We start from the raw sequence: 56,666 nt of genomic DNA, 5'->3' as shown, positions 1-56,666 counted from the left end.
TCCAAACGGTCATCAGTTAAAAACGTATTTAATCGGGGATGAAACTATTGCGCATTTTACTCCCGATGAGAAATTCACAGCAATTCCCGGTAGTGTATATGGTGGCTTAGTAGCTTCCTTATTAGATTGTCACGGAACTGGTTCGGCTGCGGCTTTTGTTTGTTTAGCAGAAAATATTGATCTTGAAAATGCAACAATTATTTCTGTAAGATGTGTAACAGCATCGCTTAAAGTTGAGTTTAAAGCGCCTACACCAATGGGTAAAGAGTTGGAGCTAAAAGGAAAACTCCGAAGTATAGAGGGCAGAAAAATCTTGGTAGATATGACACTTTCTGCTGAAGGAATTGTTTGTGCGACAGGAGAAATTTTAGCGATAAAACTCAAAGACTAAGTCAAATGCTTAGTCTTTGAGTTTTTTTTAATGCTCTCCATATCCTACATCATCCATTTTACCTTTGAATACCCTAAACTGAATAATGAAATATACAACCACCAAAATGGCTGCAATAATAAACCAATACAATCCTACTGACAATCCATATTCATGAGCTGCCACATTATGCACAGTCAATGAAGGGTTAATTCCATTTGTAGATGGCAATAATGTCGGAAACAAAGAAGCTATAGTAGTAGCAAAACTCCCAAAAATAAACATAGAAGAAAATAAAAATCCGGTGCTGTCTTTTTTGAATTTGGTAATTCTGAACAAACCGATTAGACCTACTGCACCAATTATCGGGAATATCCAAAGCCAATAATGCGTTTGCAGATTATTTAAAGGAAAGGGCTTTACATAATGCCATAAACAAGCAGAAGTAACAACCAGTGCCAACAATACAAAATTCAATTTAAAAATTACCTTTTTTAGCCTTTGATTAAGGTCTGTGGATGTTTTAAGTATAATCCAATTAGCCCCGTGAATGGTTAATGTTACAACCGCGACAAGTCCCAATAACAAGGTAAACCAGTCAATAACTCCCTGATGCACTGCAAGCGGATCAAACGTAGGGTTCCAAAGTGCCAGAAAGAAATAATGAGCTTCTTGTGTAGAAACACCATTTTCGACCATTCCAAGGTTTACACCTCTTACCACGTTTCCGAGTGCTGCACCAAAGAAAAGAGCCAACAGAAAACTTGCAATCCCAAATGCTTTGTCCCATATTGCTTCCCACATTCTGTGATGTACTTGTCCTCTCAGTTCCAATCCCACAGCCCTGAATATCAGCAACCATAATACCAACATCAATGGTAAATAGAAACCACTGAAAGCAGAAGCATATAGCGTAGGAAATGCAAAAAACAGAACACCACCTGCAGCAATGAGCCACACTTCATTAGCATCCCAGAAAGGACCGATAGCATTGGTTACGGCTTTCTTTTCTTCTTCTGTCTTTGCAAAAAACAAATGCACGATTCCGGCTCCGAAATCATACCCATCGAGGATAATGTAAATCCCCAACATAACCATTAATACAATAAACCAAAATATTTCCATAACCATTTATTTTAATGCAATTTTAGCTTCAGGTCCTTTGCGAATGATTTTTAAAACAAGTAAAAGAAAAAGCAGTCCAAGAAGTAAATACAGTCCAACAAAACCCAAAAGTGTAAATAAGGTATTTCCCGAAGATACGGTAGGAGAAACTCCATCTACCATACGCATCAGATTGTAAACCAACCAAGGCTGTCTGCCAAGTTCTGCTGTGTACCATCCAGCTGTGTTGGCTATGTACGGAAAAGGTATCATAAACATCAGTATCCACAACAACCATTTTGTTTGATATAATTTATTTCTCCAAAGTAAAAAAGAAGCAAATACCATAATACCAATGAAAATTGTGCCCAAACCAACCATAATATGATAACCATAATACAAACCGGGGACATTGGTAGGATGTATGGATTCATCAAATTCATTCAAACCTTTAATTTCAGCATCCCAACGCTGATACGTAAGAAAACTAAGTACATTGGGTACAGCGATTTTATTGTCCAGTTTTTTGTTTTCCATATCGGGTTGTCCAACCAAAACGATTTCAGATCCTCCTTTTTCTGTTTCAAAAATACCTTCCATCGCAGCAAATGTTGCTGGCTGGTATTTAACCACATTTTTTGCCGCCCAATCTCCCGTAGGGAAAGCCAATATGACAGAAGAAATCACCCCGAAAACGACTCCGCTTTTTACAAAAATCTTCCCAAAGCGACTATGCTTATTACTCAATAAATAGAAAGCTCCAACGGCTGCCACAAAAAAAGAACTCGTTACTAACGAACCCATTTGATTATGTAGATATGAAGGCCACAGCCAAGGGTTATTGAATAGAGCACCAAAATTGTTCAATACAAATTTTCCGTTCTCCAAAATTTCGTAACCGACAGGATGTTGCATCCAAGAGTGTGTAGCGATAATCAAAAAACCACTTGCCCACGAACCAATGAAAACCATCAGTCCCGATAGAAAGTGTAGTTTCTGTCCAAGTAGCTTTTCACCAAAAAGAAACATGCCCAGAAAAGAAGATTCTAAAAAGAAGGAGAACATTCCTTCCATTGCCAATGTTTGTCCGATGATACCTCCAGTAAGCTCAGAGAACTTAGCCCAGTTCGTGCCAAATTGGAATTCCATCGGAATACCCGTTACAACACCCATTGCGAAGTTCAATGCAAATATCTTCATCCAGAATTTAGAAGCATTATTGTAGTCTTCATTCTTCGTTCGCAGGAACTTCCATTTAAAATAAACAATCATCAGAGAAAGTCCCATAGTGAGCTGAGGGAACAAATAATGAAAGGTAATCGTAAAGGCAAACTGTAGCCGATTGTAAAGGATCATGTCTTCCATAAGGAATATTTTAAGCGTTTGAATATCAGGTTTTGTTACCGCATATATGCACCTGTAAATGTATTTCTAAATTACAAAAAAAATTGTAACACTTGTTACACAGTATAGAATAAATAGCCATCCAATGATTTTTAGTTTTAATTTTTAGCTCTGTAACAATTGTTACTGCCTGCGTTATCGTGGTATTTTAATTTTGCCATATCATTTAATTTTTGAATTATGACGACAGATCTTATAGGCTATTTATTAGCCGTTTTAGTAGGTGTTTCATTAGGGCTTATAGGTAGCGGAGGTTCCATACTTACGGTTCCTATTTTGGTGTATGTGATGGGCGTTAACCCCATATTAGCTACAGCGTATTCCTTATTTGTAGTGGGAACTACATCCTTGGTAGGTGGCGTTCAAAACGCCATTCAGAAAAAAGTAGATTTCAAAACCGTATTTATTTTTGGTATTCCGTCTATCATTGCCGTATATTTAACCAGAGCCTATCTGATGCCTTTAATTCCTGATGTGATTATCTCTATCGGAAGCTTTGAATTTACCAAACCTATCGCCTTGATGGTGCTTTTTGCCATCGTAATGATTTTTGCTTCGATATCGATGATACGTCCTTGCCCGCATTGCAATGATGCAGACACCGGTGAAATAAAATATAACTATCCGATGATTCTTCTGGAAGGAGCATTAGTTGGTACACTAACCGGATTGGTAGGTGCAGGCGGTGGATTTTTAATTATTCCGGCATTGGTTTTATTAGCAAAAATGCCTATGAAATTAGCTGTAGGAACTTCCTTGTTTATCATTGCAGCAAAGTCACTGTTGGGATTCACAGGTGATTTGCAAGGTAGTGAAACCATAGACTGGACTTTGCTATCCATCTTTACCGGATTATCCGTTGTCGGGATTTTTATCGGGATTTTTCTATCTAAAAAAATCGAAGGCAATAAACTTAAATCCGCATTCGGCTGGTTTGTACTCGTAATGGGAATCTATATCCTCATCAAGGAATTATTCTTATAAAAAAACAGTCTTGTAACTTATGTTACTGTACAGGTTATAAGCAGGTTGTAATTTTGTAGTATAAAATTTAAAACAATTAAAAAACCATAAAGAATGAAAGTAGAACAAATTTATACAGGATGTTTGGCTCAAGGAGCTTATTATATTGAAAGTAATGGAGAGGCTGTGGTAATAGATCCGCTTCGTGAAGTACAACCTTATATTGAAAAAGCGGAAAAAGACGGGGCTAAAATTAAATATGTATTGGAAACGCATTTTCACGCTGATTTTGTGAGTGGTCATTTGGATTTGGCTAAAAAAACCGGTGCAACGATTGTTTTTGGTCCCACTGCAAAACCATCATTTGACGCATATGTTGCTGAGGATGGTGAAATTTTACAAGTCGGAAATATCCAAATCAAAGTCATCCACACACCGGGTCATACTATGGAGAGTACTTGCTTTTTATTGATTGATGAAACTGGAAAGGAAACTGCTTTGTTTACCGGTGATACCTTATTCATCGGCGATGTAGGTCGTCCGGATTTGGCACAGAAAGTAATTGCCGACTTAACTCAAGAGAAATTAGCCGCTCATTTGTACGATTCACTGCACAACAAAATTATTCCTTTAGCAGACGACATAATAGTATATCCCGCACACGGAGCAGGTTCGGCTTGTGGTAAAAAAATGAGTAAAGAAACGACCGATACCTTAGGCAACCAAAAGAAAACCAACTATGCTTTGCAGCCGATGACCAAAGAAAAATTCATCGAAGAAGTATTGGATGGCTTAATGCCACCTCCTGGATATTTTCCAGAAAACGTGCTGATGAACATCAAAGGTTACGAAAGTATTGATGAAGTATTGAACAAAGGAACGCAAGCTTTAAGTCCTGAAGCATTTGAAACTGCTGCCAACGAAACTGACGCATTGTTGCTGGATACGCGTGATGCACAAACATTTTCTAAAGGATTTATTCCAAATTCAATCAATATTGGTATCGATGGAAATTTCGCTCCTTGGGCAGGAACATTAATTCCAGATATTAAGCAAACCATTTTATTGATTGTCGATGAAGGTCGTGAAGAAGAAATCGTTACCAGATTGGCTCGTGTGGGTTACGACAATACCATTGGTTATTTGAAAGGCGGATTTGAAGCATGGAAAAAGGCAGGTAAAGAAACTGATGCTATCGAATCAATTTCAGTAGATGAACTGGCAAAACGAATGGAAGAAAATCCTGATTTGAATATATTAGATGTACGCAAAAAAAGTGAACATTTTTCAGAACACGTTTTAGATTCCGAAAACATTGCTTTGGATTATATTAACGAACATATAGCTGAAGTAAACAAAGACAAAACTTATTATGTCCATTGTGCAGGTGGTTATCGTTCTATGATTTTCAACTCTATTCTTAAAGCCAGAGGATATGACAACCTGATTGATGTTCAAGGTGGATTCGATGCCATTAAAGCTTCGGGGAAATTCAAGGTGAGCGATTACGTTTGTCCGACCACTATGTTATAATCCCAAAAAAGCCGGTATTTAAAACATATCGGCTTTTTTAGTCAGTGTAACCAATGTTACTTTATAAGCTGATTTATGATGGTAAATTTGTATTATAATTTAACCTTTAAGAATAAAATGATACACACGATAGAAGTAGAAAATATAAAATGCGGCGGATGTATGAACAGCATCAAAACGGCTCTTCAGCAAATGGAAGGTGTGCAGGAAGTCAACATAGATAAAGACACAGAAACCGTAACCATCGAATCCGATTCAGACATAGAACCTTTCATTCAAAAGCTGAATGATTTGGGTTATCCGCAAAAAGGCAATAACTCATTATTAAAAAAGGCAAAGTCTTATGTAAGCTGTGCCGTAGGAAATTTAAAATCTTAAAAAATAAAAATTATGTTTTTTCAACACGTATACGACAAAAGTCTGGCACAGGCAAGCTACTTTATAGGCTGTCAGGCAAAAGGAGAAGCCATTGTAATCGATGCACAACGTGATATAGATGTGTACTTGGAAATTGCGAAGCAAAACAATATGAAAATTACCCATATTACAGAAACGCATATCCATGCCGATTTTCTCTGCGGTTCACGCGAATTAGCAGCAGTGACCGGAGCACAAATGTATCTTTCAGACGAAGGAGGACCAGATTGGGAATACCAGTTTCCGCATCATGCCAAGCTGAAACACGGTGACAAAATCAGTGTAGGAAACTTGACATTAGAAGTATTGCACACACCGGGGCATACACCGGAAAGTATCAGTTTTTTGTTGACTGACCACCCGGCAACCGACAAACCGGTAATGGTATTCACGGGAGATTTTGTTTTTGTTGGAGACATTGGCCGTCCGGATTTATTGGAAAAAGCAGCAGGATTAATCGGCACACAAGAAAAAGGTGCGAAGCAGATGTACGAATCCATTCAACGCTTTGCTAAATTACCGGAATACGTGCAGGTATGGCCGGCACATGGAGCAGGTTCGGCTTGTGGCAAGGCTTTGGGAGCAGTACCAAGTACAACAGTTGGTTACGAAAAAATCCGCAATTGGGCATTTCAATACGAAGATGATGAAGCGGGCTTTGTGAAATATCTTTTGGAAGGACAACCAGAACCACCAAAATATTTTGCGATGATGAAACACTTGAACAAAGTAAATCGTCCATTATTAGTGGAGGTTCCTAAACACCCAAAATTATCGAAAGAACAATTTTTGACAGCCTACAACAACGGATTGAAAGTTATCGATGCTCGCAATAAAGTAGATTTTGCAAAAGGGTTTATTCCGGAAAGTATCAATATACAGGGCAATAATTCTTTCTCTACATGGGCAGGTTGGTTACTGAACTATCAAGAACAATTTGTTTTAGTTGCTGATGATAATCAAATCGAAGATTTGACCAGAAAACTGATGCGAATAGGCTTGGATAACATATACGGATACATCTCCAACGTAGAAGACTTGGGATTGGAATTGGAAACCGAAGACATTATCAATATTGAAGAATTCAAATCGTACATCGGAAATCCTGATGCACAAATCGTCGATGTGAGAGGATTAACAGAATACGAAACCTATCACGTAGAAGGTGCAGATAACGTTTTTGTGGGAACACTAACAGACAATCTGGACAAATTCAGCAAAGACAAACAAATCGTCATCCACTGTCAAAGCGGTGACAGAGCAACAATTGCTCAGTCATTGTTGGCTAAATACGGTTTCAAAAATGTCAAGAACTATTCTGCCGGAATGAAAGAATGGATGGAAGTAAATAGTTAAATACTTAAATAACATTAAAATTTAAAAAAATGGAAAATCAAATAAATACAATGCCAAGAATTGGCGATATGGCACCCGATTTTGAAGCAGTAACTACTACAGGAGTAATCAAATTTTCGGAATACAACAAAGGAAGCTGGGTGATTTTATTCTCCCATCCTGCCGATTTCACACCGGTTTGTACGACCGAAATGTCGGGCTTTGCCAACGAAAGCGATTTCTTCGAAAAGCACAATACCAAATTGATGGGGTTAAGCATAGACAGCATTCATTCACATATCGCATGGGTAAATGCCGTTGACGAAAAGACAGGTGTATTGTTCAACTTCCCGATTATTGCAGATTTGGATATGAAAGTAGCCAAATTGTACGGAATGTTGCAACCGGGCGAAAGCGAAACTGCGGCTGTCCGTGCCGTATTCATCATGGATCCGGCAGGAAAAATTCGACTAATTATGTATTATCCTTTGAATGTAGGTCGTAATATGGATGAAATTAAACGTTCTTTATTGGCACTTCAAACATCCGATGAATACAAAGTAGCTATGCCACTCAACTGGCAACCGGGCGACAAAGTAATCGTAGGAGCACCAAAAACATTGGAAGGATTAAAAGAACGTAAAGCCGATACGACTTTAGAACAAGTGGATTGGTACTTAGCTAAAAAATCAATTTAATCATTAAGAATAAGGAGATTGGCTTTACGCAAATTTTGGGTCAGTCTTCTTATCATAAATATTTACATCATATGTTAGAGTTATTAGACAAACTTTCGAAAGATAAGTTTTTAGATAAAGATTTTCTTTTTTTGGTTGATGTACGCACTCCTGAAGAATTTAATTCAGGAAGTGTTAACGGTGCCATAAACATACCATTAAGCGTATTGGAACAGGAGCTTTCACAATTTAAAAACAAAGAAAACATTATCGTTTTCTGCCGAAGCGGAGCAAGAAGCGGAAATGCACAAATAATCCTGCAACAACACGGATTTAAAAATGTAGTGAACGGAGGTCCTTGGCAAAATGTACAACAAACTTTGGATGAGGTATTACAAAAAAACTAATCCTCATACCATTTTTTCAATCGTATAAAATGGAAAATGATGCAAAAACAGAATATCATATTTATCATCATTATTGTAATCGGTATAACTATGTTTGGATTATTTAAAAATCTTTTCGGTCAGAAAGACAATATACAGCTAAAAGAAGTTATCAAAGAAGGTGCTTTTCTGGTTGATGTTCGCACGCCTTCTGAATTTGCATCCGGAAGCGTAAAAGAAGCAGTAAACATTCCATTGGATAAAGTTTCTGGGCAATTATCTAAATTCAAGGGTAAAAAACACATCGTTGTATTTTGCAGAAGTGGCAACCGTAGCGGACAAGCAAAGAGTATTTTAGAAAAAAACGGTTTTAATAACGTTGTCAATGGCGGAACTTGGAACAATGTACAGAAAGTAATTACAGAGAATTAAGAGCAGACAAATGAAAAACTATTTAAGCAACTGGAATTTTATGCGGATTATCCGTCTGGTTTTGGGAATTATTGTGATTGTCCAAGGTATTCAGGCAAACGAATGGATGTTCGTTGCTTTAGGCGGATTATTTACACTGATGCCTTTGCTCAACATCGGCTGTTGCGGTACGGCAGGTTGTAGCACTACTTATAACTCAAGAAAAAACAAAGCTACAGAATACATTACCTATGAAGAAGTAAAACCAAAACAGTGATGAATACATTTATAAGAAAAAACCTTTTAACCATCATAGGAATATCATTAGGTACCATAGCTGGATTTTTGTACTGGAAATTTGTCGGCTGCAACACAGGTACTTGTGCCATTACATCCAATCCAATCAATAGCACGTTATATGGCTCGGTAATGGGAGGTTTGGTATTCTCTATGTTTAAAAACAATAAAAAAGAAAAGAATGACATTTCAGGAAATAATTAATCAGGATAAGCCGGTTTTGGTGGATTTTTTTGCGGTATGGTGTGGCCCTTGCAAAATGCAGGCTCCTATATTAGAAGAACTAAAAGAGCGTATTGGCGATATAGCTTCGATTATTAAAATCGATGTAGACCAAAACCAACAAGTTGCAGCACAATATCAAATACGAAGTGTTCCGACATTGGCTATCTTCAAAAATGGAGAAATCAAATGGCGACAATCAGGGGTTTTTCAAGCCAATGAATTGGAAAGATTGATAAAAGAAAATCTATAAAAAAATCCGAAGATTTCACATCTTCGGATTTTTTTAACTTCTTGTTATTCCGCTATCAACTTTTTTAACCCATTGAGAATTTCTGGAGCGGAATAATCCCTTCCTCCTTCAATCCTTGCTGCAATAGCACCTTTCTTATCCAGAATAATCGTCGTAGGTATTGCTCCACCTAAATACTCCTTGGGGATTTCGCTGTGTGGGACATACACAGGAAGGTCAAATTTACGCTTATCCATGAAAGCCTGTGCTTTCTTATGTTTCCCATCTACATCCACCATCAGGAAAACGATATTTTCATTTCCATTAAATTTTGCTTTCAGCTCGTTGATAGAAGGCATTTCAGCAATACAAGGCGGACACCAGGTCGCCCAGAAGTTGATAAAGACAACTTTGCCCTTTAGATCATTTAATGCCACTATCTTACCATTTCCATCCTGAAATGTAATACCATTGTCTGTACGAATATCCGTTTTTTCAGTGACTGTCGTTGTTTTTCGCTCCTTGTTATTATGTTTACCATCAACATTAGAACAACCCGCAAGTATAGCAGTTGATAAGACTAAGAAATGAAATGCAAGCATATAATTTTTTTTTGTTCTGTTCATTATTTTTAGTTTACCGCTTATACTATCGAAATTTATACCCTGTTTCCGCCATTTGAGAGAAAGCATTTGTGCCTAAATCTACCGCAATTGAACGTCCGTCCAGTACAGGATTTACTGTTCCTTTTACCTTTAAATATTCTTCTACGGCATCGTGCAAAGTATAATCTTTAATCTCAACATTTTTACCGTTTGGCATACGGCATAACACGTGCAAAGGCTCTCCGGTACGGTTACAAGACGCCATTTTATAAGTTTTGTCGAGTTCCATCGGTTTGCCCTGAATGGTTACTTCCAATACCCGTTCGCCCATTTCTTTGGAACTGTCAAATTTTAAGGTCATGCCCGAAAATCGAACCAGCCAACCACCGAAACGTTTGGACGGATCTTTGGCAAATACATTATTGATTTCCTTTTCCAACCAGTCTTTGATTTGCTGGCCAGTAACTTCGCCGATTTTCATGTGTTCGTCCACAGGGAGCATCCGCCATAAATCCTCTTTGGTAATCGCCTTTTTACCATTTTCATCAGGAACAATCGGCACACCAAAACGAAAACCATTGGACGTAGCAAAATCTGCACCTGATTTCCAAAGCAAGGCATCGGTAATCATATTGTCCATGGGGTTTTCAACCACTAAGTAGCGGTACATCGGTGTCGAAGTATAGCCCAAAATCCGTTGCATATCTTCTTTGTAGGGAGCCAACGACTGATCGACCAATTGCTGTACTTCGGCATTTGCGGGATATTTCTCTGGGTCAACTTCCATCAGTTCATAATCGTAAGCGATTATTTTTTTGTCTTTGATTTTCAAATCCAATTTTCCTACAAACGAACCAAAAGCTCCGGGTTCAACTACCGTTGTAAATTTGCCTTTTATCGGTTTTCGGATACGTTCGTGCGTATCGTTTCCAAAGATGAAATCTACACCTTCTACCGCAGGATTGTTTGCCAATAAAACCTGCTTGGAAATGCCAATGTGTGCCACCAGAAAGAGCAAATCTACTTTTTGGGTTTCTTTAAGCTCTTTGATGAGTTCTTTAAGGTTATTTTCTACTTCTGTAAATTTCAATCCTTTACTGAAACCGGGGTTTTGTCGTATCGGGACCTCTGGATCATTGTAGGCAATGAACCCCATTTTAATGCCTTTTTTTTCGGTAATCCAATAAGGTGGAAAAATCGGTTTATCGTCCGCTTCGTAATACATATTTGATACGATGACGTTGGTTTTATAACCATTCATCACATCGAGCATTACCTGCTTGCCATAGATAACTTCCCAATTGCCTGGAATCAGTAAATCGTAATTCATCTGCTGGACAAGAGAAGGAAATATTTTTCCTTCAGAATGTACACTTTCTCCACTTCCCTGAATTAGATCGCCACCATCGATAAAAACAGTTCCATCGGGATTTTCCTGACGTACCGACTCTACCAAAGTTTTGATGTTGGCTAATCCTCCTGCATTTCTGAAAAGGATTGAATCGTTTTCAACGAATAATTCTGAGTGCGGATTCAGGTAAGCGTGTATATCTGCAGTTTGCAGAATGGTAATGACTTCTTCTTTATTGTTGTCGCTACAAGATAGCATCGCTATTGAGCTGAATAATATTGCTAATTTTTTCATACAGTTCGATTAAAGCGTTATGGTTTTAAATCCTAATTCCTGCAAGCCAAAAAGATATGTGAAACCGTTAGGTGTAGTAAGAATTGATGAATGGTATTGCGATTTTTTGACACCGAGTTTGTTCATAGCAAATTCGCAAACCACGATTTTAATTCCTGCTTTTTCCGCTCTTTGAATGAAAGGTTTCAAGTCTTCTTTTTCGGCTAAATCTTTTACGACTTCACCTATCAGGATAATCTCGAACTGAATGCCTGCATTTTTCGTTTTGTATTCTTCACCCGTCATTACCGATACCATAAAGTGCATAGAATTTTGAACTAAAAGTGCATATTTCCCATCTTTTTTGATGGCATTTTCGACTTGCGATGTGGTAAGGCTTTGAGCTTTTACATCATGAAATAGTGTGATTCCTAAAAGGAATATAGCGATGAAAATGATTTGTTTTTTCATTTTATTTTGATTTTAAATGTTATTACTATTTGTTATAAAGACTGAATGATTTCGGATTGTTGAGGATAAAAAACAAAAGACCACCAAATAAGGCAATGTTCTTCCACAACGGTCCATGTATTAATCCATTTCCCATTTGTATAGTAATCGTAATGGGAATGAGTGTAATAAATAAGATAATGGCAGACCAACGGGTAAATACTCCCAACAGCAAAGCAATGCCAAAAACGAGCAGTACGTAGCCTGAGAGAATCCCTAATAAATGTGGATCGCCAAATAATGTAGCAAAACCGCTGTAAGGAGCATTTTGAATACGTTGAGTTACTCCTTCAGGATTTAACAGATGTGATACACCTGCAACGATAAATATACCACTGAGTGTAATACGCAACAACAAAACGGATAATCCGTTTATCTGATTTTTTTTGTCCATATATAATTCTGATTTGATAAATACTAATTAAAAAATTATTACTGTATGAAACAGCAAATTCATCAAAGTATCAAATCAAGAATTGTTGGTTGCGGATATGTGTGGGAATTTTTTCCTTATAGAAATGATATTGGTCTAAAATAGGGAAAATAAGATGAGCAACAACCCTGTCTTTTTGTATAAAAGAGAATGGAGATGCGTTTTTTTTGAAAACTTGCTGTTTCTGTTCTTTGTTAGATTTTATGTAATTGGAACAGAAAGAAGCACAACCAATTTTAGCAGAATTATTTTTTGCAGGCTGATTACTTTCAATATTGAACTGCTGTTTCAGATCCCTTTTTACCGAACACGGAATAGCCAAAATAATCGTTAATAAAACGATTACAATCTTCCGGTATGTTGTTAGAAGTTGAAACATAATCAACAGAGCACAGTTTAAAGTGACAGCAAAAATAACAAGATCATATTCATTGTTTTGTAACCAATGTTACACACTGAATATTTCAGATGAACTATTTTTGACAAAAACAGAACAGTGAAATTGAGAATATCGACTTTATTATTAGTATTAACCATAGTTTCGTGTCAGCAAACTACACATAATGAAAAAGAAATTTCTGCCCTGAAAAATCAGGCTGATTCTATTACGACAGTATCCCAAAATGTTTTGTTGCAAAATGTAGCTGCTGCCATACAAAAGGACGGAACGGAATATGCCGTGAATTTTTGCCATGTTAAAGCGATACCCATTACAGATTCGTTATCAAAAGAAGTTCGGATGAGTATCCAACGTATATCAGACAAAAATCGAAATCCTGAAAACAACTTAGACACAGAAACGGATCGTTCTGTTTTTGATGAATTCAAAAAAAAGCAAGAATTGGTAGACACATTATTCAAAGCAAAAAGCCAATATGTGTATTACAAAAGAATTAACCTCGCTATGCCTACCTGCATGAAATGTCATGGAAACTCAACAACTGACATTGAAGAAAAGACGTTACAAAAGATTAAAAGCCTATACCCAAATGATAAAGCAATCGGTTATAAGCTAAATGATTTTAGGGGGCTATGGAAAATAGAAATAAACAAATAATTTTTATAACTTTCTTCTTCCCTTCTTCTTCATTTGTTTGGCAAACTGTTCTTCTTCGTAATCCACGACCTGTGTTTGGGTTAACAGGCTGAACACACTTAAATCAAAATTAGACGAATGGTCCTGTGAGAGAAACTCAAAGAGGTCTTTTGTTGGTTGGTTATCCAATGTATTTGCTTTGGAAATAGCACTGTCTTGTATTTTTAGTTCGGGCTTATTGCCTTTGTTCCACCAATCGTTAAAAATATTAGCTGAAAGGTTTCTGTCTAATTGTGAGCCGTTCCAAACGCTACGGCTTTCGTGGTCAATAAAGGTCATTCCGTAAATTCGCCCTTCATTATTACGTCTTATAACCGTATTAATTCCTTGTTCAGTTAATTGTTTTTTAAACTCCCCTTCGTTACTTGTTGTATGAATAGCAAGCTCAATTGTGTTTTTCAGAACAGACCTTACAGGGGTAGTTTTCATTTTCTCTTTAGATTGTTCAAAGTGTTTTTGCAGTTGTGTACCCCCTACATCTTTTCCGAGTAGCGATGCTTTGAACCGATTGCTTACCTTTTCTCCCTTGTCGTTCAAAGCGAAATATACTAATCCGTGTACAGATTGACCGTCCCGCTCTCCTTTGACTTCTTCGACTGTGATATTAAAAAACGAAAGTAAAGCGTTGTATGTTCCAAGACTTGTGTACTGATAATATTTCGGCAAATGCCTTACTACCGAAGCAATCTGACTTTTGGTGTCACCATTTTTATGATTTATAGGCTTGAAAATTTTGTTGGCTTGTTTCTGCTCTTGTTCAGTAGCTTTCTGCAGATTATATTTCTGTTCTAAATCCCGACAGATTGCCATTGAACGTGGGTGGTCGTAATCATCGGGTATTTTCTTTCCGTCAATACCTACGCAGGTTGAAACGATATGAATATGCATTCGGTCAATGTCCGTATGCTTGAAAACAATATAAGGTTGACTGCCGTAACCCATACGCTCCATATACTCTTGAGCCATTTCGGTAAACTGTTCGTCGTTAACCTTATCCGCAGGATCTGGGTTTAGTGATATATGCCTTACTGTCTTTTCCGTTTTGATGTTTGCCGATAAATATGACTCAAAGCATTTATTAAAATAAGCTACGGAATACTTACCGTCAACTGTGTCGGGTATCTTGTTCAGTAACAGAACCGTTTCATTTTCATTGTCCACTTTCTGCTGATTGTACAGAATTGCACCATACATATTGCTTCCCTTTCCAATTTTTGCAATCATAACTTTACTCTTTTTTCAAATACTTCTCTTCAAATTCCTGTGTCAAACGGATGACTTCTTTAGTAACTTGTACCAATTCTATGGTTTTCTTTTCCAATTTAAAAAGGTAGGTTCCTGCTTTTTTCTCTGAAAAATTGTGGTACAATATCTTCACAATCTGATTGTAATTTGTTCCGATTGATCGGAACTGGCTAAAAAATCGGGTCAACTTTTCGTGTTATTCGATAGCATCCATATCAATTTTGACGGTCTTTATCGTCTTCTGAAATATACATGCTGTGATAAAATGAGCAATTACTTTCATATCTGACTGGTCAAATAGAGCAAGAAATTTGTCATTGTCCTCTGCATTCAGGTTGATGGAATACCGATTGACTGCAGGGGCAATCTTTGGTTTTCTTCCTGTTTTCCTAATCTGTTTTCTGTTTTTCTCTTCCATAAAATCTATTTTTAATTTTACACAAACGAGCGACTTCGGAGCCGTTTCCAGCCCCCTGAAAGGGCAAGTGCTCTTGAGGTACGGAAATTTATTTCGAGGACCTCAAGAGATAACTTGCTCTGAACAGGAGTTCAGAAAATCCGTTTTGCAAACGGATTGGAGTTAGCAGGGAGAACCCATCGCTTTCATTACAAATTTCGGCAAGACTATTTGAATAACAGTTGTTTATAGTCACGACAATGAACGCCAAATAATGCCTTTGAATACCACCTTAAGTTAGGTTGAGACTGCATTTGTTTCCTTTGTATCTGGTTAGCTGGCTGATTGGTTATAACCTTAACTAGGTAATCAATCAGCATAAATCCCAACAGCAAATCTGCGTGACTGAATGCAGACGAATTGCACACTTTTCAGTTAAGGAAACAGTTAATTAAGGGTATGCAGGTGCATAGGTAGATAGGTTGTTACATAGGTGTAACAGTCCATACAACTGACTGCTTAGCTAGCCAAATAGCTAATTGGATATAATATTAAAATTAAGAGATATGATACACGAAGAAAACAAAAATCAGCAACCCGAAATAGAGAATTTTTCTATTGAAAATTTCCTAACTGATGAAAAGAAAAAACCTGAACAGGGGCAGAACACCTTACCGCATGGTGATGAGCTTACTGCAATTGAAACAGACGAAAAACCTGTAGAAACAGAAGATACAAAAACGATTGCAGGTAATACCAAAAGAACCGTTTCAAAACCAAGGAAGTTGACGAAAGAGGATTATTGCGTAGCGTTCTTTAAAATCCCTAAAAGAAATGCAAGCAAAGGCAAATCGGTCTATGTACGGCAGGAACACCACGAAACATTTAACAGGCTTACCAACATTATGGGAATTGACAAGCTGACAATTTATGCTTATCTGGATAATATTATCGAATACCACTTTCAGGAGTTCGGAGAACTGATTAAGGAAATCTATAACGATAAGCACAAGCCGTTGTTCTGATAACGGTTTGTGTAGGCAAAGAGCAATATAATCTTTTGGATATTCATCGCTCATTGTGCCCATGAACGCTAAACAGTGCCACTGACTACCACTTTGGGCAAAGGCTTCGTTTTCGGGATTAAATTCCCGAAAAACGAAAAATCATGCTACACAAAGAAACAGTCAGCAGTGAGATGTGGAAACTTCTCCAGACACTAATGAAAGATGAAATGCTGAAAGATTTTAACCTTGTAGGGGGAACTGCATTAAGTCTACAGATTGGTCACCGATTGAGTATTGATATTGACCTTTTTACAACCAAAGGCTTTGATGAACAGAAGCTATTAAAACATTTAGTCACTCAATATCCTCGGGTATTGATAAACGATATGTTTAATAATACAATCTTACTTGATATAGATAAGATTAAAGTTGATATTCTTTCGCATCAATATCCATGGCAAAAGCCCATTGAAACAAAAGATGGGATACGATTAGCATCCTTAGAGGACATAGGGGCAATGAAGCTCCACGCCATCTTCCAAAATGGTACACGGATTAAGGATTTTATAGATATGCATTTTCTATTAGAACACCATCCGTTAAGAACCTATTTAGAAGCATATCAAAATAAATATGGCGGTAATCCTGCAATGGCTACATATGCATTATTGTATCACAAGAATATCGACCACGAAGCAAAAGTTAAGTTGTTAAAAGGTAAAGAGACCGATATGGAAAAAATTAATGAACGCTTAAACAAGGCGGTTCTTAATCCGTCTTTAAAATTTGGACAAATACCCGATCTGCCGAAAAAAGGTAGAGGCTTTAGGCGTTGAAAAATCAATGAACAACTAAAAAAATCGTATCTTTACTATATGGAATTAAGAGAAAAAAATAACGACATTCCAAATCTTGACCGAGTGTTTTTTTGGGATTTTGACATCGAAGCAATGGACTTTAAGAAAGCCTACAAGACTATTATAGCCCGTATCATAGAACGTGGCGGTCACAATGAAATTGATGAGCTTGTCCGTTTCTATGGTCATAGCAGGGTTATCAAAGCAATCCGTGACGAAATTTACTTTTTGCCCAACTATGCAATTGATAGGGCATTGAGGTTCTTCCCAGAACTTAAAAAGGAAGAAATGTACTGCTACCTGAACCGTAAGGACAAGCCTTACCATTGGATATAAATTACAATATTAAAATCTTATAGAGGGATAGGTTGAGAAATCAGCCTGTCTTTTTTTTTATCCAACGACTTTTAGCCTAATAGTTCCAACCCCAATAGCGGAGTTCTTTTTGCTTCCTTTTCTTGCTCCGCAACTTGTCAAGAAAAGGAAATCGGGGTATCCCGAACCATAGATACAAGGGGTATCCTGCATATGCTGATTATAGTTCTGAAATTCTCTCTCAAAAAATATTTTCCAAAACAAAAAAACAGAAAAAAAAGAAAGCCATTTTAACAAGGCGGACAGGCGAAAAAACCAAAAGGAAACGGAATAAATCCCGAAGGGTGGCAGGGCAATCAAACAACTCGGCGAAGCCACCTTTTTGCCCTGCCATTATGCCGTAAGCTTTTGGTTGGGTGGTGCGGTGACTGTCCGCTTTATCTTTGCGACCTTTTTATTCTTTTTTAATCCATTCCAATCAAAGAAAGGGTACGAAAAACACGTAAGGGATAAGGATAGGGTGTTTTTGGTATGCTTTTCTTTATCCGTAGAAAACTCTTTAAATCTGTGAGGGCTTTGCGAGGAAAATTTAAAGTGTTTTAAGGATTGCTTTCTTTGCTATTGTGCCAATATAAGCCAAATACTGCCACATAAAGCCAAATGAAAATAATACATTTTCTTGTGTTCTATATTGGGGGAAATTTTGAACCTATGGCACAAAAAGTAAATACCAACAAAGAGCGTAAAGAAAACGAGCTATCCGAGAAGAAAAAGAATGCTCCTTTTATGCAGGTCGATAAGCAAAGCGACCCGATTTCCAATTTTATTACCAACTTTAAACGTCAATTCAAAGATACAAAGGGTTTAGGTCTGGGCAGACTATTCGGTGGCAAGCGTGTTGAACAACAAAAACAGACTACCGAACCCGAAAGCGTAATAGGTGCAACAAAAACGATTATGCGTTCAGATTTCAAAAACGATAGAAAAAGTCAGACTGTACAAACCAACAAAAAACCAGCTTTGAGAATTGACAATAGAATCAAACAGCAACAGGCTCGCCCGAAAAACAATAAACCAAAATTAGGATTGTAATACCGTATTTGGCAACTGTACGCCAAATGCTACCTCTGACAGCAACATTGAAACGCCCTGTATAAGTACCTTATACATTTGAAGTCTAAATTGATTAGAATATGGAAATAACAGTTTTAGACATTCAGATTTTGAAAGCATTGCATAGGGAAGTAAAGGAAGTTTCTTTATTGATTTCGGAAATAACTGTACCCTACAAAGCATTGCAACAGGCAACAAAATGGCTCGACCAACAGGAAGCCTGCCAACTGCTCAATATCAGCAAAAGAACGTTGCAGACGTACAGGGCAAAAGGCATTCTTGGGGCAACGCAAATCAATCGGAAAACCTATTTCAGATTATCCGAAGTGGAATTACTAATGCAGGGAGAGCGACCATTAAAAAAGCAAAAGAAATGAAACAGATTGGAAATTCAAACGAGGATATGCTTGTCCTGCTCGAAGCTGTAGTAGGCATTAAAAATGAACTGTTGTATATAAGGGAATATTTTCACCCGCTCTTAAAAGGAGAAATTTATCTGTCAGGCGAACAGGTTTGCGAGATGCTCCACATCAGCAAACGGACATTACAACAGTACAGAGATGATGGACTGATACCTTTTATCAAGCTCGAACGGAAAATCTTGTTTCGTGAGAGTGATATTATTAAAGTATTGGAAGATAATTATCAACGTTAGCCAACTATCTGAAACTGTAACCGTATCGGTCAATTAAAGAAACAGCCCACTGCTTTAAGCGGTGGGCTGTGGTGTTCTAAGGAATTGTGATATAGTGTTAAAGGCTTGCTACAAAAGACTGCTCCATACCTTTGAATTTATGAGATACCTTTTGCATATCCTTACCAACTTTCTCGTTAAGTATCTTGGCATAAATCTGTGTGGTGGCAATATTTTTATGCCCCAACATCTTGCTCAAACTTTCGAGTGGAACGCCTTCACTCAAAAACAGCGTGGCAAACGTATGGCGTGCCAAATGAAAGGTTACTTTCTTTTCTTTAAGGCAGTCAATCTGTTGAGATATTCGTTTCAAACTATCATTGCAGACGGTGTTTGATGGTACAGGAAACACCTTGCCGTCCTTTGTAAATCCTGCATATTTTTCGATAATCATTTTCGGAATATCCAACAACATCACGTTTGATGATGTAGTCGTTTTCTTTCTGCGTACGATAATCCATTGATTGCCATCAAAGAAATCCTGAATATTTCTGTTTCTAAGCCCTTTCATATCTGAATAAGACAATCCTGTAAAGCAACTGAAAACAAACAAATCTTTAACCAATTCGTCTTTCTTTTTCTCGCAGTTGAATGTTACGAGCTGTTCCAACTCGTTCCGTAGCAGGTAACCTCTGTCTTTGTCCTTTTTGGTGTTCTTATATTCGCTGAACGGATTAAAAGCAAGTTGTTTTCTGCTCATTGCCAAACGGCAAAGCGTGGTAAAGCCAATCATATACAGCCAAATGGTGTTGTGCGTCAAGCTTTGGGCGTCACGCAGGTAGTAATCAAATTCCTGTACAAAATCAGGGGTAAGGTCGTTAAAAGACACATCGGAATAACCGTATTTTGTCAGTGCAAAATTTCGTAGATGCTTTAACAGTGTTTTGTACTTACTGCGTGTACCATTTACCCGAAGTCCGTTATTGACCTTTTTCTCATAATCGGAAAGGAACTGTTCATAAAATTTGAAAAAGGTCAGTTCTCCGCTTTCCATTCCAAGAAAGGAATTTTTAAGTTTAGCACTGTTTACAGCTCCTTCATTCTTTAAAATTTTGGAATAGCATTCCTCAATACCCAAACGGATTTTGTCGAGTTTACTGTTTGTTTCTTGGGCTTCTCGGCTTTTACCTAAAACCCTGCCGTACTTCAAATCCCAATTTGTTGCGGAAATATCCAGCTTGGTGCTAAATGCAGACTGTTTGCCGTTTACGGTAATCCTGCACATAACCGTAACTTTTCCGTTTTTCTTCGGGGCATTCTTTTTAAGGTAAAACAATACCTTAAACGTTGATTTTTTTGTCGTTTCCATACTCACAATTCTTAATGATAAAATTAAACCTATGTGAGCTACGGAACAATATGAAAAACCATGCAGAAAGCTGAAATACAGCATTTTAAAACTATTTCTTCTAATGTTTAAAAGTAACGTTTTAGTAACCTTACTTTTGCCAAACCTCGCTTTTTACTGCTTTTTACCTCATTACAAAAAAATCAAAAAACGATTGTAAAGCCTTTATTTACAATCGTTTTACCTGTTATTAATCTTTGATGTGTTTTTACTGAAAATTTATTTTAAAAATAACTTAAACCTTAACAAATTGAGCAAACAATTTGTGTTTTTACATATAGTTTGACGAAGGATGTTTTTTACTTAAAAATTCACAAAAGAAAGCAAGAAACACGTTGTTTTTAATAAATCGCATAATGCGCTTTTTTTCATAAAAAAAGCTTATCACAGCAAGTGCTGTGATAAGCTCGGAAATTAAATGTATAATCTGTTTATTTTGCTTTAATTCGACTTAAAGTCTCTTGAGAAACCCTAAGATAAGAAGCAACAATTTTATTGGGTAATCGTCTAACAATTTGTGGACTTTGACAGAGTAAGTCTTGATAACGCTTTGCAGCATCCATGGTAACCATGGCAAACAACCTGCTGGTGTTGTTGATATAAGCAAACTCTAAATACTTGCGATAGAACTTCTCCCATTGGGGTACTAAATCGAGTAACTCATAAAAATGATGATGTGAAATAACATAAACATCACTTTCTTCTAGGGCTTGCATATACTCATCTGCACTATTTCCTTGGATAAAGTTGACCAATGTTGTTGCAAATTGATTTTCAAAAGCAAAAAAACGCGTAGCATCTTGTCCTGCTTCATTGATGTAAAAAATGCGTAAACAACCTTTACACACAAAATACAATTTCTGTGTTTGCCCAATTCCCGCATTGAGTTGCTCGCCTTTCTTGATCTTTTCGTAGGTAAAAAAAGACAAAATTAGGTCTAATTCTTCCGCTGTAACGTCAATTCGCTCTTGGATGTAGGTTATTAATTGCTTCATTGTGTTATTTTTCACTATCAAAAGTACGATAATACCCGATATCTGCGATAGTTAGCACGGTCATTTTGTGTTCTACAGCAAATTCAATAGCTTCCGGTAAACGCGCCATTGTGCCGTCGTCATTCATCAATTCACATAAAACGGCTTCTGGAGGTAAACCCGCTAGTTTCATTAGGTCAACACTCCCCTCTGTATGTCCATTGCGCTCTAATACTCCCCCTTTCTTTGCACGTAAAGGAAAGATATGTACAGGTCGAGACAAATCTTCGGACTTGGCGTTTTTATTACTTGCTGCACGTACAGTTGTTAATCGATCAGCAGCTGAAAGTCCAGTCGTCACACCTTTTGCCGCTTCAATAGTAATGGTAAATGGCGTTTGAAACTGACTCGTATTCTCAGTTACCATATAAGGTAAGGCTAAGGTATCTGCTTTTTCATTGGTTAAACACAAACAGATCACACCACTACAATAACGGATTAATAGTGCCATATCTTGCTCTGACATTAAATGCGCAGAAAAGATTACATCTGCCTCGTTCTCTCTATTGTGATCATCTAATAACAATACTCCTTTTCCAACTTTTAGAAAGCTTAAAGCACGTTCTACACGTTCTTGACTGCTCTTTCCAAATGCTTGTAGTTTGTCTTCCATTTTATTTTTTAATTAATTGTTCTGCGTATTTTCTAGCTCGTGGAATGATAAGAAACGCTGATGCATACGCCGCCGGCAACATAACACTCCACGCTTTTAAGAACATAAAAAACCAACCTTCCTCAAAGCCGTAATTTCTGATCAATCCTACAAATGCCATAATTAAGGTCATCGGAACAACCACAAATAAGGTATTAACGTACTTGTAATATTTACTATTCATATTTTATGTTTTTTACTGAGGTAAAATTCAGCTTATCTACGTCTAAAAACATTGATATAGGTCAAAAAAAGAGGTTATTTGTTGTTCATTGTTCATTGTTCATTGTTCATTGTTCATTGTTCATTGTTCATTGTTCATTGTTCATTGTTCATTGTTCGTTGTTCATTGTTCGTTGTTCGTTGTTCGTTGTTCGTTGTTCATTGTTCGTTGTTCATTGTTCATTGTTCGTTGTTCGTTGAGGTGGTGAGATGATGAAATCGTAACGCAGTGAAAATCGTAACGCAGTGAAGATTCATCGAACACCAAAACCAATATAAACTAGGTGAAATAGATGGTGAGATTCCTCTTTTAAAGAAAATACACCTATTTTAGAAAAATCTACCGTTCACCGTTAACTGTTCACCATTAACTGTCAACTGTTCAAACAACGTACAAACAAAAAAGCTAATCCTACAAAGGACTAGCTTTTCTTGCATTAGATTATTTTCTGGTTACTGTTAACTGTTCACTGTTCACTAACTCAACGTTTGAGAGATTTTTTCAAGATTCAAACTATTAGCCATGGCAGAGAATATCTCATGATAGGTTTGTTTATTTTCATACAGCACTTCATGGATGCCACTTTCCACTACTTCTCCTTTTTCCATAACCACAATATGATGGGCATCAATTATTTGAGAGATACTATGAGAAACAATAATAACGGTTCTATTTTCTTTAATAGCGTCTAAGCTTCGTTTAATTTGTTCAGTAGCGATTGCATCTAGACTTGCTGTCGGTTCATCTAAGAAGATAATAGCGGGATCTTTCAAGAATAAACGCGCAATGGCTATTCGTTGTTGTTGACCGCCTGAGAGTAAACGCGCATCAGATTCATATCCTAGTGGTAAATCGACAATTTGCTCGTGTATATAGGCTTTTTTAGCTGCTTCAATCACTTGCTCTAACGTGGCATTTTCATCTCCATAGCGAATATTCTCTTCGATACTTCCTTGAAAAATATGATTTTTCTGCAGTACTAAGCCAATGTGTTTACGCAATTCTTTGGTGTTATAGTCTCTTAAATCCACTCCATCTAATAGAATTTGTCCTTGGCTTGGTTCATAGAACTTATCCAGTAAATTGATTATTGTGCTTTTTCCTGCTCCACTCAATCCAACTAATGCGGTTGTTTTATTCGGTTCAATTAGCATCGAAACGTCTTTTAATGCTTTTGTTCCGTTTGGATAATTGAAGGATACGTTTTTCAATTCAATTCGCCCTGTAATTTTTTGAGGAATATAGGTTCCTGAAGACTCTTCCTCTTGGGCTTCGATTATTTCAAAGAAACTTTCAGAATAAATCATCGCATCATTGACATCGTCATAAATGCGGTGCAATTGACGTATTGGTGCTGTAACGTTATTAAATAACAACACGTGAAACATAATCATTCCCACACTCATTTGCCCTTTCAATACAAAATAAGTAGTCAATAGAATAATCACAACCAATCCAAACTGTTCGATAAAACTCTTTATGGAATCAAAGACAAAGCTCATTTTTCGGGTGTACAGCTGATTCTCGGTCATATCATATTGAATCTCCTCGTGTTTTTTAGATTCCAAAGGTTCACGTACAAAGGATTTAATAACTGTAATAGAGTTGATTAACGAAATAATTCCATTGTTTTTGTTCTCGTGATAACTGCGCATTTTACGTCTAAAGCCCTTTAGTTTTTTGGCTTGTTTCTGGCTTACATAAAAGTACAACGGAATCATGGCTGTACTGACTAAACCAATATAAACATTGGCAGAGTAAATAAAGAATAAAGCAACAATTGCATTGGCAAATAGCGGTAAAATATCGATAAAGAAATTCTGTACTAAACGCGTAATGCTACTGATTCCTTGGTCTATACGTGTTTGTAACTTACCGCTGTCATTTTCTTCAGAGGTATAAAACGCCATTTTAAACGTCAAAATGCGTTCAACCACCAGTTGAGAAATATCCCGTGATGTGTAAATACGCAATTTTTCTCCGAAATATCGTTGCCCAAATTGAACACAGCTAAAAGCGATCTCTTTAACAATTAGAATCACACTGCTCCACAACAAGACCTCAAATCCCCAATGTAGCGTTTCTTCTTTATTAACAACAGCCGTCAACGAATCAACTAAATAGCGAAGTACTAAGGCGTTAACTTGAACGGCTATGGAGCCTACGGCTGTTAAGACTAAGGTTCCTATAACTAATCCTCTATACGGTTGTATAAACGGCTTTATTTTTTTTAATATGGTGTATAAATTCATATAAACAAAGGTATCATTCTCTTGTTTGCTTTTTCTTGACTTGAGTCAATAAATCAACAAGAGTTTCTGCTGTATTCTAATTTTTACTGTACATTTAAAAACAAAATAAATAAAATGATTATTCGTCCCGCAGTTCTAGCAGATATGCAAGATCTTCAGTTGCTTTATCAAAAGCAATTCGCTGATTTACAGCGTCACCAACCCTACTCTTTTAAAGCTGATCTCCCTGATCTTTCTTTTTTACAGGAAACCATTGAAGAGGATGATTGCGAATTTATTCTCGCCTTAGATCAAAACCGTATTATTGGCATGACTGCTCTTTTTATCGAACAAACGCTTCCTTATGAATGTCTTGTTCCACATCGTTATCTCAACTTTGCAGATCTCTATGTAGAAGAAACCCATCGCAATCAAGGTATTGGTAAACTACTTATTCAAGCGGTAAAAGATTGGGCCCAACTCAAACGAGTCGACTATATTGAACTACTTGTATTGAAGCAAAATTCAAAAGCATTGCAACTCTATCTCGAACAAGAATTTGAAATTGTTCACACAACAATGCGCTATCGTTTGGATTAGAATTTACATTTTTATTTATTTAGAATAAATATAAACAATTATCTTTGCCTTTTAAAACAAATTAAAAAAGAATGAAACTATCGTTCCTGCGTTTTTTAGGGTTATTTGTCTTTTTACTTTCTACCCCTTTTCTATCAGCGCAAACTAGCATCACTATTGGTCAAGAGTATACCCTCTCTTCTGCTATTTTAAATGAAGATCGAAAAATTCAAATTTACCTTCCAAAAACCTATACCGATAGTAGCCTAACCCCACAACACTACCCTGTGGTATACCTCCTGGACAGTGAGAGTAACTTCCATTATCTAACGGCTTATATTGAGAAATTAGCCAAATATCCTTATCCGTCTATTCCAGAGATGATAGTCGTAGGTATTGTCAATACCAATCGAACAAGAGATTTAACTCCGACTTCCCGTAAGGAAGAAGTAATGACTGCGGAACAAAAGGCTAAAATACAAGGAGAGGCTGGTGGAAATGCAGCTTTCTTTCAATTCTTAGAACAAGAAGTTAAACCATTTGTACATCAATCGTTTAGAGCCAACGACTATGCTATTCTCATTGGACATTCCTTTGGCGGGATTACTGCTTTGAATAATTTATTGAATTACACTGCGATGTTTCAAGCCTATATCATTCACGATCCGAGTATTTGGTGGGATGACCGCTATATACTAAAAGCCTATGAAGCACAAAAAACAAAGGATTTTCAACATCGAAAAGTTTTCTTGACGCAAGTCGGTGACAGTGAAAACAAAGGGCATCTAGAAGAACATTATAGCGCTATTCAGGCGTTTCATGCGATGATTCAACAACAAACACCTAAAGGCTTGCATTATCAGTATAAACAATATGCGGGTGAAAATCACGGTAGTATACCTTTGAAGGGCAATCTCGATGGGTTGCGCTATATCTTTGAAGATTACCCCCTTAATTTTAAAGCACTACCCGACAATCCGCAACTGATCGAAGCGTCTTTTGCGCGTTTGAGTCAAAATCTACACTTTGAATTTCAACCTAGTGAAGCTTATCTTCGCTATATTATTGCATATTACACCAAACAAAGAGAAAAAAAACTAGTCGATGATCTAAAGACCTACTGCAAGCGCTTATATCCAACAGCAACTATAGATTAGACAATACAACAGCGCAACGTTGTGATTCCCTCAATAAACAAGCTGGTTCACCCAATAAAACTTGTGCGACCACTGGAGATACAAGTACTTTACCCTCGTAAACAAATACAACAAGTCCCCATGCTTAGTTTTTTTATGTTGTTTCCTTACGACTAAGCAGTGTATCAAAAGATAAAAAGTCTATAACTCTAGTTATAGACTTTTTTTATGTGCTGCTCGTTGGGTTATAAACGCAAGAGTAATTTTTCTGTTGCTGCTGCATCAATTCCCTCATGTGAGGTATGATATACCACCTTGCCTCCTGCGATGATTAACAATTGGGGAGACTCATGTTGTACTTGAAATCGGTCAGCAATATCAAGAGAAACTAAACGGTCTTTTTTTACATCTACCTTATAGCAATCTACTTGCGTTGGATTCGAAAAAGAAGCTTCAAAATTTCTCAAGGCCATTTTACTGATATAACACGTCGGACTATCCTTAAAAATAAGATAGGGTTTACTTGACGTATTGGCTATTAATTCCGATAAAGTAGAAGTTTCAGTAAGTTCAATCCAGTTCATAAGACATTTTTTCAGTTAAGTAGTACGTTATCAATCAAATCTATGACTTTTTGTCACGATTTCATACAAATATAGGAATTTTTTTGGACAGAAAGTCGTAAATTTAGAATTGGAATACATCTTGTAAAAAGAATAGTACAACACAAAAAAAAGAAAAAGATGAATTTGAATAATTTTACAATAAAATCACAGGAAGCCCTACAGCGTGCACAAGTGTTAGTACAAGGATTAGGGCAACAACAAATAGAGAACGAGCACCTTTTTAAAGCTATTTTAGAGGTGGATGAAAACGTTACTCCCTTTATTTTAAAGAAACTAAACGTCAATATCGATGTTTTTAAATCGGCATTAGATGCGGCTATTCAGCGTTTTTCAAAAGTTGAGGGTGGACAGATTGGCTTATCTAGAGAAGCGGCCACTGCTCTGACTGAAGCACAAGCTATCGCTGCGAAAATGAAAGATGAGTACGTTTCTATTGAGCATCTTTTACTCGCCATTTTCAAATCGAAAAGCACGGTTGCTCAGATGCTAAAAGATCAAGGCGCCACGGAAAAACAAATGGAAGCAGCTATTCAAGAGATTCGCAATGGAGCACGTGTAACCTCTGCTTCTGCTGAGGAAACCTATAATTCCTTAAACAAATACGCCAATAACCTAACGCAATTAGCGTATGAAGGAAAATTAGATCCTGTTATTGGACGTGATGAAGAAATTCGCCGTGTCTTGCAAATCTTGAGCCGTCGAACAAAAAATAATCCCATGTTAATTGGTGAACCGGGAGTGGGTAAAACAGCTATTGCAGAAGGACTCGCACATCGTATTATTCAACAAGACGTCCCTGAAAACTTAAAAGACAAACAGATCTTTTCACTGGATATGGGGGCCTTAATTGCAGGTGCCAAATACAAAGGAGAGTTTGAGGAGCGATTGAAATCAGTGGTAAAAGAAGTAACTACTTCAGAAGGGCAAATTATTTTGTTCATTGATGAGATTCACACCTTAGTTGGTGCTGGAGGGGGCGATGGTGCAATGGATGCTGCCAACATCTTAAAACCCGCATTAGCTCGTGGTGAACTGCGCTCTATTGGTGCGACAACTTTAGATGAATATCAAAAGTATTTTGAAAAAGATAAAGCCCTTGAACGCCGTTTCCAAAAGGTCATCGTCGATGAACCTGATACCGAAAGTGCGATTTCAATTTTACGTGGAATCAAAGAAAAATACGAAGCACACCATAAAGTTCGCATCAAAGACGAGGCTATTATTGCGGCAGTTAACCTATCTGAACGCTATATTACCAATCGTTTTTTACCGGATAAAGCTATTGACTTAATGGATGAAGCAGCGGCAAAATTACGTATGGAAATCAACTCTAAACCCGAAGAACTCGATGTGTTAGATCGAAAAATAATGCAGTTAGAGATTGAAATCGAAGCGATTAAGAGAGAAAATGACGAAGATAAATTAAAGCTTCTAGGTTTGGAGCTTGCCAATTTGAAAGAAGAACGCAATGAGATTTTTGCGAAATGGCAATCAGAGAAGGAAGTTGTCGATCGTGTGCAAGCCTGCAAACAAGAGATAGAATCCTTCAAATTAGAAGCTGAGAAGGCAGAACGCGAGGGAGATTATGGCAAGGTTGCAGAATTGCGCTATGGAAAGATTAAACAAGCGCAAGAAGAATTAGAACACGCACAAGCGCAACTCGAAGAGAATCAAAAAGGACATTCGCTCATTAAGGAGGAAGTAACTAGTGATGATATTGCCGAAGTTGTTGCAAAATGGACCGGAGTACCTGTAACTAAAATGCTGCAAAGCGAGAGGGAAAAACTCCTCCACTTGGAAGATGAACTACACAAACGCGTGGTAGGTCAAGAAGAAGCCATTGAAGCCATTAGCGATGCTGTACGTCGAAGTAGAGCTGGATTACAAGATCCGAAAAAACCAATTGGGTCTTTCCTATTCTTAGGTACAACGGGAGTTGGTAAGACAGAACTAGCCAAAGCGTTAGCAACGTATCTCTTTGATGATGAAAATGCCATGACGCGTATTGATATGAGTGAATATTCAGAACGCCATAGTGTAAGTCGATTAGTTGGAGCGCCTCCAGGATATGTAGGCTATGATGAAGGAGGACAGTTAACAGAAGCGGTACGCAGAAAACCGTATTCCGTTGTGCTCTTAGATGAGATTGAAAAAGCGCACCCAGATACGTTTAATATTCTCCTTCAAGTATTAGATGAAGGACGTTTAACAGACAACAAAGGGCGCTTGGCTGACTTTAAAAACACGATTATCATTATGACATCAAACATGGGGAGTTCTATTATTCAAGAGAAGTTTGAACTAATCAACGATAGTGAACAAGCCGCTGAAGAAGCAAAAGAAGAAGTGCTGAACGTATTAAAACAATCGGTACGTCCAGAGTTCTTAAACCGTATTGATGAAGTGGTGATGTTTACACCTCTAACTCAAGACAACATACTTCAAATTGTTGATATTCAATTACAAGGAGTAATGAAAATGTTAAACGAACAAAATATTCACTTGGAAGCAACAAAAGAAGCAAAAGAATTCTTAGCACGCAAAGGATTTGATCCGCAATTCGGAGCAAGACCAGTAAAACGCGTAGTGCAGCGAGAAGTATTGAACAAGCTGTCAAAAGAAATCTTATCGGGTAACGTTAAAGCTGAAAGTATGATTTTACTCGACTCCTTTAATGATGAGTTAGTTTTTAGAAATAAGTAATATTAGGTTAACTGTTATCTATTATCTGTTATCGGAAAATCTTCTAAATGAAAGAGAACCAATCCTTTGAAGGGGTTGGTTCTTTTTTTTGTGGTGAGGTGATGAGAAGGTGTGCTGATGAGAAGGTGTGTTGGTGAAATCGAAACGAAGTAAAGATTCATCGAACACCAAAACCAATACAAAATAGATGAGGTAGATGATGAGACGATGAGATGTGTAAGGACCCGTAGTAATTGGTCTATGATGTGATGAAATTTTGACGAATGTAAAAAGAAGAAAAATCTCGATTGAAGAACAAATGTCCTTAAATAAGAAAATCTATTGATACCGATAACAGATAACCAATAACCGATAACAGATAACCGATAACAGATAACCGATAACAGATAACAGATAACAGATAACAGATAACAGATAACAGATAACAGATAACAGATAACAGATAACAAATAACCGATAACAGATAACAAATAACCGATAACAGTTAAAAAAAAAAGCAGCAAACTTTCGTTTACTGCTTTTTATATCGTATTGTGATAGTGTAAGATTCTTTTAGAAATAAGTACAACTTTCTTTCGTTGAAAAAATCACTCTTTTCTCATCACTCATCACTCTCAATCAATTAAGATAAAGCTGCTTGTACTTGATCTGCTGCTTCTTGGAAAGCTACAGCTGATAAGATCGGCATACCTGATTGATCGATCAATTCTTTTGCCAACTCAGCGTTTGTTCCTTGAAGACGTACAATGATAGGCACTTTAATATCGTCACCCATGTTTTTATAAGCATCAACAACACCTTGAGCAACGCGGTCACAACGAACGATTCCTCCGAAGATGTTAATTAAGATAGCTTTTACGTTTGGATCTTTTAAGATGATACGGAACGCTATTTCAACGCGTTTAGCGTCAGCTGTTCCTCCCACGTCTAAGAAGTTTGCTGGTTCAAAACCTGCATATTTGATTAAGTCCATCGTAGCCATTGCTAAACCAGCACCGTTAACCATACATCCAACTGTTCCATCTAAATCTACATAGTTTAAACCTGCTTCTTTAGCTTCAACTTCAATTGGACGCTCCTCTGTGATATCTCTGTACTCTGCGTATACTTTTTGTCTATATAATGCGTTGTCATCGATTGTAACTTTAGCATCAACAGCTAAAATTTTATCGTCAGATGTTTTTAATACTGGGTTAATTTCGAACATAGAAGAATCACTTCCCATGTAAGCGTTGTATAAAGCATCAACGAATTTAACCATTTCTTTGAATGCATTACCTGATAAACCTAGGTTAAATGCAATTCTTCTTGCTTGGAAACCTTGTAATCCAACAGCTGGATCGATTTCTTCTTTGAAGATTAAGTGTGGCGTTTTTTCAGCAACTTCTTCAATGTCCATTCCTCCTTCAGTAGAATACATAATCATATTTCTACCTTTAGCACGGTCTAATAATACAGACATGTAGAACTCGCTAACTTCGCTTTCACCTGGATAATATACATCTTCTGCGATAAGCACTCTATTTACTCTTTTTCCTTCTGGTGGAGTTTGTGGAGTAATCAGGTCCATTCCAATGATGTTTCCAGCTAGCTCTTTTACTTCATCTAAGTTCTTAGCTAACTTTACTCCTCCTCCTTTACCTCTTCCCCCTGCATGGATTTGAGCTTTTACTACATACCAACTTGTACCAGTTTCTTCTGTAAGTTGTTTTGCTTTTTCAACAGCTTCATCTGCGTTGTTAGCTACTAACCCACGTTGTACTCTTACCCCGTAGCTAGCTAATATTTCTTTACCTTGAAATTCATGTAAATTCATAGTGTAATACGTTTAGCTTTTAAAAATAAACAGATACAAAAATAATAATTAGGTTTTAAATTCCCTAATTTAATTCTATATAAGTCCTATTTATTCTTAGATTTAACTTTATTAATTTTAAAAAATATTTGATTTGTATTCGTTAGATTTAGAAAATATCAATAGATCCTTTACCTTCTCTTATGATTTCTGGTTCAAATCCCGCTAAATCAATTACAGTAGAGGCCTGATTATCACCATATCCCCCATCAATAATTAAATCTACCGTATTATTCCATTTTTCTAAGATTAACTCTGGATCTGTGGTATACTCCAAAATCTCATCTTCATCATAGATGGAAGTTGAAACAATTGGATTTCCAAGTCTTCGAACAATTTCTCTGGCGATATTATTGTCCGGTACGCGAATTCCCACGGTTTTCTTCTTTCTAAATTCCTTAGGCAGATTGTTATTACCAGGAAGAATAAAGGTATAAGGTCCAGGTAACGCTTTTTTTAATATTTTGAAGGTAGCGGTATCAATTTGTTTGATATAATCTGAAATATTACTCAAATCATGGCATACAAATGAGAAGTTAGCTTTGTCTAACTTGATGCCTTTGATACGGGCAATGCGCTCTAATGCTTTGGTATTGGTGATATCACACCCCAATCCGTATACGGTATCCGTAGGATAGATAATCAATCCCCCATCGCGAAGCACGTCCACCACCTTAGTAATCTCCTTTTCACTTGGATTCTCTGGATATATTTTGACAAATTGCGCCATATCTTTGATTTTTATTGTTTTACACAATTTACGCTAAAACTTGAAGCTTAGCAAATCGCAATAATAATTTTTTAATTCCACCCACATCAAAATTGATCTCCGCTTTGCGGTCTGCTCCTACGCCCTCTAAATTCAAGATAACACCTTGTCCAAATCGCTCATGCATCACGCGTTGTCCAATGACTAAACCGCCATTGGCACCTTCTCCACCACCAACATGGGACGTAGTAGCTGAATTCACGGGTTTTAGTTTTCGAATATTGCGATCTTGCTTGGGTTCTTCGTTATTTTGTAAATAAGCAGGTGGCGTACCCTTCACTGGTTTTGACAGACGCAACTTACTTTTATCTACATCGCCAAAAATATCTGCATCAATCTTAGGTGTATAGCGATAGTTCGTTTCTACTGGTGTTAAAAACTCTAAGTATTGCGCATCAATTTCTTGAATAAAACGCGAAGGATCACAGTCGATGAGTTTTCCCCAACGATATCTCGATTGCGCATAAGTAAGATACGCTTGGTGTTCTGCACGGGTTAAAGCGACGTAAAACAAGCGTCGTTCTTCTTCTAGTTCCGTTCGCGTACTGCTGCTCATTGCACTTGGAAACAAATCTTCTTCCATACCCACACAAAAAACGGTCGGAAACTCTAATCCCTTAGCCAAGTGAATCGTCATCAACGCCACGCGATCGTCATCTCCTGTATCCTTATCCAAATCTGTCGCCAACGCCACATCTTCTAAAAATTCGGATAGAGCACCTCGAGCACCGTCAATTTCGCGTTGTCCTTCGATAAAATCTTTAATACCATTGAGCAATTCCTCTATATTTTCCATTCGAGTAATTCCCTCTGGCGTAGTGTCTTTGCGCAATTCTTGGACCAATCCTGTTTTCTTTACCACGTGTTCCACCATTTCATAGGCATCCTTGGTTTCCTCCAAGGCTTGAAAGGCTTTTACCATATTGACGAAATCCGTCAATTTGTTTTTCGTTCCTGCGGTAATTTTCAGATCAATCTTATCAATATGACTCATTACCTCAAAAATGGAGCGTTTGTAGTGATTAGCCGCAATGGTTAATTTATCCAGCGTTGTTGCCCCAATTCCCCTTGCAGGGTAATTGATAACACGTACCAAAGCCTCTTCATCTTTGGGGTTGATAATCAAGCGTAAATAACTTAATACGTCTTTAATTTCTTTGCGTTGATAGAACGACAGTCCTCCGTAAATACGGTAGGGAATATCGCGTTTTCTCAAGGCATCTTCCATTGCACGAGATTGCGCATTGGTTCGGTATAGAATAGCAAAATCACTGTTGTTCTTTTGATTTTGCATCTTTTCTTCAAAAATGGTTGACGCCACAAAACGCCCTTCCTCCCCATCGGTTAATGAACGATGTACCTTAATCTTAGGCCCAAAGTCATTATCTGTCCAAACAACTTTCTCTAATTTAACCTTATTCTTGTCAATAATCGTATTCGCCGCCTCTACAATATTTCGAGTAGAGCGGTAATTTTGCTCCAAACGATACAACTGTACGTTGTCGAAATCCTTTTGGAAATTCAAGATATTATTGATATTTGCTCCGCGGAAAGCGTAAATACTTTGAGCGTCATCTCCTACAACACAAATATTTTGGAAGCGATCAGAAAGCGCTCGCACAATCAAATACTGAGAGTTGTTCGTATCTTGATACTCATCAACCAAAATATAGCGAAAACGATCTTGATACTTGGCTAAAACATCTGGAAAGCGAGTCAACAATTCATTTGTTTTCAAAAGTAAATCATCGAAATCCATTGCCCCTGCTTTGAAACAACGCTCTACATAATGCTCGTAAATTTCTCCAATACGAGGACGTTTACTCATAGCATCAGCTTCCTGTAGTTCCGGGTCGTTGAAGTAAGCTTTCACCGTCACCAAGTTATTTTTATAAGAGGAGATACGACTGGCTACTTCTTTGGGTTTATATACGTCTTTATCTAGCTGTAACTCTTTAATAATCTGCCCGATTAATCGTTGCGTATCTTGTGAATCGTAGATAGAAAAGTTACTTGGGTATCCCAAATGATCAGCTTCTGCACGCAGAATACGAGCAAAAACAGAGTGAAATGTTCCCATCCAAAGGTTTCTAGCCTCACTGTTTCCGACAATTTGTGCGATTCGATTTTTCATCTCACGCGCTGCTTTATTGGTAAACGTTAGGGATAAAATATTAAAAGCGTCAACGCCTTGATGCATCAGATAAGCAATTCGCAAGGTCAATACCCTTGTTTTCCCCGATCCTGCTCCAGCAATCACAATCATGGGGCCATCCTTCTGTAGTACAGGCGCTCTTTGCGCTTCATTAAGTTGATCAATATAACTTTGCATAGTGTCTAAAACCGTAAAAAGCCAAAATTACAACTACTATTAGTTTATAACAAGTTTTGTTTACACTAAAGCATTTTATCTTAATCAAATAGTATTACTTTTGTTTAAACTTAAATTTTATGGATCTTAACTTTTTCCTTACTTCATTACAGTATATCGTACCTGCGCTAGTTGTTGCAGGATTGTCTTATGTATTCTTCCAACAAATCTTGGAGAAGCAATCAAAACGAGATTATTTTATCATTACGCAATTGACAAATAAAGAATCGGAAATTGACAGTAAAGCCTTAAAATTACAAGCTTGTGAACGCTTGATTATCTATGCAGAGCGCAGTGATTTAAAGAAGTTAATCTTGCGTGTTCAACCTTTGAGTACGGACACTCAGGCGTACGCTCATTTATTGGTTCAACACCTGGAGCAGGAATTTGAATATAACGTAACCCAACAGCTTTATGTTTCTGAAGAACTATGGGCTATTGTTGTACATACCAAAAACACCCTGATCAATACGATTCAACAAACAGCTAAACTGCCTGAAGCAACCTCTGCTTTGTTGTATCAAAATCTCTTGTTAAATGAATCAATTCGCATTCAGAGTAAAGTGGATATTTTACTTCGAGCAATTAAAGAAGAAACAAAGCACAACTTATAGTAAATCAATAAATTAAATAAAATAAGGTATGAGAAGAATTTTGATAAGCACATGTTTGCTACTGGGTGTTTTAGGCACAAACTACACCGCTACGGCTCAAAGCAAACTAGGTGGAATTTTGGGTAATTTATCTCAAGATCAAATTGGCAAAGGATTAAAAGAAGCCCTAGACAAAGGAATTCAACAACAAGTGAGCGATTTGGCGAAACCCAATGGCTTTTTCAAAAACGAAATGGTAAAAATTATGTTGCCCGATGAATTGCAGAAAGTGGATAAAACAATGCGTTCTTTAGGCATGGGTAGCGTAGCTGACCAAGGACTACTATTGCTAAACAAAGCAGCGGAAAGTGCAGTAGAAGAAGCAACTCCAATCTTCGTTCAAGCCATTAAGGATTTAACTTTTACAGATGCTGCGAATATTCTCCTAGGAGGTCAGTCTTCGGCTACCAACTACTTGAAACAAAAAACATCCAAAGAGTTGATGAGTAAATTTACTCCGATCATTGAATCGTCTTTGTCGCAAGTTGGTGCTACCACCGTTTGGGAAGGTATTTTTACCAAATACAACAGTCTTCCTTTGGTTACGCCTGTGAATCCAGATCTGACAAACTACGTGGCTGAAAAAACAATGGATGGGGTATTTACTATGATTGCAGTGGAAGAAAACAATATTAGAGGAAATCAAAAAGATTCGAGATCAACTAAGTTGTTAAATGATGTATTCAGCAAACAAGATAATACCGCTAATGTTTCTACTTCTTCAAGCAAGAATACACCCAAAAAAACGGACAATAAAAAAGAAAAAAAGAAAAGTCTTTTTGATATTTTCGGTCAATAAACATACTATAACGATAGCATAACTTTTGCGTAATATGTATTCAAAATAAAAGATAGACATTTGTCGTATAAATTTTGATTTCATAAAAGAATAGTTAGAGTTAGTTGATACAAAAGAGGGGACCTTGTTACGGTCCCCTCTTTTTTTTCCTTCTTAATTACTTTTGTCTCTGTTATTTTATCAGTGGACTTATTCGTGATTCAGTTCTTCTAAACGAACGTAAAAACACAACGCTTCTTCTTCCCCTGCTACTGCAGTAATACACGCTTCATTGCCATATTGATCAAACATCGAAAAATACATTTCTCCTCCCCATTCATAGTAGGACCAGATCAATCCTTCCCATAGTTGATACACCCAGAAGCACAGGCCTTCCATTTCGTGATTTTTCGCCAAGACTTTTCTAAACTTACTCGAAGTAAATTCAAACTTAGTGGTAAAAATCGCCTGATCATCCACAGTAAACGCTCCATCCGTTGCAATACTACACCGCTTGTAAATTCCCATCTGTTTGTAGTGAAACCACTTTTTGGCGATACAGTTTGTTTGAAGTAAAATTAAACCATCCGCTGGATTAAACTGCACATAATATTTGGTCAATTTGGAGTTGCATATCCCATTAACATCTAGTTCTGTTCGCGTTTGTACCTGGATATTAGATTGAGTAAACTGACGTTTAGGCAATACCTGTATCCGCACAAAATCAGGAGGAAGCCCCCCATAGTTATACTCCTTAGCTGTTGTGTATTCGACACGCCTCACCCGCTCCATTCCATACTGGTTTGACCATTGCTTAATTTTACAACGCACACTTAATGTAAAGGCTTTCACTGGTTTGTCAATGGAACAATAGATCATAACAGCGGACGTTTTTCCACCTATAACAGGTCTAGTTTCCTCTCCCTTGGGGTATACATACATTCCCGCCTCCTCTACGTAGAGCAACCCATTCGAAATACTATTATTTTCATCGTCCACAAGCTCCATTTGCTCAAACATTTCCTTTGGAGAAATTACAATGGGCTTATTCATTCTATCGCGTGCTTCCATCGTTATTTTCACCGCAAGTTGATGTCTCCCATTCGCATACAACTGCCCTGTTTGTTTGCCATCCACTAAAGTGATTTTCAATAAGGTCAACGCGTTTATATCTTCCCAATTGTAAATGTTTTCACTAATGCGATCGTTACTTGAGACAACGGTATGTCCTTTCACATGTGCTTCCTTGAACAAATACGCGCGATCTTTAATCTTGGCATGTCCGTAGACTTCCACATGATCATATACCTGTGCAGCTCCTTCAATAGTAGCATATTCATACACTTTAGCACAGGCAGAAACCAGTGCTTTTCCAGAGACTTTTGCATGACCCGAAATTTGGGCTGAATCCTCAATGGAAGCCTCACCATACACTTGAGCCTTGGCGGTTACCAAAGCAAAATCTGCAACAATAGCATTTCCATAGACTTGGGCATCAGCCGCAATACGCGCAGCTCCAAACACTTCCGCATTACCGTGCACTACCGCATTATCCATAATTGTCGCTTCTCCATATACTTTGGCATTATCACCCACCCAAGCTTCACCCGCTTGGCTTAAATTTGATTCGCTTTGGATCCAACCGCCTTTTCTACGGGTTCTTAAACATTCAATGCGCCATAATACACAGCCGTTATATTCCATGGACTCATCGGTTATTCTATATTTAGCCAGGTTAATCACATTGCCCCCTTTACTACTATTTTCTCTATTTTCCAGTCTAAATCCCATCTCTATTACCTAATTTGACAACGCATATATCTACCCTCTGCTCCTATTCTTCGCATCCAGAGAGAAATTACTTCCCCTAGCAGTACAACCTATCAATTATTGAATAGTATAAAATTATTTCAATCAGAACGCATAATTCAATTCTAAAAGTTAAAGTTGCTTTCAAAAAAATAAAATAATTAACAAAAGAAGATGCTTTTTAAAAAATTGAACTTTACAGGCTATGACCCTCTTAAAAAAAAGACACTCCTTTTCACTTTTTAAACGACAGGAGATCACAATAGATCCCTAAAAACTGAAATTCTTTTCTTTCCTTCACAAAAAAAGAGCAAGTAAAAACGTGCTCTTTTTTTGTATTCTATTTTGAAAAACCCTCCCTTCTTTCACTTGTGTTCTCCCAAGTTAAAAGGAATAAAGAGGAGCATCAGCGAGATTTAAATGACTTTAAACAATCCGGGATATTCAGTAACAAAACCGTCTCCATCTACTGTAATAGTGGCTTCGAAATCGCTCCAAATATTTTTGTAGTAATACGTATTTTCAGACAATTTAGTATACTCTTGTTGAACCAGTGTAAAGTTTTCTTCCAAAGGATTAATATACAGAACGGGAAGAATCTTAGACTCACCAACAGCCAACTTCAGTCGATTAATTGGCAAAGTATTCGTAAAAGGCGTTACTGCGATATCAATATCTAAACACTCCTTAAAATGTGGATATTCTTGTTCGTCAATAATCCATTGATCGTTGAGTTTATGCCCGCTTAACTGAAAGAATCGATGGCCTTCTTGGCATCGAATATCAAAGAATCGAGTTTCCCAATTCGCTGTTGTTACCACTTGGTATTCAACACCATAAATGCGATTATTCTTATTTCCCACAATTTCCCCTCTACAGTGAAAACTGCCTTCTTTTTCAATAGTAGTAAAGTGTTCCACCGCTATTGTATCTACACCTAACCACGTTCGTTTTTTTTCCATTTGATTCAAGTAACTACGATATATTTAAATTAACACTAAGCGTTGCTATAAAAGTGGGGACATACGCATCAATTACAAAACGAGGATTGGGTTGCCAAGCCTCTTCATATCCCATTATGGCGAATCCTACTTTAGTTTGTCCACCAGGCATATCTTGAAGTGCATACCCAAAAACAAGTGCTTTCTCCTTTTCCATTTTTTCTTTTAGCTCCGTTAGTGTCAAATCTGTTTGATCTTGATAAGGAATTCTATATTTGGGGCTGTGTTGTATAAAATCTTTCAATGTCGTTCCCAATAATTAGCCGTTGAGTCTGTTCAACCGCTTCTTAAAATTATCTTTTTTAATCGTATAAATCAAATCTTTTTTCTCATTTTGTAGTCTTACTAGTCGTATATCTCCTCCAATAAAAAGCTTTACTCCTGAGTGTATGAAAGTTAACTCCATAAAAAAAGGGAGAAAACATATTCCTCCCTTTTTATACTTATTTTGTTGTTACTTACGTTAACATTCCTCCATCAACGTGCATTACCTGTCCGGTGATATAAGCAGACATATCCGAGGCGAAGAACACACAAGCATTAGCCACGTCTTCTGCTTTTCCTCCGCGTTTTAACGGAATAGCATCTGTCCATCCTTTTACAACGTCTTCTGCTAATTTAGCAGTCATTTCCGTTTCAATGAAACCTGGCGCAATAACATTGCAACGAATATTTCTAGAGCCTAATTCTAGCGCAACTGATTTAGAAAATCCGATCACCCCTGCTTTAGAAGCCGCATAGTTCGCTTGTCCAGCATTTCCTTTTACTCCAACAACTGAACTCATATTGATGATAGATCCCTTTCTGTTTTTCAACATTGTGCGTTGTACCGCTTTTGTCATATTGAATACAGACTTTAAGTTCACTTCGATCACGTCATCAAAATCTTGCTCCGACATTCTCATCAATAAATTATCTTTTGTAATACCTGCATTATTAATTAAAACATCAATATTACCGAAGTCTTTCAATACTTCTTCTACCAATTGTTCTGCTGCTTGATATTCAGCTGCATTAGATTGATATCCTTTTGCTTGAACACCTAAAGCGACAAGTTCACCCACTAATTCATCTGCTGCTTGTACTGATGAACTGTACGTAAATGCAACATTAGCACCTTGTTCAGCAAAGGCTAAAGCTACTCCTCTTCCGATTCCTCGTGTAGCACCGGTAATAATGGCTATTTTTCCTTCTAATAATTTCATGTATATTCAAATTTTGTTTTGACAAAGGGCAAATATAAACATTTTGTAATTCGACTATGAAATTTTTAAACGGTTTGTACTTCTTTTCTAAAAAAGAGCAGGTAAAACAGGGTTACACCAAGCAAGAAAGCGAAATAGTATCCATGTGAGACCAATTCGAGATAGCCTAGCTTTTTATCTGTAAAGCTCAACAGAATCAGAATTTGTGCACCATAGGGTAAAATTCCCTGTACAATACACGCAAAAATATCCAACACAGAAGCTACATAAGGGCGATTTAACTTATAGGCGGTAGCTACGTCGTTCGCTAAGTTTCCAACTACTAGAATTGAAACTGTATTATTGGCCATACAAACGCCAACACTAGAAACGAGAGAGGCTATACCAAAAACAGCTCCTTTACTCGTTTGAATTTTCTTTTGCATACTTTTTAAAATCCAGACCAATCCTCCTTGTTGTTCAATCATACGTGCTAACCCACCAGTAAGCATCGACAGCAAAAAGATTTCGGTCATGGAAGTAAACCCGAGATAGGCGTGATTTGCAAGTCCAACCAAATCAAAATCAACGTGAATCAATCCGATAATTGATGCAGAAAGAATACCAAGAAACAAGGCAACAAACACATCAATTCCCACCAAAGCCAATACGATAGTCAGCACATAAGGTAAGATCAAGAAGTAATTTGTCTGTTCACTTAACGTTAACTCCAGCTGACTTGTATCATTTTTCATCCATAGCAGCACGCCAATGGTCAGCAAAGCTGCGGGAACCGCTAGTTTAAAATTCGCTTTAAACTTATCTTTCATTTCACATCCCATCGTTTGTGTAGCGGTGATGGTGGTGTCGGAGATGAGAGACAAGTTATCGCCAAACATGGCACCTCCTAATAAAGCACCACAAAGCAACCCCATGGAGCTGCCTGTTTTTTCTGCTAACCCAACGACAATAGGACCTAAAGCAACTATCGTTCCTACGGAAGTTCCAATAGAAAGAGACAAGAAGCAAGCGATCACAAAGATTCCCACCCCTAAATACGCTGCTGGGATATAATGCAATCCCAAGTTCACCATCGCATCAACTCCACCAATCGCCTTAGTAATTGTTGCAAAAGCCCCTGCGAGTAGATAAATCAAACACATGGTGATAATTTTACTATCGCCACAACCTTCAATCAAAGCTGTAATACGCTGATGGATGGGCGTTTTGTAAAATAAAACAAAAGCCGTCATAATCCCTAAAGCAATAGCTATAGGTGAAGGCAATTGATAAAAATCGTCTAGTACAATGCCACTTCCTAAGAAAACAGCAACAAATACAAAAAAGGGAATGAGGGTGTACAATTTATTTTCTGTCATAGCTTTTTTTTTGTCTTCTAAAAACAAATAGCAACGTTAACCTTGCGAAAAAAATCATACAGAAAGTGTACCAAAGATTAGTATTTCAACATTTTTTCCATGAATGGCTTATCGTTTTCAGCACCTTGCTTGTTGTTGCAGGTTGCTATTTTTCTAGATGTTTTAGAAAAATTCCTGATAATAAAGAGCAAAGATAAAAACTATAATTAAAATCAACAACAAAAAATGTTTTTTTAATCATTTTATTCATTTATTACACTATATCTAAATACTAACTAGATATTCCTTACTTTTGTTGCCCTAAACTAAAAATTTAAAAAGAAATGAGAAAACTACTGCTTTCATTAGGATTAGCGGGTTTAGTAACGACCGCTTCATTTGCTCAAAGTGGACCTAAAAATGCGCTTGGATTGCGTTTTGGAGGAAACTCTGGCTTAGGTACAGAAATTTCATACCAAAGAAACTTATCGCGCAACAATCGTTTAGAACTAGACCTTGGTTTTAGAAACAACAACGATTACAACGCTACAAAAATTACAGGTATCTACGAATGGGTATGGAATATTGAAGGTAATTTTGATTGGTATGCAGGGGTTGGAGCTGCTGTAGGTAATTATAGCTACAAGTACAACCACGGAGGTAAACGATACAAAGACAACGGTACATTTGGTTTAGTGACAGGTACGGTTGGTATTGAGTACACCTTTGATTTCCCTTTGCAAATTGCACTTGATGCACGTCCTGAACTATATTTAAACGATTCGTACCGCGATGGACTATACCTTGATTTTGGTTTAGCTGTACGTTATAAATTCTAAATCACTTGATTTCTCTTTTTCTTCTTACAAACGATACAAAAATAGCGAGGTTTTCCTCGCTATTTTTATTTTGTTACTTATCGTTCAACCACGCTAACCAATCTTCACCTACTTTAGACCAATTGCGTACACTGTGATCGGGGTTATTCTTTTCATCCACCGGAAAAAAATTGTGTTCTGTTCCGATATAAGCCTTAAACGTAAAGTTTTTCCAACCGGATCTAATGGCCTCTACTCGCAAATAATCATTAAAAGGTGCACTCCAATCTTTGCTTCCGTAGGTAACCAAAACAGGAATTTTCATTTCTTTAAAATAGTCCATCGCAGGTTCTGAAAACGAATACGTTGCCTTGGGGCTATCCCCGCGTTCATCCGTTGTGCTCGTTTTGTTTGCTACAATCCAATCCCAATGATCGAATAGTCTTTCTGCTTCTTGGTTATCTTGTGTTTCTCTATAACGTTGTTCGGTAAGCATTGCCATCATGCGCCCCATAGGATTGCCTCCTGAATAAATAAGATGGGTAATCTTAGGATATAGAACCGCCATCTTAGCTGCAATGCTACTACCTTCCGAATGACCAACAACGACTAATCGATCTTTAGCAACCCAGTCCTCCTTTTCTAATTGCTTCAGTATTTCAATATTACGCTCGACATAGTAGTTGAGATAATTTCGCTCAGTATAAACGCTTGGAATTTTTTCTAAGGTGTTGCTATAACTGTAGGGAGGTCCTATTGCCTCTAAGTCTACAACAAGAGGTACTCCTGCCTTTCCAACGAGCACCAAATGATACTGCTCAAGATAATCTTCTATCTCCATAGGAAAGGCTAAGATTTTATCTTTATAATACTTCAATACTGGCTCTGGTGTACTACCTTGACAAAACAACAACAACGGTTTTGCCTTGCGCTCCTCGCCTTGTTTGGATTTGATTACCACATCAACTTGATCCTCTTGGTATGTAAAAATGCGATGTTCAAATCCTAATTCCTCTGCCGTTTTGGTTTGGGCAAAAGCGCAAAGCCCTAAAAGAGCAACTACTACTGCGATACTTTTTTTCATTACTGTCACTTGCTATTCGTTATCTGGCTCTAGTCCAGAAAAATAAAGATAGCATTATTTTGATTAAAGTAATCCTTCGTCTTTGTTTTTTATCCGCGTGAAGCAGCATTGACTTTTTTGGTATAGCGCAACATGGATCTATACTTATTCTTTAATGGTGTAGGTTCTAAAATCAATTCTCTTTCAAATACAAACCCTTTTTTCTCACAGAGTGCAACGCTTTTATCATTTTCCTGCTCAACGGTATAAATAATCTGTTGCGTTGGAATAGCTTCTTCTACAAGTGTTATAGCTTGTTCCAATAGGGCACTTCCCCACCCTTTTCCCTGTTGTTCTTCACTGACCCATAATCCTATTTCAACGGAAAACAAATGAATGTCATTGAGTGTCAAACAACCAACAAAACGCTGTGAGTCTCGTTCAAAAGCCAATAAGACTAAACACGTCCCTTGTTTCATCTCCTCTTGAGACTGGTCGATATACGCCTGAACTAAGAGCGGATGAGCAAAGGAATCAATACTCAAATATTGTCCGATTGTCGGGGTAAAATACTGCTGTAGTAAAGCCCCATCTTCTTGATCTATTTTTCGAAGGATCAAGGTACTTGTTTCCCATTGTTGATTAGGAGCAAATACAGTTCTCTTTTGAGGAGTAAGCATCCCAATGATCATTTGTATCTCTTGTTTCATCCCCTCTTGAATAAGGTTGAATGGCTGTAAACCACCAATCTCTTCACTGGCAGCCATCACACTTCCCAAGAGAACAAACCACGTATTTTTGTCTATCTGCTGTTGCTCCAAATCACCAGCTATAGCCGTTTTGGATTCCACCGTTCCTTTGCGATACACACTCCAATACTTCCCCATCTTATGCAGTAGAACAGTCCACAATCTCAATTGTACTTCGCGATCTAACGTTGTTATTTCATCCTTAAAACAAGTACGCAAGGCTTCTATCAAATGGATATACATCACAGACAAAGCCCCCATGGTTTCCAATTGAACCAGTACGTTCGTCCAAGTCGTTTCTCCTCGACCTACCGCAACTAGTAATTCTCCCAATTCTCGTTCTTCCACCTGTAAAAAGGGAAGTCCAAGGTGGACATCAAGTGGATCAGTGTACGAAATTTTCATTTTATGCTAATTTAAACGCAAAAAAAATTCAGCTTAATTTTTAACATCAAACCGAACTTTTCTACTCTACTGTTTTCTTGTGTTTATTGTTTCGCTACATTATCTTTTCGATAGTGTAACATATCTAATACTTTATCATCGCTAATCTTGCGTTCAAAACTACTGTGGTACACATACCCTAATTTTTCTGCAATATGAATACTACCCGCATTATTTCGGTCAACATTATAGATCAAATAGTCTACATTTAAGTGATCCAAAACGAATTGTTCTAAAGCTTTGACCAATTCAGTTCCATAGCCTTTTCCATTAGCTTCTTCTTTCAACCAAAGCCCAATAGAGATTGATTCATCACAAATATCGTGGATTCCACAACATCCGATAAACTCTCCTGTATCTTTAGCTGTTGCAAGTAAAGTGATGTCTTTTTGTTTTTCCAATTGACCTAAACTATAAGCAACAAAGCCAAACGTATCTTCTTTCTTTCCTGTTGGAATAAAAGGTAAAAATTTTGCCACTGTAGGAGTTAATGCAGCAAAGATATCCTCTACATAGGTGTCATTTACAATTATAAACTTCAAGCGATCACTTGAAAAACTCAGGTTTGTATCAAATTTCATAAGGTACTCTATTCGTTCAGCCCAATTACGGGGTTTTATTTTAGCGCTTTTTATTCTTTATCCTGCAAATATAGGGGATAATTTGAAGTGAATGTCGATTCCCTCCGTAAAAAAGGATGTCTTTTTTTCTTCATTTCCTCTCTAAATGCCTTTATTCCCGCTGATCCAAGCGATTTGTTGTCTTTTTTTTAAATCTTAGTTACCTCATCCTTAATGAAGTAAAAAAAAACAGTCTTTTAGCTCCTAATTTCCTTTGTTTTTTATTTGCATAAAATAAAAACTAATGGTATGTTTGCTCCTGTAAAAATGAGGGATTCCTCAGTTTTTAGGAGAGGTGCCGGAGTGGTAACGGAGCAGATTGCTAATCTGTCGACTGGTAACGGTCGCCAGGGTTCGAGTCCCTGTCTCTCCGCTTCTTCGGGGTGTAGCGTAGCCCGGTCATCGCGCCTGGTTTGGGACCAGGAGGTCGCAGGTTCGAATCCTGCCACCCCGACTTTTAGGGTATCAGAATGTGCCTAAATCCGTAAGTATCAATTACTTACGGATTTTTTTATTTTTAAAGGATCAGGTACAAAAGTTGGGATCAGGTGCAAAAGTTGGGGACTAAGTAAAAATTAATTATGAAAGTAGAATTTAGTACAAAAGAAGACCTTTAGATTTTTAAGCAAGAGATTATTACCGAGATAAGAAGGTATAGCCCTTTTAATAGAAAGAAAGATCAAGAAATAAAACAATGGATTAAAAGCTACGAAGTAAGAAAGCTTCTTGGTATTTCTCCTGGTACCTTACAGAATATGAGAATAAATGGTACCATACCATTTAAGAAGATTGGTGGATTGATGTTTTTATAGGTATGAGGATATTTTAAAGATGATGGAGAGTGAATGAAATAAAACACCCCAACTTAGCGATAGTTGGGGTGTTTTTATTTTATTGGAAAAAGAGGGATATACCCCTACTCCGTATGTCTTATAAATAGCGACTTTCAGGCTTTTGTATTTTTGTATGACAACATAAAATAGCTGAGCTTTTAAATCTTATTAAATTTATTTTCGATCTCCTTTAAACGATTCAGTAAATCAGACCAGCTTAAACTATTTCCAATGATCATATGCTCTTGCATCGTTTTATAGTCTTCTGCCCATCTTTCAAATACTTCCTCTGGAGGTAAAATACTCAATTTACCTTTCTTATGATTTGAGTAATCTATCCCTCTTAAAGGCGTTACTTTTTGTCGATGCTCAACAATATTAGTAAACAAATCATCATCAACTATTGCTTGTTCACCGAATTCTGAATCCATAATTTTGTCTATATCATAAAAATGCCTAGTCAATCGATCAGTCCTAATATTTTCAATTGCCTTTGAGAATTCTTCGTGTAATAACAATACTTTCTCAATTAAAGTACGAGTAGGAACAACTACTTCTACATTAAATGCAGGTAAAGCAAAAGGCGATTTTGAAAATCCCGAATCAATATATGAAATAATAGGTTTTGACTCAGCTGGTTCAGTTAACGATCTAGCCCCCATTTCAAGTAAAACACGCTGCTGAATATATACATTAGTAGCAGGAACACTTGATTGATAATAAACCTCTAAAGTATTAGGATCACTTGTATCGTCAACATGGTCGTTATACTTAATTTCATATAAACTCGGATCTACTCCCAACTCTGTTAATTGATGTATTAACTCTTCTCTAAATTCATTAATAATAAATCCTCCAGAAGCCTTTCTAAGTTTTTTAATTTGTGTTTTAGAATCAAGCTCACCAAATCCCAGTAAACGTCTGTCAATAATCAAATCAATATCTTCTGAAAATCGTTGTATTAAACTATAAGCCTTACTCAGGGAAGTTCCTCCTTTAAATATAATAGAACCTGCATACTTAGATTGAAATATTGCCTTTAAAAGAATACAAACCCACCAATCTTTCTCTATTACAAAAGCTGGTAGTCCATAAACAACTTCTGCTTGTTTTAGTACAGTAACTCTTTGTTCTTCCGATAAATTAATCCACATACTTCTGTTTATAGTAAAGTTTGTTAATTTCTTTTTGAATCCAAACTGGAGCAAATTTCAATTGAGATTCTATCACCTGTTGATCTATTTTGTCAATAGCTAGTTTAATGGTGTTTAAAAAAGAATCTGTAATTTCTTTTTGCCCCTTCTCTTTAAAAGCCTGCACTACTAAATGTAATAGATTATCTTTTATCATAAGATTTTTAGGGACAGTCCTCTTAAAATTAATCTTTCTATTTCCAATCTTAATTTCTCTTTGAGACCCTTCAGTCAAATAAACAGTCTTCAAGGGGATCTGGGTTGTTAATCCTAATAGATACAAAGCTAATACACCAGTTGGCGCTATACGCACCTTATCTCTTTTTGCAATCTCATTTGCAATTTCCTCTATACTAGGATAAATTGTTCCTAATAAAGAATCCTGCTTTGGCTTTATATAAATACCATGGGATAGTCGTTCTATGAATTTTTCTTTTTCTAAACGCGAAAGTACTTGGCGAATATTGTCAGATGTGCCATATTTAACAAAATCACTAGCGAAAAAAATTCCGCCACGCTTAGATTTAGAAATCTTCTCTACTATCTGACTATTAACAGATTCATCCATAAAAAAAGATTTACATTTGTCACAAATTTAATCAATATTTGTGACAAAAGAATCTTTCATTTAATTAAAAATATTGTTTATTGAGTAGTAATAACTTGTCCCAAACAAAAACTAACTAATCAAATCCTTTCGCAGAAAGCGTCTGAATAAAAATAGTTGGGGTATTTTATTCTCTACGATAATAATTAAACTTACAAGACAACATAATATAATCAAGAAGTGGAAATCAATAGGACTGTTATCTTGAATTAACTTTTAATTTTAGCACAGTAATTTCTTTAAGAATCTTGAGTAAATCATCTTTCTCTGAATATCCTTTAATATGAGCATTTAAGAATCCTAATTTATAGGAAATACTATTTACACTTAATCGCCAGTTAGTTCGAATTCTGCCACCCCGACATATTGAAAACTCTAACGGAAGTTAGGGCTTTTTTTGTATCCTAGTCGAATCAAGTTTTACTGGATCACGTGCAAAAGTTAGGGACTAAGCAAAAAATCATAATCCCGTTTATTCTTTCAAATAAATAGCATCGTGTGGAGCTGCTGGATTGTATAAAATTGAAATGCAACTCCCCTTTTCTACTTTTCCATTGAGTTTACGCCTATACATAGTCACTGAAGTACTATCCGTAAGCTTCACCTTAAGATCATAAGTAGGTTGTTTACTCCCATATCGCGTCACTGTCGGTGCATGGACCTCTTGAACGATAGCTGTAGTCTCTTCATACTCCTTTATTTGAGCTGCCAAGTCATCTTGACTCGCTTTAAAATCAAAAAAAGTGATACCCAAAGTAACTAACACCCCTAATACCAATACGATTAACTTTGTTTTGTTCTTCATTGCTTCCTCTTTTTTCACTGTACTATTTTTGATTTCAACCATCTAACTACCTTAAAACTAACCCTGTAAAAAAAACAGCATCTTTATTCTACCTCTACACCTTCTCATCACCTCCTCCTATAGGACAGGTCTTCTAAAATCTCCAAGCAAGAATTCGGCTAATTTTATTGCCTTGTTCCATTTGGATGATGCGCACCTCAGCTACCTCCGATCGCTTGAGCAATGCCTGTAGGGGTTTTAAATTATTCTTATTGGAAACAAGTGTTGTAAACCAAACGGCCTGTCTTTTGAAGTGTTTACTTTCGTAAATATAGTTGGTAATAAACGCTTTTTCGCCTCCTTCGCACCACAGTTCATTATTTTGTCCACTAAAGTTTTGTACAGGCTTGCCCACTACTTCTTTCCCAAGGTTTTTCAACTTTTGTGTCGTTTTTGCGAGTACCTCTTCTCGGGAAGAAAAGAATGGAGGGTTGCAAATCACTGCATCAAAATACTCCTTCTCACCTATGATATTCTTTAAGATATTTCGCTTACTTACTTGGGAACGAATCGTCACTGCATTTTTTAAATGAGGATTATTATCTACGATGTGTTTCGCCGTTTTTAAAGATACAACATCTACTTCTGATCCCACAAACTCCCATCCGTATTCGGCTACTCCAATAATGGGATAAATAACATTTGCACCAATACCTAAATCTAGCACTTTTACTCCCTTTCCCGTTGGTATTTTTCCGCCATTACCCTCCGCCAATAAATCAGCGATATAGTGAATATAATCCGCGCGTCCAGGGATTGGAGGACATAGGTTGGTCTTGGGCATTTCCCAAAAGGTTAGCTTGTAATCTTTCATTAAGATGGCCTTATTGAGCAACACAACAGCCTCTGGTAGGGCAAAATCAATGGTATCTACACCCGATGGATTTTTTTGAATAAAAGCCTTTAATTCAGGAACAACGAGTTTCAGTTGATCAAAATTGTACAAATTTCGGTGCTTATTTCGTTCGTGTAACTTCTTCTGTGTCTTTTTAGCGTCTTTCATTCTCTTACTCTTTGCAGCAAAATTAGACTATTTAACTGGTTTTTCTAAGTGTTGTTTCCTTTTTAATCTTGGGAAATGGTAGAAGAGAACAATAAAGCAATAGCGTAAAATTATCCCTTAAGATGAACTTGCTTTCAACTCCAGTAACCAACCCTACCAAAAGGTAGAAGTATCGTCCCTGCTAAATGCTACACAACAAAAAAAGATATTTCTTTAATTTTTTAGTTATCTTCTAAAAAAGCAAATGAAAACAAATAAAATTCATAACTTTTTATCATTCAATCACTAAAACTTAGGTATATTTACGAGGACTATTCTCTTTGTTATGAAAAACAATGTTTTACTCTATTCTCTTCTTTTCCTCTCTCTTTTTAGTTTACTTCATTGTACGCCAAAAAACTTGACCACCTCCGTTGATGTTGATCAACTCTATGCCGTACAACACGACAACAAGTATAAGGACAGTCTAGCTCAAACCCTTGCAGAGCCCGTAGCCTATGCACTAACGTTGAGCAATACTGCACCGAATCGACACTTCATTGACAGCACTTTACAATTATTGCGTTGGACACTAGATTCGGTCAATTTTAAAAAACTAGCACAAAAGAGTATTGCCTATGCTACGAAAAAAAAAGACTTATCTACCCTAGCCAATTCCTATAATAGTATAGGGATGTACTATCACGACAGCTATCAATTGGATAGCACCTTTTACTACTACATCAAAACAGAGAATATCTATAAAGAATTACAGGATTCAGTAAAAGTAGGAGAAACTAAATTCTATCAAGCGCGATTGTTATTTGAGCGGGGACTACATATGGAAAGTGAATCCAAAGTATCTCAAGCCTTGTTGTTATTAAATCAAGATCCACAGAACCCCGTTAATTTCGAGGCCAATCAATTAATGGGCCTATGTTTAATGGAGCGCAAAAATTATACAGAAGCAGAAATTTACTTGAAAATAGCCGTTGATCAAATACTATTGGATCACTCCAAGTATAACATATTGGATGATAAACGCGCTAAAATGGCGATTGGTAATGCTTATGGCAATTTAGCAGAGGTGTGTTATAACCAAAATAAATTCAGTGAAGCTAAAGCTTATGTTTTAAAAGGACAACAATACATAACGCAGGATACTCCTATTATGCTTGTTTCTTTCTTGCGCAATAGACTGGCGCAGTGTAACTATCGACTAACTGGTCACAGTATTTACATCAAAGAAGTGGAACAAAGTTATCAAGACGATTCCATTTTGGGCAATTCGTTTCGCATGTATTACACCGCTATGGATCTTGCACATCTCTATAACCTCGAGAACAAGAAAGAGGAATCTAACTGTTGGGCAGAGGTCGCCTATGCGAATGCCTCCAAACACGAAGTATTACCTCAACAAGTACAGGCGTTGGAATTCATACTTACACATGACGACTATCAGAAAAAAGAGCAAGTGCGACAGCTAATCAAGCTGAGACAAGCCCTGACCAATCAAGAAAATCAAACGCGAAATACCTTTGCGAGAATTGCTTATGAAACAGAAGTAATCGAAGCAGAAAATCACAAGCTTCGCGAACTCATCTTCACCTTTATTCTCATTGGCTTGAGTTTACTCTTTATCTTGATTATCAGTGTATTTCAATTTCAACTAAAAATTAAAGACAAGGAATTACAATTAATCAAAACACAGCGTAAAGCCAACGAAAGTATTGATGAGTTAATTATTGAACGCAACTTACTTGCCCTCGACATCAAAAAGAAAGAACGCAATCGAATTGCTAAAAATCTACACGATGGGATCGTCAATTCGATATTCGGTATTCGCTTTCACTTACAACTCTTAGATATACCAGACATGGTAACCAAAAACCTACTCATCAATGAATTGCAAAAACTAGAAAGTAGTACGCGTGATATTTCACATACCTTACTCAATAGTAAGGTATGTATTGAGAACCCATTTAACCAATTAGTTTCTGATTTAGTATCGTTTCAAGTTAATGCATGGCAAACTCAGTTTTCCGTTGAGTATGATGCGCAAATTAACTTTGAACTCCTCGCTGCTAGTACCAAGTCCAACTTGTATTACATCTTGCGCGAGGCGCTTCAAAATGTAAATAAATACGCTAAAGCAACCCACTGTCACCTCTCTTTTTCGCTTGTTGAAGACGATTCAAAAATAAAAGTATCAATCCAAGATAATGGAATTGGATTTGAAGAAATCGACTCCAAAGGCATGGGAATTGCTAATATATTTGAGCGTGCAGAACAAATCAGGGCAGCGCTCCACCTTGATTCTGCTTTGGGCAAAGGCACGGTGATCACCTTGTATATCCCTTACCCTATTTCTTAGATGCTATGCCCAAAATCTTGTTGCCGGTATAACTATTCGTCCCCCCTCTTCTTATACTCCTCTTCTTATACTCCTCTTCGAATTCTACTTAAAGAAGAGGAAGTAATTCCTAAATAAGAAGCTAACATACCCATTGGCACCCGATTGACTAATCCAGGATAATGAGACAAAAACAGCAAATATCGTTCTTTTGCTTCTAGATTCAACAGGGTATTGGCTGTTTTCAGCTTGCTTTCTGTGGCAAAAGCATGAAGTTTAGCCATTAACAAAGGCCAAACGGCAATTTCCTTTTCTAGTTGATGAAAAGAGGAACAAAAAAAGGAAAGACTTCTTTAAGCCTTTCCTCTTCTCAATTTTGGTTTTTTGGTTTTTGGTACTACTATTAAAGCAATTTTAATTCATATAAAATCAGTAGAACACTGATTTACTGTTTCTTTCCTTCAAAGAAAATACGCTTTTGATTTTCCATTATTTTTTTTCCTGAAAACTTGAGCGTTTTTGAGGCTGCTGAATAAACTAACACCCCTGCTAACTCCCCCGTCTGATGCATTACATCTCTGTGGTCTGTATATTCTGAAACAAACTGAACGTTCATCTCAATTGGTGTTCGATCATTACCACTCATTCTTATTCTATTGTCTCCCAAATCTTCTACCAATAGAATCTTATTAAATTCATTTGAATCATAAGCCCCTATATACGTTCCTGCTACTGTAGCGGATGCTGTGCCTTTTTTACCTCCATTATCATCTCCACCTCCATCTCCACCTTTGTTGTCATCACTACTACAACTTACACCAACGAATAAGCTGCTAATCAATACAAAAGAATAAATTGCAATTTTCTTAATCATCACTTTCTTTTTTTTTTGTTACTACTTAATCATACAAAGATAATAAAAACAAAGTTCTGATATTAAACAAAAAACAACTAATCAATAAAAAAGAGTAGTTGTTTCTATTTATTTTACTATTTTTAACAATAATTATCAAAACAAATCAGCAAAAATCTTTATAAAATAAAAATACATAAAAGAGAAACTTAACCTCCATCCCGTTCTTAAACTTTTAAATTGAGAAGCAATACGTGTATTAATTCCAAAATAGAGATTTTACTCGTTCAACTTCTAACGAACTTCTCTGCTGTAGATTTTTTCATCCCCTTGACTTCCAATACCCCTAAATTGAAGAATTATATTTTTCTCAATTTCCTTTATGCTTATTTGCTGCCCTGTACGTCGAAGGTGTTCCCCTGCTAACTTCCTACCTCATTAAAAACACATGTTCTTCAATCACCTCTATTGCTCTTTATTCTCAATCTTTACCTCACTCGGTGCTTTAATTTCTCTCAAATCTTTAGCTGAAATTCCAACTGGTAAGCCACAGTCTCTTCTCTTCCTGATAGATGAATCTAAATTGTGAATAACAATTACTTCTTCAACGTCACCTACATCTTCTTCTAAAGTAATGGTATAAAAGTCCTTATCTTTTTCCAACTTAATTTCTTGGGTATGGAACCCTATATAAGCAATTACGATATAATCACTTTTTTTATTTTTTACACTAATTTCAAATACGCCATCGACATTCGAAGCAACGCCATTTTCTGTTCCTTTTTCTAAAACAGAAGCCCCAGGTAAAGGAAATCCATCCTCTGCTAGCACCAATCCTTTAATTTTTCTAGGTCCTGCCAAAACATGTAAACTGCACAGCAGCACAAAACAATACAATAAAACCTTTCTCATTTCTTTACTTTGTTAGATGAACAAAACTAATGTATGAAATAAACCAATAACAAACTGAAAATAATCGCTTTTTCCTAAACATTAGTTCAAACTATTTCATTTTTTTCTACATGCGGGATCAACCTTACAATCCATTGAAATCATGAATATTCCCCCTGCGAATATTGATGCATCAGGAACTGAATATTTTTAAATACAAAAAGAAACTGCTCCAAAATGGTTTCCTTATGGATCACCTTCATATCAAACAGTGAACGGTTGACAGTGAACGGTTGACGTACAACAAACAACGAACAAAAAAACCAAATAATTGCTTATATTTGGACTACGAGCAATTACTTTATTAACTTCATTAAATAGTCCATATGAAAAGGCTTTGGAAATTAGAAATTCGCTTGGATTCCTCTTCTGATCAACCGCTTTACTTGCAAATAGCGGATGCTCTAATTGCGGCGATCCAGCAGGGAAGACTTCAAAAGGGGGATATTTTACCTAGTACAAGAACATTAGCTGAAATGCTAAAGGTAAATCGCAATACGATTGTCAAGGCACTAAGTGTACTGATAGATGAGGAATGGCTAGTATCTTTGGAGCGCAAGGGTATTTATATTGCTCAATCCATTCCTTTATCCAAGCCAATAAGACATACATCGACTTCAACTGCTACTTTAAAACCAGCGAATCAATCGGTTATGTCTCTAGTTTTTGACAATGGCTATCCCGACAGTAAGATAGTACCAGTAAAAGAATTAGCACGTGCCTATCGACAAATATTCAATCGCAATGCTAAATGGCAGATGATGGGTTATGGCAATGCTTTGGGTGATCACCGATTTATTCAACATATTGCACATATGCTCAATCATCAAAGAGGTATGCATGTGAAAGAAGATCGCGTCTGTATTACTCGAGGGGGACAAATGGCGATCTATTTAATTGCGCAGTGTTTACTACAAAAGGGAGATGCTATTATCGTGGAGAATCCCGGTTATCAATCGGCTTGGCATGCTTTTGAACAGGCAGGTGCCACTTTAATTCCCGTACAAGTGGATGCAGAGGGAATCTGCGTATCGACTTTGAGGGAACAACTGCAACAAAATCCCAAGATCAAAGCAGTTTACCTCACTCCTCATCACCAATTTCCAACCACCGTAACCCTGAGTTTACAACGACGTTTAGCGCTTGTTCAACTCGCTAACGAATACAATATCACGGTGATTGAAGATGATTATGACAACGAATTTCACTATACCTACCGACCAGTATTGCCTTTGTGTAGCTATGCTGAGCTTAAAAATTACGTTTATATCGGCACACTGAGTAAAGTAGTTGCACCTGCACTTCGCGTGGGCTTCTTAGTGACGAGTCAAACGCATTTGATTGACAAGATAGCGAAGTTGAGAAAGATTATCGATATCCAAGGAGATCGCATCATGGAACAAGCCGTCCTCCAGTTAATAGAAGACGGCCTGATAAAAAAACATATTAAAAAAGCGACAAGTTTATACAAAGAAAAAAGAGACTATACCCGTCAATTGCTCCAGCAACACTTAGCAGACCGTGTTACCTTTACCGTGCCGGACGGTGGGTTAGCCTTTTGGATCAAGCCCAACCAACCAGTTGATTATACCCTATTAATCCAACACTTAGCGGCAAAAGGTATGCAGTTGGTCAACCCTAACGACTATTACTTCTCTCCTTCTTCAGCGGATGGATTGCGTTTGAGTTTTGGGACTTCTTCCATGGAAGAATTAGAAAAGGGAATACACTTACTTGCAACTTGTCTGCAAGAACAATCCTCCTAATCGTACTACCACGTTGCTAATGTGGTAATCCCCCCTTGTACCTTTTCTCCCAACTGTACCTTAACCGCACAATCTAAAGGCACAAGCAGATCCACACGAGATCCGAACTTAATGAATCCCATTTCCTCCGTTTGCACAGCTACTGTTCCACAAGGTACATAGTTGACGATGCGATTCGCTAAGGCTCCAGCAATTTGCTTTGCTAGTACTTCTTTTCCATTCCCGTGCTGATACACCACGCTGTGTCTCTCGTTCTCTGTGGACGATTTTGGATGCCACGCCACTAAATTTTTTCCTTTGTGATACTGATTATACACGATCTTTCCGTCGATCGGGTTAAGGTTTACATGCACATTCAATACACTCATAAATACAGATATCTGCAAGCGTTTTTCACTAAAATACTCATCCGGCTCCACTTCTTCTATCACCACTACCGTTCCATCACAAGGCGCTTGTATACAAGCCTCACCTTTTATCAGTATTCGATTCGGGATGCGAAAGAAAAAAAGAACCAAACCCAATAAACTCGCAGTTAACAAGAGTATAAACCCCTGCACATACCACAACGTTGAGGGTAATAAAGTGAAAATTAATCCATTGCATACTAAAAAAACGCAACTTGCAAAGGTTATAGGACCTCTTCCTTCTCGGTGTATTTTCATGGGACTATTTGTTTGTTGTTGTTCGGCGTTCGTTGTTTGTTGTTTGTTGTTTGTTGATTTTCGTTTAAAGGCAATATTGCCTCTTTTAGAAAAATCTACCGATAACCGATAACCGATAACCATTTCGAGGTTCCCGTTGGATTCGAACCAACCTACTAATCCTTGCGGGACTAGGCCTACCACTCAGCCAGAGAACCATTTGTTGTGCGTTGATTTTCGTTTAAAGGCAATATTGCCTCTTTTAGAAAAACCTACTGATAACCGTTAACTGATAACCGATAACCGTTAACTGATAACCATTTCGAGGTTCCCGTTGGATTCGAACCAACCTACTAATCCTTGCGGGACTAGGCCTACCACTCAGCCAG

Annotated in this window: 58 protein-coding genes, 3 tRNA genes, 2 pseudogenes and 1 riboswitch (1 of these 64 running past the window's edge); of the genes and pseudogenes, 29 read left to right on the top strand and 34 right to left on the bottom strand. The window is 37.1% G+C overall.

Annotated features, from left to right (window positions below; genetic code table 11):
- Positions 1 to 391: the 3' portion of a PaaI family thioesterase gene (locus tag ACPDG9_RS03655; RefSeq protein ID WP_286385868.1), read on the top strand. It extends 77 nt beyond the left edge of the window; the window shows 391 of its 468 coding nt (coding positions 78-468); its start codon lies beyond the left edge, outside the window; its stop codon occupies positions 389 to 391.
- Positions 392 to 418: 27 nt separating this feature from the next.
- Here ACPDG9_RS03655 and cydB read toward each other — a convergent pair whose 3' ends face one another.
- On the bottom strand, positions 419 to 1,495 hold the full coding sequence (cydB, locus tag ACPDG9_RS03650; protein ID WP_286385866.1) for a cytochrome d ubiquinol oxidase subunit II: 1,077 nt from the start codon (positions 1,493 to 1,495) through the stop codon (positions 419 to 421).
- A gap of 6 nt (positions 1,496 to 1,501) precedes the next feature.
- A complete protein-coding gene (locus ACPDG9_RS03645) occupies positions 1,502 to 2,839 on the bottom strand; it encodes a cytochrome ubiquinol oxidase subunit I (RefSeq protein ID WP_286385865.1) in 1,338 nt (445 codons plus the stop codon).
- Between the two features lie 219 nt (positions 2,840 to 3,058).
- Here ACPDG9_RS03645 and ACPDG9_RS03640 point away from each other — a divergent pair, with 219 nt between their 5' ends.
- The 10 genes from ACPDG9_RS03640 to trxA all read left to right on the top strand — a co-directional run bounded on the left by ACPDG9_RS03640 (position 3,059) and on the right by trxA (position 9,372).
- Entirely contained in the window at positions 3,059 to 3,862 is an 804-nt protein-coding gene (locus ACPDG9_RS03640; protein WP_430526429.1) for a sulfite exporter TauE/SafE family protein, read from the top strand.
- Positions 3,863 to 3,955: 93 nt separating this feature from the next.
- On the top strand, positions 3,956 to 5,374 hold the full coding sequence (locus tag ACPDG9_RS03635; RefSeq protein ID WP_286395968.1) for an MBL fold metallo-hydrolase: 1,419 nt from the start codon (positions 3,956 to 3,958) through the stop codon (positions 5,372 to 5,374).
- A 117-nt stretch (positions 5,375 to 5,491) separates the two neighbouring features.
- A complete protein-coding gene (locus ACPDG9_RS03630) occupies positions 5,492 to 5,752 on the top strand; it encodes a heavy-metal-associated domain-containing protein (RefSeq protein ID WP_286396012.1) in 261 nt (86 codons plus the stop codon).
- 12 nt (positions 5,753 to 5,764) lie between these two features.
- Positions 5,765 to 7,147 carry an MBL fold metallo-hydrolase gene (locus ACPDG9_RS03625; protein ID WP_286385861.1) on the top strand — a complete coding sequence of 461 codons (1,383 nt, stop codon included), beginning with the start codon at positions 5,765 to 5,767 and terminating at the stop codon, positions 7,145 to 7,147.
- Between the two features lie 29 nt (positions 7,148 to 7,176).
- Positions 7,177 to 7,824, top strand: a complete 648-nt coding sequence (locus tag ACPDG9_RS03620) for a peroxiredoxin (RefSeq protein ID WP_286385860.1) — start codon at positions 7,177 to 7,179, stop codon at positions 7,822 to 7,824.
- 71 nt (positions 7,825 to 7,895) lie between these two features.
- Complete coding sequence (locus tag ACPDG9_RS03615) at positions 7,896 to 8,210, top strand: rhodanese-like domain-containing protein (protein WP_286385859.1); 315 nt, start codon at positions 7,896 to 7,898, stop codon at positions 8,208 to 8,210.
- 36 nt (positions 8,211 to 8,246) lie between these two features.
- A complete protein-coding gene (locus tag ACPDG9_RS03610) occupies positions 8,247 to 8,621 on the top strand; it encodes a rhodanese-like domain-containing protein (protein WP_430526428.1) in 375 nt (124 codons plus the stop codon).
- A gap of 10 nt (positions 8,622 to 8,631) precedes the next feature.
- On the top strand, positions 8,632 to 8,877 hold the full coding sequence (locus ACPDG9_RS03605; protein WP_286385858.1) for a hypothetical protein: 246 nt from the start codon (positions 8,632 to 8,634) through the stop codon (positions 8,875 to 8,877).
- Positions 8,877 to 9,101: a DUF6132 family protein gene (locus tag ACPDG9_RS03600; protein ID WP_286385857.1), complete on the top strand. Its 225-nt coding sequence runs from the start codon at positions 8,877 to 8,879 to the stop codon at positions 9,099 to 9,101. The genes ACPDG9_RS03605 and ACPDG9_RS03600 overlap by 1 nt, the downstream gene beginning before the upstream one ends.
- Positions 9,079 to 9,372: a thioredoxin gene (trxA, locus tag ACPDG9_RS03595; protein WP_286385856.1), complete on the top strand. Its 294-nt coding sequence runs from the start codon at positions 9,079 to 9,081 to the stop codon at positions 9,370 to 9,372. Before ACPDG9_RS03600 ends, trxA begins: the two co-directional genes overlap by 23 nt.
- Positions 9,373 to 9,416: 44 nt before the next feature.
- On the opposite strand, the gene ACPDG9_RS03590 is transcribed toward trxA, so the two are convergent.
- The 4 genes from ACPDG9_RS03590 to ACPDG9_RS03575 are packed head-to-tail and all read right to left on the bottom strand — an operon-like array spanning position 9,417 to position 12,484.
- Positions 9,417 to 9,977: a TlpA family protein disulfide reductase gene (locus ACPDG9_RS03590; RefSeq protein ID WP_286385854.1), complete on the bottom strand. Its 561-nt coding sequence runs from the start codon at positions 9,975 to 9,977 to the stop codon at positions 9,417 to 9,419.
- 22 nt (positions 9,978 to 9,999) lie between these two features.
- Positions 10,000 to 11,601 carry a bifunctional metallophosphatase/5'-nucleotidase gene (locus ACPDG9_RS03585; RefSeq protein ID WP_286395970.1) on the bottom strand — a complete coding sequence of 534 codons (1,602 nt, stop codon included), beginning with the start codon at positions 11,599 to 11,601 and terminating at the stop codon, positions 10,000 to 10,002.
- Positions 11,602 to 11,610: 9 nt separating this feature from the next.
- A complete protein-coding gene (locus tag ACPDG9_RS03580; RefSeq protein WP_286385851.1) occupies positions 11,611 to 12,051 on the bottom strand; it encodes a DsrE family protein in 441 nt (146 codons plus the stop codon).
- A 25-nt stretch (positions 12,052 to 12,076) separates the two neighbouring features.
- Positions 12,077 to 12,484, bottom strand: a complete 408-nt coding sequence (locus ACPDG9_RS03575) for a DoxX family protein (RefSeq protein WP_286385850.1) — start codon at positions 12,482 to 12,484, stop codon at positions 12,077 to 12,079.
- 535 nt (positions 12,485 to 13,019) lie between these two features.
- Here ACPDG9_RS03575 and ACPDG9_RS03570 point away from each other — a divergent pair.
- On the top strand, positions 13,020 to 13,580 hold the full coding sequence (locus ACPDG9_RS03570; RefSeq protein ID WP_286395972.1) for a Tll0287-like domain-containing protein: 561 nt from the start codon (positions 13,020 to 13,022) through the stop codon (positions 13,578 to 13,580).
- Between the two features lie 3 nt (positions 13,581 to 13,583).
- On the opposite strand, the gene mobB is transcribed toward ACPDG9_RS03570, so the two are convergent.
- Together mobB and mobA are read right to left on the bottom strand one after the other, a co-directional pair.
- Complete coding sequence (gene mobB / locus ACPDG9_RS03565; RefSeq protein WP_286395974.1) at positions 13,584 to 14,843, bottom strand: conjugal transfer protein MobB; 1,260 nt, start codon at positions 14,841 to 14,843, stop codon at positions 13,584 to 13,586.
- A 4-nt stretch (positions 14,844 to 14,847) separates the two neighbouring features.
- Positions 14,848 to 15,282: pseudogene (gene mobA / locus ACPDG9_RS03560) on the bottom strand (conjugal transfer protein MobA).
- 545 nt (positions 15,283 to 15,827) lie between these two features.
- On the opposite strand from mobA, the gene ACPDG9_RS03555 reads away from it, so the two are divergent.
- The 6 genes from ACPDG9_RS03555 (at position 15,828) to ACPDG9_RS03530 (ending at position 19,208) form a co-directional block, all read left to right on the top strand.
- Positions 15,828 to 16,286, top strand: coding sequence for a DUF3408 domain-containing protein (locus tag ACPDG9_RS03555; RefSeq protein ID WP_286385848.1), 459 nt, complete (start codon positions 15,828 to 15,830; stop codon positions 16,284 to 16,286).
- A gap of 143 nt (positions 16,287 to 16,429) precedes the next feature.
- A complete protein-coding gene (locus ACPDG9_RS03550) occupies positions 16,430 to 17,104 on the top strand; it encodes a nucleotidyl transferase AbiEii/AbiGii toxin family protein (RefSeq protein ID WP_262908427.1) in 675 nt (224 codons plus the stop codon).
- A 39-nt stretch (positions 17,105 to 17,143) separates the two neighbouring features.
- On the top strand, positions 17,144 to 17,461 hold the full coding sequence (locus tag ACPDG9_RS03545) for a DUF6922 domain-containing protein (protein ID WP_286385847.1): 318 nt from the start codon (positions 17,144 to 17,146) through the stop codon (positions 17,459 to 17,461).
- Between the two features lie 690 nt (positions 17,462 to 18,151).
- Positions 18,152 to 18,532, top strand: a complete 381-nt coding sequence (locus ACPDG9_RS03540) for a hypothetical protein (protein ID WP_286467707.1) — start codon at positions 18,152 to 18,154, stop codon at positions 18,530 to 18,532.
- Between the two features lie 101 nt (positions 18,533 to 18,633).
- A complete protein-coding gene (locus ACPDG9_RS03535) occupies positions 18,634 to 18,930 on the top strand; it encodes a helix-turn-helix domain-containing protein (RefSeq protein WP_286385845.1) in 297 nt (98 codons plus the stop codon).
- Complete coding sequence (locus ACPDG9_RS03530; protein ID WP_286385844.1) at positions 18,927 to 19,208, top strand: helix-turn-helix domain-containing protein; 282 nt, start codon at positions 18,927 to 18,929, stop codon at positions 19,206 to 19,208. Before ACPDG9_RS03535 ends, ACPDG9_RS03530 begins: the two co-directional genes overlap by 4 nt.
- 97 nt (positions 19,209 to 19,305) lie before the next feature.
- Here the strand turns inward: ACPDG9_RS03530 and ACPDG9_RS03525 are convergent, their stop codons facing one another.
- The 5 genes from ACPDG9_RS03525 to ACPDG9_RS03505 all read right to left on the bottom strand — a co-directional run bounded on the left by ACPDG9_RS03525 (position 19,306) and on the right by ACPDG9_RS03505 (position 24,756).
- Entirely contained in the window at positions 19,306 to 20,556 is a 1,251-nt protein-coding gene (locus tag ACPDG9_RS03525; protein WP_286385843.1) for a site-specific integrase, read from the bottom strand.
- A gap of 470 nt (positions 20,557 to 21,026) precedes the next feature.
- On the bottom strand, positions 21,027 to 21,590 hold the full coding sequence (locus ACPDG9_RS03520) for a Crp/Fnr family transcriptional regulator (protein WP_430526427.1): 564 nt from the start codon (positions 21,588 to 21,590) through the stop codon (positions 21,027 to 21,029).
- A gap of 4 nt (positions 21,591 to 21,594) precedes the next feature.
- Complete coding sequence (ribB, locus tag ACPDG9_RS03515; protein WP_430526426.1) at positions 21,595 to 22,242, bottom strand: 3,4-dihydroxy-2-butanone-4-phosphate synthase; 648 nt, start codon at positions 22,240 to 22,242, stop codon at positions 21,595 to 21,597.
- Position 22,243: 1 nt separating this feature from the next.
- The gene (locus tag ACPDG9_RS03510) at positions 22,244 to 22,465 is read right to left on the bottom strand and encodes a DUF2798 domain-containing protein (RefSeq protein WP_430526425.1); all 222 of its coding nucleotides are present in this window, start codon (positions 22,463 to 22,465) and stop codon (positions 22,244 to 22,246) included.
- A gap of 515 nt (positions 22,466 to 22,980) precedes the next feature.
- Positions 22,981 to 24,756: an ABC transporter ATP-binding protein gene (locus tag ACPDG9_RS03505; protein ID WP_430526424.1), complete on the bottom strand. Its 1,776-nt coding sequence runs from the start codon at positions 24,754 to 24,756 to the stop codon at positions 22,981 to 22,983.
- A 114-nt stretch (positions 24,757 to 24,870) separates the two neighbouring features.
- Here ACPDG9_RS03505 and ACPDG9_RS03500 point away from each other — a divergent pair, with 114 nt between their 5' ends.
- On the top strand, positions 24,871 to 25,335 hold the full coding sequence (locus ACPDG9_RS03500) for an N-acetyltransferase family protein (protein ID WP_430526423.1): 465 nt from the start codon (positions 24,871 to 24,873) through the stop codon (positions 25,333 to 25,335).
- Between the two features lie 71 nt (positions 25,336 to 25,406).
- On the top strand, positions 25,407 to 26,471 hold the full coding sequence (locus tag ACPDG9_RS03495; RefSeq protein ID WP_430526422.1) for an alpha/beta hydrolase: 1,065 nt from the start codon (positions 25,407 to 25,409) through the stop codon (positions 26,469 to 26,471).
- Between the two features lie 224 nt (positions 26,472 to 26,695).
- Here the strand turns inward: ACPDG9_RS03495 and ytxJ are convergent, their stop codons facing one another.
- A complete protein-coding gene (gene ytxJ, locus ACPDG9_RS03490; RefSeq protein ID WP_430526421.1) occupies positions 26,696 to 27,034 on the bottom strand; it encodes a bacillithiol system redox-active protein YtxJ in 339 nt (112 codons plus the stop codon).
- A gap of 159 nt (positions 27,035 to 27,193) precedes the next feature.
- Here ytxJ and clpB point away from each other — a divergent pair, with 159 nt between their 5' ends.
- Positions 27,194 to 29,779: an ATP-dependent chaperone ClpB gene (clpB, locus tag ACPDG9_RS03485; protein WP_430526420.1), complete on the top strand. Its 2,586-nt coding sequence runs from the start codon at positions 27,194 to 27,196 to the stop codon at positions 29,777 to 29,779.
- A 622-nt stretch (positions 29,780 to 30,401) separates the two neighbouring features.
- On the opposite strand, the gene sucC is transcribed toward clpB, so the two are convergent.
- From sucC to ACPDG9_RS03470, 3 genes are all read right to left on the bottom strand, one after another.
- Positions 30,402 to 31,595, bottom strand: coding sequence for an ADP-forming succinate--CoA ligase subunit beta (gene sucC, locus ACPDG9_RS03480; protein WP_430526419.1), 1,194 nt, complete (start codon positions 31,593 to 31,595; stop codon positions 30,402 to 30,404).
- A gap of 148 nt (positions 31,596 to 31,743) precedes the next feature.
- Positions 31,744 to 32,364 (bottom strand): L-threonylcarbamoyladenylate synthase, encoded by a 621-nt coding sequence (locus tag ACPDG9_RS03475; protein ID WP_430526418.1) that lies wholly within the window; start codon positions 32,362 to 32,364, stop codon positions 31,744 to 31,746.
- Positions 32,365 to 32,392: 28 nt separating this feature from the next.
- Positions 32,393 to 34,735, bottom strand: a complete 2,343-nt coding sequence (locus ACPDG9_RS03470; protein WP_430526417.1) for an ATP-dependent helicase — start codon at positions 34,733 to 34,735, stop codon at positions 32,393 to 32,395.
- Positions 34,736 to 34,854: 119 nt separating this feature from the next.
- Between ACPDG9_RS03470 and ACPDG9_RS03465 the strand changes: the two genes are divergently transcribed.
- Positions 34,855 to 35,388 (top strand): hypothetical protein, encoded by a 534-nt coding sequence (locus tag ACPDG9_RS03465; protein WP_430526416.1) that lies wholly within the window; start codon positions 34,855 to 34,857, stop codon positions 35,386 to 35,388.
- 28 nt (positions 35,389 to 35,416) lie between these two features.
- Complete coding sequence (locus tag ACPDG9_RS03460; protein ID WP_430526415.1) at positions 35,417 to 36,226, top strand: DUF4197 domain-containing protein; 810 nt, start codon at positions 35,417 to 35,419, stop codon at positions 36,224 to 36,226.
- A 189-nt stretch (positions 36,227 to 36,415) separates the two neighbouring features.
- On the opposite strand, the gene ACPDG9_RS03455 is transcribed toward ACPDG9_RS03460, so the two are convergent.
- From ACPDG9_RS03455 to ACPDG9_RS03435, 5 genes are all read right to left on the bottom strand, one after another.
- Entirely contained in the window at positions 36,416 to 37,996 is a 1,581-nt protein-coding gene (locus ACPDG9_RS03455; protein ID WP_430526414.1) for a transferase, read from the bottom strand.
- 434 nt (positions 37,997 to 38,430) lie between these two features.
- Positions 38,431 to 38,976 carry a putative glycolipid-binding domain-containing protein gene (locus tag ACPDG9_RS03450; protein WP_430526413.1) on the bottom strand — a complete coding sequence of 182 codons (546 nt, stop codon included), beginning with the start codon at positions 38,974 to 38,976 and terminating at the stop codon, positions 38,431 to 38,433.
- Between the two features lie 13 nt (positions 38,977 to 38,989).
- The gene (locus tag ACPDG9_RS03445) at positions 38,990 to 39,271 is read right to left on the bottom strand and encodes a hypothetical protein (protein WP_430526412.1); all 282 of its coding nucleotides are present in this window, start codon (positions 39,269 to 39,271) and stop codon (positions 38,990 to 38,992) included.
- 202 nt (positions 39,272 to 39,473) lie between these two features.
- Positions 39,474 to 40,220, bottom strand: coding sequence for a 3-oxoacyl-[acyl-carrier-protein] reductase (gene fabG, locus ACPDG9_RS03440; RefSeq protein WP_430526411.1), 747 nt, complete (start codon positions 40,218 to 40,220; stop codon positions 39,474 to 39,476).
- A 65-nt stretch (positions 40,221 to 40,285) separates the two neighbouring features.
- Positions 40,286 to 41,578, bottom strand: a complete 1,293-nt coding sequence (locus ACPDG9_RS03435; RefSeq protein WP_430526410.1) for a Na+/H+ antiporter NhaC family protein — start codon at positions 41,576 to 41,578, stop codon at positions 40,286 to 40,288.
- Between the two features lie 81 nt (positions 41,579 to 41,659).
- Positions 41,660 to 41,764, bottom strand: a riboswitch (SAM-I-IV-variant riboswitch).
- A gap of 137 nt (positions 41,765 to 41,901) precedes the next feature.
- On the opposite strand from ACPDG9_RS03435, the gene ACPDG9_RS03430 reads away from it, so the two are divergent.
- Positions 41,902 to 42,396, top strand: a complete 495-nt coding sequence (locus ACPDG9_RS03430; protein WP_430526409.1) for a hypothetical protein — start codon at positions 41,902 to 41,904, stop codon at positions 42,394 to 42,396.
- 73 nt (positions 42,397 to 42,469) lie between these two features.
- On the opposite strand, the gene ACPDG9_RS03425 is transcribed toward ACPDG9_RS03430, so the two are convergent.
- From ACPDG9_RS03425 to ACPDG9_RS03415, 3 genes are all read right to left on the bottom strand, one after another.
- Positions 42,470 to 43,459 carry an alpha/beta hydrolase family protein gene (locus ACPDG9_RS03425; protein ID WP_430526408.1) on the bottom strand — a complete coding sequence of 330 codons (990 nt, stop codon included), beginning with the start codon at positions 43,457 to 43,459 and terminating at the stop codon, positions 42,470 to 42,472.
- An 89-nt stretch (positions 43,460 to 43,548) separates the two neighbouring features.
- Positions 43,549 to 44,592 carry a GNAT family N-acetyltransferase gene (locus ACPDG9_RS03420; RefSeq protein WP_430526407.1) on the bottom strand — a complete coding sequence of 348 codons (1,044 nt, stop codon included), beginning with the start codon at positions 44,590 to 44,592 and terminating at the stop codon, positions 43,549 to 43,551.
- Positions 44,593 to 44,675: 83 nt separating this feature from the next.
- On the bottom strand, positions 44,676 to 45,212 hold the full coding sequence (locus ACPDG9_RS03415) for a GNAT family N-acetyltransferase (protein ID WP_430526406.1): 537 nt from the start codon (positions 45,210 to 45,212) through the stop codon (positions 44,676 to 44,678).
- 328 nt (positions 45,213 to 45,540) lie between these two features.
- On the opposite strand from ACPDG9_RS03415, the gene ACPDG9_RS03410 reads away from it, so the two are divergent.
- The 3 genes and pseudogenes from ACPDG9_RS03410 to ACPDG9_RS03400 all read left to right on the top strand — a co-directional run bounded on the left by ACPDG9_RS03410 (position 45,541) and on the right by ACPDG9_RS03400 (position 46,100).
- Positions 45,541 to 45,624 (top strand) — tRNA-Ser (locus tag ACPDG9_RS03410).
- Positions 45,625 to 45,630: 6 nt separating this feature from the next.
- Positions 45,631 to 45,705: transfer RNA gene (locus tag ACPDG9_RS03405), tRNA-Pro, on the top strand.
- A gap of 163 nt (positions 45,706 to 45,868) precedes the next feature.
- Positions 45,869 to 46,100 (top strand): annotated as a pseudogene (locus ACPDG9_RS03400) (helix-turn-helix domain-containing protein).
- A gap of 142 nt (positions 46,101 to 46,242) precedes the next feature.
- Here the strand turns inward: ACPDG9_RS03400 and ACPDG9_RS03395 are convergent.
- The 4 genes from ACPDG9_RS03395 to rlmF all read right to left on the bottom strand — a co-directional run bounded on the left by ACPDG9_RS03395 (position 46,243) and on the right by rlmF (position 49,731).
- Positions 46,243 to 47,238: a nucleotidyl transferase AbiEii/AbiGii toxin family protein gene (locus tag ACPDG9_RS03395; RefSeq protein WP_430526405.1), complete on the bottom strand. Its 996-nt coding sequence runs from the start codon at positions 47,236 to 47,238 to the stop codon at positions 46,243 to 46,245.
- Entirely contained in the window at positions 47,228 to 47,845 is a 618-nt protein-coding gene (locus tag ACPDG9_RS03390) for a DUF6088 family protein (protein ID WP_430526404.1), read from the bottom strand. The genes ACPDG9_RS03395 and ACPDG9_RS03390 overlap by 11 nt, the downstream gene beginning before the upstream one ends.
- 511 nt (positions 47,846 to 48,356) lie before the next feature.
- Positions 48,357 to 48,689 (bottom strand): hypothetical protein, encoded by a 333-nt coding sequence (locus ACPDG9_RS03385; protein WP_430526403.1) that lies wholly within the window; start codon positions 48,687 to 48,689, stop codon positions 48,357 to 48,359.
- 133 nt (positions 48,690 to 48,822) lie between these two features.
- Positions 48,823 to 49,731, bottom strand: coding sequence for a 23S rRNA (adenine(1618)-N(6))-methyltransferase RlmF (gene rlmF / locus ACPDG9_RS03380; RefSeq protein WP_430526402.1), 909 nt, complete (start codon positions 49,729 to 49,731; stop codon positions 48,823 to 48,825).
- Positions 49,732 to 50,056: 325 nt separating this feature from the next.
- Here rlmF and ACPDG9_RS03375 point away from each other — a divergent pair, with 325 nt between their 5' ends.
- The gene (locus ACPDG9_RS03375; RefSeq protein ID WP_430526401.1) at positions 50,057 to 52,084 is read left to right on the top strand and encodes an ATP-binding protein; all 2,028 of its coding nucleotides are present in this window, start codon (positions 50,057 to 50,059) and stop codon (positions 52,082 to 52,084) included.
- Positions 52,085 to 52,149: 65 nt separating this feature from the next.
- Here the strand turns inward: ACPDG9_RS03375 and ACPDG9_RS03370 are convergent, their stop codons facing one another.
- The 3 genes from ACPDG9_RS03370 to ACPDG9_RS03360 form a co-directional block, all read right to left on the bottom strand.
- The gene (locus ACPDG9_RS03370) at positions 52,150 to 52,347 is read right to left on the bottom strand and encodes a hypothetical protein (protein ID WP_430526400.1); all 198 of its coding nucleotides are present in this window, start codon (positions 52,345 to 52,347) and stop codon (positions 52,150 to 52,152) included.
- A gap of 161 nt (positions 52,348 to 52,508) precedes the next feature.
- A complete protein-coding gene (locus ACPDG9_RS03365; RefSeq protein WP_430526399.1) occupies positions 52,509 to 52,937 on the bottom strand; it encodes a hypothetical protein in 429 nt (142 codons plus the stop codon).
- Positions 52,938 to 53,381: 444 nt separating this feature from the next.
- Positions 53,382 to 53,828, bottom strand: a complete 447-nt coding sequence (locus ACPDG9_RS03360; protein WP_430526398.1) for a carboxypeptidase-like regulatory domain-containing protein — start codon at positions 53,826 to 53,828, stop codon at positions 53,382 to 53,384.
- 365 nt (positions 53,829 to 54,193) lie between these two features.
- Between ACPDG9_RS03360 and ACPDG9_RS03355 the strand changes: the two genes are divergently transcribed.
- Positions 54,194 to 55,633, top strand: a complete 1,440-nt coding sequence (locus ACPDG9_RS03355; RefSeq protein WP_430526397.1) for a PLP-dependent aminotransferase family protein — start codon at positions 54,194 to 54,196, stop codon at positions 55,631 to 55,633.
- Positions 55,634 to 55,638: 5 nt separating this feature from the next.
- On the opposite strand, the gene ACPDG9_RS03350 is transcribed toward ACPDG9_RS03355, so the two are convergent.
- On the bottom strand, positions 55,639 to 56,298 hold the full coding sequence (locus ACPDG9_RS03350) for a phosphatidylserine decarboxylase family protein (protein WP_430526396.1): 660 nt from the start codon (positions 56,296 to 56,298) through the stop codon (positions 55,639 to 55,641).
- Positions 56,299 to 56,425: 127 nt separating this feature from the next.
- Positions 56,426 to 56,495 (bottom strand) — tRNA-Ala (locus tag ACPDG9_RS03345).
- Between the last annotated feature and the right edge of the window lie 171 nt (positions 56,496 to 56,666).

This window comes from Myroides sp. C6-3 (assembly GCF_050522425.1).
Taxonomy (GTDB): domain Bacteria; phylum Bacteroidota; class Bacteroidia; order Flavobacteriales; family Flavobacteriaceae; genus Flavobacterium.
This window is presented reverse-complemented; position numbering and strand designations above follow the sequence as displayed.

Excerpts from the sequence above, each read along its gene's own strand:
- ACPDG9_RS03605 (WP_286385858.1), top strand. The coding sequence starts at position 8,632 with ATGAAAAACTATTTAAGCAACTGGAATTTTATGCGGATTATCCGTCTG.
- ACPDG9_RS03530 (WP_286385844.1), top strand. The coding sequence starts at position 18,927 with ATGAAACAGATTGGAAATTCAAACGAGGATATGCTTGTCCTGCTCGAA.
- ACPDG9_RS03545 (WP_286385847.1), top strand. The coding sequence starts at position 17,144 with ATGGAATTAAGAGAAAAAAATAACGACATTCCAAATCTTGACCGAGTG.
- ACPDG9_RS03615 (WP_286385859.1), top strand. The coding sequence starts at position 7,896 with ATGTTAGAGTTATTAGACAAACTTTCGAAAGATAAGTTTTTAGATAAA.
- ACPDG9_RS03425 (WP_430526408.1), bottom strand. The coding sequence starts at position 43,459 with ATGAAAAAAAGTATCGCAGTAGTAGTTGCTCTTTTAGGGCTTTGCGCT.
- ACPDG9_RS03420 (WP_430526407.1), bottom strand. The coding sequence starts at position 44,592 with ATGAAAATTTCGTACACTGATCCACTTGATGTCCACCTTGGACTTCCC.
- ACPDG9_RS03360 (WP_430526398.1), bottom strand. The coding sequence starts at position 53,828 with ATGAGAAAGGTTTTATTGTATTGTTTTGTGCTGCTGTGCAGTTTACAT.
- ACPDG9_RS03620 (WP_286385860.1), top strand. The coding sequence starts at position 7,177 with ATGGAAAATCAAATAAATACAATGCCAAGAATTGGCGATATGGCACCC.
- ACPDG9_RS03510 (WP_430526425.1), bottom strand. The coding sequence starts at position 22,465 with ATGAATAGTAAATATTACAAGTACGTTAATACCTTATTTGTGGTTGTT.
- ACPDG9_RS03350 (WP_430526396.1), bottom strand. The coding sequence starts at position 56,298 with ATGAAAATACACCGAGAAGGAAGAGGTCCTATAACCTTTGCAAGTTGC.
- ACPDG9_RS03500 (WP_430526423.1), top strand. The coding sequence starts at position 24,871 with ATGATTATTCGTCCCGCAGTTCTAGCAGATATGCAAGATCTTCAGTTG.
- ACPDG9_RS03640 (WP_430526429.1), top strand. The coding sequence starts at position 3,059 with ATGACGACAGATCTTATAGGCTATTTATTAGCCGTTTTAGTAGGTGTT.
- ACPDG9_RS03470 (WP_430526417.1), bottom strand. The coding sequence starts at position 34,735 with ATGCAAAGTTATATTGATCAACTTAATGAAGCGCAAAGAGCGCCTGTA.
- ACPDG9_RS03610 (WP_430526428.1), top strand. The coding sequence starts at position 8,247 with ATGATGCAAAAACAGAATATCATATTTATCATCATTATTGTAATCGGT.
- rlmF (WP_430526402.1), bottom strand. The coding sequence starts at position 49,731 with ATGAAAGACGCTAAAAAGACACAGAAGAAGTTACACGAACGAAATAAG.
- ACPDG9_RS03455 (WP_430526414.1), bottom strand. The coding sequence starts at position 37,996 with ATGGGATTTAGACTGGAAAATAGAGAAAATAGTAGTAAAGGGGGCAAT.
- fabG (WP_430526411.1), bottom strand. The coding sequence starts at position 40,220 with ATGAAATTATTAGAAGGAAAAATAGCCATTATTACCGGTGCTACACGA.
- ACPDG9_RS03355 (WP_430526397.1), top strand. The coding sequence starts at position 54,194 with ATGAAAAGGCTTTGGAAATTAGAAATTCGCTTGGATTCCTCTTCTGAT.
- ACPDG9_RS03495 (WP_430526422.1), top strand. The coding sequence starts at position 25,407 with ATGAAACTATCGTTCCTGCGTTTTTTAGGGTTATTTGTCTTTTTACTT.
- ACPDG9_RS03630 (WP_286396012.1), top strand. The coding sequence starts at position 5,492 with ATGATACACACGATAGAAGTAGAAAATATAAAATGCGGCGGATGTATG.
- ACPDG9_RS03600 (WP_286385857.1), top strand. The coding sequence starts at position 8,877 with ATGAATACATTTATAAGAAAAAACCTTTTAACCATCATAGGAATATCA.
- ribB (WP_430526426.1), bottom strand. The coding sequence starts at position 22,242 with ATGGAAGACAAACTACAAGCATTTGGAAAGAGCAGTCAAGAACGTGTA.
- ACPDG9_RS03375 (WP_430526401.1), top strand. The coding sequence starts at position 50,057 with ATGAAAAACAATGTTTTACTCTATTCTCTTCTTTTCCTCTCTCTTTTT.
- ACPDG9_RS03365 (WP_430526399.1), bottom strand. The coding sequence starts at position 52,937 with ATGATTAAGAAAATTGCAATTTATTCTTTTGTATTGATTAGCAGCTTA.
- ACPDG9_RS03415 (WP_430526406.1), bottom strand. The coding sequence starts at position 45,212 with ATGAAATTTGATACAAACCTGAGTTTTTCAAGTGATCGCTTGAAGTTT.
- ACPDG9_RS03555 (WP_286385848.1), top strand. The coding sequence starts at position 15,828 with ATGATACACGAAGAAAACAAAAATCAGCAACCCGAAATAGAGAATTTT.
- ACPDG9_RS03435 (WP_430526410.1), bottom strand. The coding sequence starts at position 41,578 with ATGACAGAAAATAAATTGTACACCCTCATTCCCTTTTTTGTATTTGTT.
- ACPDG9_RS03395 (WP_430526405.1), bottom strand. The coding sequence starts at position 47,238 with ATGTGGATTAATTTATCGGAAGAACAAAGAGTTACTGTACTAAAACAA.
- ACPDG9_RS03590 (WP_286385854.1), bottom strand. The coding sequence starts at position 9,977 with ATGAACAGAACAAAAAAAAATTATATGCTTGCATTTCATTTCTTAGTC.
- ACPDG9_RS03550 (WP_262908427.1), top strand. The coding sequence starts at position 16,430 with ATGCTACACAAAGAAACAGTCAGCAGTGAGATGTGGAAACTTCTCCAG.
- clpB (WP_430526420.1), top strand. The coding sequence starts at position 27,194 with ATGAATTTGAATAATTTTACAATAAAATCACAGGAAGCCCTACAGCGT.
- ACPDG9_RS03475 (WP_430526418.1), bottom strand. The coding sequence starts at position 32,364 with ATGGCGCAATTTGTCAAAATATATCCAGAGAATCCAAGTGAAAAGGAG.
- ACPDG9_RS03390 (WP_430526404.1), bottom strand. The coding sequence starts at position 47,845 with ATGGATGAATCTGTTAATAGTCAGATAGTAGAGAAGATTTCTAAATCT.
- mobB (WP_286395974.1), bottom strand. The coding sequence starts at position 14,843 with ATGATTGCAAAAATTGGAAAGGGAAGCAATATGTATGGTGCAATTCTG.
- sucC (WP_430526419.1), bottom strand. The coding sequence starts at position 31,595 with ATGAATTTACATGAATTTCAAGGTAAAGAAATATTAGCTAGCTACGGG.
- ACPDG9_RS03635 (WP_286395968.1), top strand. The coding sequence starts at position 3,956 with ATGAAAGTAGAACAAATTTATACAGGATGTTTGGCTCAAGGAGCTTAT.
- ACPDG9_RS03370 (WP_430526400.1), bottom strand. The coding sequence starts at position 52,347 with ATGGCTAAACTTCATGCTTTTGCCACAGAAAGCAAGCTGAAAACAGCC.
- ytxJ (WP_430526421.1), bottom strand. The coding sequence starts at position 27,034 with ATGAACTGGATTGAACTTACTGAAACTTCTACTTTATCGGAATTAATA.
- ACPDG9_RS03505 (WP_430526424.1), bottom strand. The coding sequence starts at position 24,756 with ATGAATTTATACACCATATTAAAAAAAATAAAGCCGTTTATACAACCG.
- ACPDG9_RS03460 (WP_430526415.1), top strand. The coding sequence starts at position 35,417 with ATGAGAAGAATTTTGATAAGCACATGTTTGCTACTGGGTGTTTTAGGC.
- ACPDG9_RS03385 (WP_430526403.1), bottom strand. The coding sequence starts at position 48,689 with ATGAAGAACAAAACAAAGTTAATCGTATTGGTATTAGGGGTGTTAGTT.
- ACPDG9_RS03525 (WP_286385843.1), bottom strand. The coding sequence starts at position 20,556 with ATGGAAACGACAAAAAAATCAACGTTTAAGGTATTGTTTTACCTTAAA.
- ACPDG9_RS03465 (WP_430526416.1), top strand. The coding sequence starts at position 34,855 with ATGGATCTTAACTTTTTCCTTACTTCATTACAGTATATCGTACCTGCG.
- ACPDG9_RS03430 (WP_430526409.1), top strand. The coding sequence starts at position 41,902 with ATGAGAAAACTACTGCTTTCATTAGGATTAGCGGGTTTAGTAACGACC.
- cydB (WP_286385866.1), bottom strand. The coding sequence starts at position 1,495 with ATGGAAATATTTTGGTTTATTGTATTAATGGTTATGTTGGGGATTTAC.
- ACPDG9_RS03585 (WP_286395970.1), bottom strand. The coding sequence starts at position 11,601 with ATGAAAAAATTAGCAATATTATTCAGCTCAATAGCGATGCTATCTTGT.
- ACPDG9_RS03540 (WP_286467707.1), top strand. The coding sequence starts at position 18,152 with ATGGCACAAAAAGTAAATACCAACAAAGAGCGTAAAGAAAACGAGCTA.
- ACPDG9_RS03450 (WP_430526413.1), bottom strand. The coding sequence starts at position 38,976 with ATGGAAAAAAAACGAACGTGGTTAGGTGTAGATACAATAGCGGTGGAA.
- ACPDG9_RS03535 (WP_286385845.1), top strand. The coding sequence starts at position 18,634 with ATGGAAATAACAGTTTTAGACATTCAGATTTTGAAAGCATTGCATAGG.
- ACPDG9_RS03580 (WP_286385851.1), bottom strand. The coding sequence starts at position 12,051 with ATGAAAAAACAAATCATTTTCATCGCTATATTCCTTTTAGGAATCACA.
- ACPDG9_RS03520 (WP_430526427.1), bottom strand. The coding sequence starts at position 21,590 with ATGAAGCAATTAATAACCTACATCCAAGAGCGAATTGACGTTACAGCG.
- trxA (WP_286385856.1), top strand. The coding sequence starts at position 9,079 with ATGACATTTCAGGAAATAATTAATCAGGATAAGCCGGTTTTGGTGGAT.
- ACPDG9_RS03625 (WP_286385861.1), top strand. The coding sequence starts at position 5,765 with ATGTTTTTTCAACACGTATACGACAAAAGTCTGGCACAGGCAAGCTAC.
- ACPDG9_RS03645 (WP_286385865.1), bottom strand. The coding sequence starts at position 2,839 with ATGGAAGACATGATCCTTTACAATCGGCTACAGTTTGCCTTTACGATT.
- ACPDG9_RS03575 (WP_286385850.1), bottom strand. The coding sequence starts at position 12,484 with ATGGACAAAAAAAATCAGATAAACGGATTATCCGTTTTGTTGTTGCGT.